The 51,670-nt window shown below is 45.5% G+C and carries 44 protein-coding genes, 2 tRNA genes and 1 pseudogene (1 of these 47 running past the window's edge); 28 read left to right on the forward strand and 19 right to left on the reverse strand.

Annotation, left to right across the window (positions count from 1 at the left end; genetic code table 11):
* On the reverse strand, positions 1 to 922 hold the 5' portion of the coding sequence (locus H5985_RS01115) for an anaerobic C4-dicarboxylate transporter family protein (RefSeq protein ID WP_205049472.1). It extends 413 nt beyond the left edge of the window; only the first 922 of its 1,335 coding nucleotides appear in the window; the start codon lies at positions 920 to 922; its stop codon lies off the left edge, out of view.
* 352 nt (positions 923 to 1,274) lie between these two features.
* Here H5985_RS01115 and H5985_RS01120 point away from each other — a divergent pair, with 352 nt between their 5' ends.
* Positions 1,275 to 1,937 (forward strand): FadR/GntR family transcriptional regulator, encoded by a 663-nt coding sequence (locus H5985_RS01120; protein WP_239481490.1) that lies wholly within the window; start codon positions 1,275 to 1,277, stop codon positions 1,935 to 1,937.
* Between the two features lie 66 nt (positions 1,938 to 2,003).
* On the opposite strand, the gene H5985_RS01125 is transcribed toward H5985_RS01120, so the two are convergent.
* From H5985_RS01125 to rfaE1, 12 genes are all read right to left on the reverse strand, one after another.
* The gene (locus tag H5985_RS01125) at positions 2,004 to 3,107 is read right to left on the reverse strand and encodes an amidohydrolase (RefSeq protein WP_205049473.1); all 1,104 of its coding nucleotides are present in this window, start codon (positions 3,105 to 3,107) and stop codon (positions 2,004 to 2,006) included.
* Positions 3,108 to 3,233: 126 nt separating this feature from the next.
* Complete coding sequence (gene larE / locus H5985_RS01130; protein WP_205049474.1) at positions 3,234 to 4,025, reverse strand: ATP-dependent sacrificial sulfur transferase LarE; 792 nt, start codon at positions 4,023 to 4,025, stop codon at positions 3,234 to 3,236.
* Positions 4,018 to 5,310 (reverse strand): nickel pincer cofactor biosynthesis protein LarC, encoded by a 1,293-nt coding sequence (gene larC, locus H5985_RS01135; protein WP_205049475.1) that lies wholly within the window; start codon positions 5,308 to 5,310, stop codon positions 4,018 to 4,020. Before larC ends, larE begins: the two co-directional genes overlap by 8 nt.
* Before the next feature lie 5 nt (positions 5,311 to 5,315).
* On the reverse strand, positions 5,316 to 6,062 hold the full coding sequence (gene larB / locus H5985_RS01140) for a nickel pincer cofactor biosynthesis protein LarB (protein WP_205049476.1): 747 nt from the start codon (positions 6,060 to 6,062) through the stop codon (positions 5,316 to 5,318).
* Positions 6,052 to 6,777 (reverse strand): class I SAM-dependent methyltransferase, encoded by a 726-nt coding sequence (locus tag H5985_RS01145; RefSeq protein WP_205049477.1) that lies wholly within the window; start codon positions 6,775 to 6,777, stop codon positions 6,052 to 6,054. The genes larB and H5985_RS01145 overlap by 11 nt, the downstream gene beginning before the upstream one ends.
* 137 nt (positions 6,778 to 6,914) lie before the next feature.
* On the reverse strand, positions 6,915 to 8,321 hold the full coding sequence (locus H5985_RS01150) for an MmgE/PrpD family protein (protein WP_239481492.1): 1,407 nt from the start codon (positions 8,319 to 8,321) through the stop codon (positions 6,915 to 6,917).
* A gap of 75 nt (positions 8,322 to 8,396) precedes the next feature.
* On the reverse strand, positions 8,397 to 9,731 hold the full coding sequence (locus H5985_RS01155; protein ID WP_205049478.1) for an anaerobic C4-dicarboxylate transporter family protein: 1,335 nt from the start codon (positions 9,729 to 9,731) through the stop codon (positions 8,397 to 8,399).
* A gap of 28 nt (positions 9,732 to 9,759) precedes the next feature.
* Positions 9,760 to 11,157: an argininosuccinate lyase gene (gene argH, locus H5985_RS01160; RefSeq protein WP_205049479.1), complete on the reverse strand. Its 1,398-nt coding sequence runs from the start codon at positions 11,155 to 11,157 to the stop codon at positions 9,760 to 9,762.
* A 266-nt stretch (positions 11,158 to 11,423) separates the two neighbouring features.
* Complete coding sequence (gene rfaE2, locus H5985_RS01165) at positions 11,424 to 11,936, reverse strand: D-glycero-beta-D-manno-heptose 1-phosphate adenylyltransferase (RefSeq protein WP_205049480.1); 513 nt, start codon at positions 11,934 to 11,936, stop codon at positions 11,424 to 11,426.
* Complete coding sequence (gmhB, locus tag H5985_RS01170) at positions 11,933 to 12,496, reverse strand: D-glycero-beta-D-manno-heptose 1,7-bisphosphate 7-phosphatase (RefSeq protein ID WP_239481494.1); 564 nt, start codon at positions 12,494 to 12,496, stop codon at positions 11,933 to 11,935. The genes rfaE2 and gmhB overlap by 4 nt, the downstream gene beginning before the upstream one ends.
* The gene (rfaD, locus tag H5985_RS01175; protein ID WP_205049481.1) at positions 12,493 to 13,527 is read right to left on the reverse strand and encodes an ADP-glyceromanno-heptose 6-epimerase; all 1,035 of its coding nucleotides are present in this window, start codon (positions 13,525 to 13,527) and stop codon (positions 12,493 to 12,495) included. Before rfaD ends, gmhB begins: the two co-directional genes overlap by 4 nt.
* Positions 13,524 to 14,480, reverse strand: coding sequence for a D-glycero-beta-D-manno-heptose-7-phosphate kinase (rfaE1, locus tag H5985_RS01180; RefSeq protein ID WP_338124940.1), 957 nt, complete (start codon positions 14,478 to 14,480; stop codon positions 13,524 to 13,526). The genes rfaD and rfaE1 overlap by 4 nt, the downstream gene beginning before the upstream one ends.
* A 193-nt stretch (positions 14,481 to 14,673) precedes the next feature.
* On the opposite strand from rfaE1, the gene H5985_RS01185 reads away from it, so the two are divergent.
* From H5985_RS01185 to H5985_RS01270, 18 genes and pseudogenes are all read left to right on the forward strand, one after another.
* A complete protein-coding gene (locus H5985_RS01185; RefSeq protein ID WP_205049482.1) occupies positions 14,674 to 16,086 on the forward strand; it encodes a glucose-6-phosphate isomerase in 1,413 nt (470 codons plus the stop codon).
* A gap of 8 nt (positions 16,087 to 16,094) precedes the next feature.
* Positions 16,095 to 17,060, forward strand: a complete 966-nt coding sequence (gene waaC / locus H5985_RS01190; protein ID WP_205049483.1) for a lipopolysaccharide heptosyltransferase I — start codon at positions 16,095 to 16,097, stop codon at positions 17,058 to 17,060.
* A 3-nt stretch (positions 17,061 to 17,063) separates the two neighbouring features.
* Positions 17,064 to 18,344, forward strand: coding sequence for a 3-deoxy-D-manno-octulosonic acid transferase (locus tag H5985_RS01195; protein WP_205049484.1), 1,281 nt, complete (start codon positions 17,064 to 17,066; stop codon positions 18,342 to 18,344).
* Positions 18,335 to 19,156 carry a bifunctional hydroxymethylpyrimidine kinase/phosphomethylpyrimidine kinase gene (gene thiD, locus H5985_RS01200; protein WP_205049485.1) on the forward strand — a complete coding sequence of 274 codons (822 nt, stop codon included), beginning with the start codon at positions 18,335 to 18,337 and terminating at the stop codon, positions 19,154 to 19,156. The genes H5985_RS01195 and thiD overlap by 10 nt, the downstream gene beginning before the upstream one ends.
* Positions 19,157 to 19,242: 86 nt before the next feature.
* Positions 19,243 to 19,319: transfer RNA gene (locus tag H5985_RS01205), tRNA-Met, on the forward strand.
* Positions 19,320 to 19,575: 256 nt separating this feature from the next.
* A complete protein-coding gene (locus H5985_RS01210; RefSeq protein ID WP_205049486.1) occupies positions 19,576 to 20,964 on the forward strand; it encodes a tyrosine-type recombinase/integrase in 1,389 nt (462 codons plus the stop codon).
* 388 nt (positions 20,965 to 21,352) lie between these two features.
* Positions 21,353 to 21,727 (forward strand): hypothetical protein, encoded by a 375-nt coding sequence (locus H5985_RS01215; protein WP_205049487.1) that lies wholly within the window; start codon positions 21,353 to 21,355, stop codon positions 21,725 to 21,727.
* Positions 21,717 to 22,178: a hypothetical protein gene (locus H5985_RS01220; protein WP_205049488.1), complete on the forward strand. Its 462-nt coding sequence runs from the start codon at positions 21,717 to 21,719 to the stop codon at positions 22,176 to 22,178. Before H5985_RS01215 ends, H5985_RS01220 begins: the two co-directional genes overlap by 11 nt.
* Positions 22,179 to 22,188: 10 nt before the next feature.
* Complete coding sequence (locus H5985_RS01225; RefSeq protein WP_205049489.1) at positions 22,189 to 22,647, forward strand: hypothetical protein; 459 nt, start codon at positions 22,189 to 22,191, stop codon at positions 22,645 to 22,647.
* 85 nt (positions 22,648 to 22,732) lie between these two features.
* Positions 22,733 to 23,773 (forward strand): virulence RhuM family protein, encoded by a 1,041-nt coding sequence (locus H5985_RS01230; RefSeq protein WP_205049490.1) that lies wholly within the window; start codon positions 22,733 to 22,735, stop codon positions 23,771 to 23,773.
* Between the two features lie 4 nt (positions 23,774 to 23,777).
* A pseudogene (locus H5985_RS01235) lies at positions 23,778 to 24,667 on the forward strand (zeta toxin family protein).
* A 2-nt stretch (positions 24,668 to 24,669) separates the two neighbouring features.
* Positions 24,670 to 25,227, forward strand: coding sequence for a hypothetical protein (locus tag H5985_RS01240; RefSeq protein ID WP_205049492.1), 558 nt, complete (start codon positions 24,670 to 24,672; stop codon positions 25,225 to 25,227).
* Entirely contained in the window at positions 25,214 to 25,423 is a 210-nt protein-coding gene (locus H5985_RS01245) for a hypothetical protein (RefSeq protein ID WP_205049493.1), read from the forward strand. The genes H5985_RS01240 and H5985_RS01245 overlap by 14 nt, the downstream gene beginning before the upstream one ends.
* The gene (locus H5985_RS01250) at positions 25,423 to 26,184 is read left to right on the forward strand and encodes a metallophosphoesterase (protein WP_205049494.1); all 762 of its coding nucleotides are present in this window, start codon (positions 25,423 to 25,425) and stop codon (positions 26,182 to 26,184) included. The genes H5985_RS01245 and H5985_RS01250 overlap by 1 nt, the downstream gene beginning before the upstream one ends.
* 201 nt (positions 26,185 to 26,385) lie before the next feature.
* Positions 26,386 to 27,177 (forward strand): hypothetical protein, encoded by a 792-nt coding sequence (locus tag H5985_RS01255; RefSeq protein WP_205049495.1) that lies wholly within the window; start codon positions 26,386 to 26,388, stop codon positions 27,175 to 27,177.
* A gap of 39 nt (positions 27,178 to 27,216) precedes the next feature.
* Positions 27,217 to 28,089 (forward strand): plasmid recombination protein, encoded by an 873-nt coding sequence (locus tag H5985_RS01260; protein WP_205049496.1) that lies wholly within the window; start codon positions 27,217 to 27,219, stop codon positions 28,087 to 28,089.
* Positions 28,090 to 28,560: 471 nt separating this feature from the next.
* Positions 28,561 to 28,848, forward strand: a complete 288-nt coding sequence (locus tag H5985_RS01265; RefSeq protein WP_205049497.1) for a helix-turn-helix transcriptional regulator — start codon at positions 28,561 to 28,563, stop codon at positions 28,846 to 28,848.
* The gene (locus tag H5985_RS01270; protein ID WP_205049498.1) at positions 28,845 to 30,410 is read left to right on the forward strand and encodes a hypothetical protein; all 1,566 of its coding nucleotides are present in this window, start codon (positions 28,845 to 28,847) and stop codon (positions 30,408 to 30,410) included. Before H5985_RS01265 ends, H5985_RS01270 begins: the two co-directional genes overlap by 4 nt.
* A 103-nt stretch (positions 30,411 to 30,513) precedes the next feature.
* Here the strand turns inward: H5985_RS01270 and H5985_RS01275 are convergent, their stop codons facing one another.
* Both H5985_RS01275 and H5985_RS01280 read right to left on the reverse strand, forming a co-directional pair.
* Complete coding sequence (locus tag H5985_RS01275; protein ID WP_205049499.1) at positions 30,514 to 35,508, reverse strand: type ISP restriction/modification enzyme; 4,995 nt, start codon at positions 35,506 to 35,508, stop codon at positions 30,514 to 30,516.
* 29 nt (positions 35,509 to 35,537) lie between these two features.
* The gene (locus H5985_RS01280; RefSeq protein ID WP_205049500.1) at positions 35,538 to 36,107 is read right to left on the reverse strand and encodes a recombinase family protein; all 570 of its coding nucleotides are present in this window, start codon (positions 36,105 to 36,107) and stop codon (positions 35,538 to 35,540) included.
* 119 nt (positions 36,108 to 36,226) lie between these two features.
* Between H5985_RS01280 and H5985_RS01285 the strand changes: the two genes are divergently transcribed.
* The 4 genes from H5985_RS01285 (at position 36,227) to H5985_RS01300 (ending at position 41,867) form a co-directional block, all read left to right on the forward strand.
* Entirely contained in the window at positions 36,227 to 38,164 is a 1,938-nt protein-coding gene (locus tag H5985_RS01285) for a type ISP restriction/modification enzyme (RefSeq protein ID WP_239481496.1), read from the forward strand.
* A gap of 17 nt (positions 38,165 to 38,181) precedes the next feature.
* On the forward strand, positions 38,182 to 39,147 hold the full coding sequence (locus H5985_RS01290) for a DUF4268 domain-containing protein (RefSeq protein ID WP_205049502.1): 966 nt from the start codon (positions 38,182 to 38,184) through the stop codon (positions 39,145 to 39,147).
* Positions 39,148 to 39,599: 452 nt separating this feature from the next.
* Complete coding sequence (locus tag H5985_RS01295; RefSeq protein WP_205049503.1) at positions 39,600 to 39,737, forward strand: hypothetical protein; 138 nt, start codon at positions 39,600 to 39,602, stop codon at positions 39,735 to 39,737.
* 654 nt (positions 39,738 to 40,391) lie between these two features.
* A complete protein-coding gene (locus H5985_RS01300) occupies positions 40,392 to 41,867 on the forward strand; it encodes an ATP-binding protein (protein WP_205049504.1) in 1,476 nt (491 codons plus the stop codon).
* A 64-nt stretch (positions 41,868 to 41,931) separates the two neighbouring features.
* Here H5985_RS01300 and bioB read toward each other — a convergent pair whose 3' ends face one another.
* The 3 genes from bioB to H5985_RS01315 form a co-directional block, all read right to left on the reverse strand.
* Positions 41,932 to 42,921: a biotin synthase BioB gene (gene bioB, locus H5985_RS01305; protein ID WP_239481498.1), complete on the reverse strand. Its 990-nt coding sequence runs from the start codon at positions 42,919 to 42,921 to the stop codon at positions 41,932 to 41,934.
* A gap of 116 nt (positions 42,922 to 43,037) precedes the next feature.
* On the reverse strand, positions 43,038 to 43,937 hold the full coding sequence (locus H5985_RS01310; protein ID WP_205049506.1) for a universal stress protein: 900 nt from the start codon (positions 43,935 to 43,937) through the stop codon (positions 43,038 to 43,040).
* A gap of 202 nt (positions 43,938 to 44,139) precedes the next feature.
* The gene (locus H5985_RS01315) at positions 44,140 to 45,033 is read right to left on the reverse strand and encodes a universal stress protein (RefSeq protein WP_205049507.1); all 894 of its coding nucleotides are present in this window, start codon (positions 45,031 to 45,033) and stop codon (positions 44,140 to 44,142) included.
* Between the two features lie 265 nt (positions 45,034 to 45,298).
* Between H5985_RS01315 and pheS the strand changes: the two genes are divergently transcribed.
* The 5 genes from pheS to H5985_RS01340 all read left to right on the forward strand — a co-directional run bounded on the left by pheS (position 45,299) and on the right by H5985_RS01340 (position 50,300).
* Complete coding sequence (gene pheS / locus H5985_RS01320) at positions 45,299 to 46,318, forward strand: phenylalanine--tRNA ligase subunit alpha (RefSeq protein WP_205049530.1); 1,020 nt, start codon at positions 45,299 to 45,301, stop codon at positions 46,316 to 46,318.
* Between the two features lie 30 nt (positions 46,319 to 46,348).
* A complete protein-coding gene (pheT, locus tag H5985_RS01325; protein ID WP_205049508.1) occupies positions 46,349 to 48,769 on the forward strand; it encodes a phenylalanine--tRNA ligase subunit beta in 2,421 nt (806 codons plus the stop codon).
* 155 nt (positions 48,770 to 48,924) lie between these two features.
* Positions 48,925 to 49,251: an integration host factor subunit alpha gene (locus H5985_RS01330; protein ID WP_205049509.1), complete on the forward strand. Its 327-nt coding sequence runs from the start codon at positions 48,925 to 48,927 to the stop codon at positions 49,249 to 49,251.
* A gap of 18 nt (positions 49,252 to 49,269) precedes the next feature.
* Positions 49,270 to 50,160 carry a MerR family transcriptional regulator gene (locus H5985_RS09580; RefSeq protein ID WP_338124941.1) on the forward strand — a complete coding sequence of 297 codons (891 nt, stop codon included), beginning with the start codon at positions 49,270 to 49,272 and terminating at the stop codon, positions 50,158 to 50,160.
* A 63-nt stretch (positions 50,161 to 50,223) separates the two neighbouring features.
* Positions 50,224 to 50,300, forward strand: a tRNA-Pro gene (locus tag H5985_RS01340).
* Between the two features lie 102 nt (positions 50,301 to 50,402).
* Here the strand turns inward: H5985_RS01340 and H5985_RS01345 are convergent.
* The coding region (locus H5985_RS01345) for an IS1634 family transposase (protein WP_205049510.1) at positions 50,403 to 51,670 on the reverse strand (1,268 nt) is incomplete at its 5' end.

A 51,670-nucleotide genomic window follows, 5' to 3' on the forward strand; every position in this document is an offset into this window, starting at 1 on the left:
CGATCAAACCGGAGCGGAAAACGGAGCCGGAGGCGAATTTGTCGCTCGGCACTTTGCACACTACGATGATCAGCAAGGCCGTGGCAAGCATCACCATTTGAATCAAGGAAGGAATCGGCAATTGGCTGATCTTGCCTGCGATTTCCCAAGACGGGCGCAACGATTCGGAAGAACCGATCGTAATGGAGGTGAGAATACCGATAGCAAAAATCAACACACCGATCTTGGCACCCTTAGTGGGTTCCTGAGTGATGCGATCGGTATGAGTCACTTGCAACTCGGTGTATTGTCCGGTTTGAACACGATGCAGGAATTCAGGATCTTTTTCGAGTTCACAACCGCGCCAGTTCACGGACAGACAGGCAGCCAAAACGGCGATGAAGTACGTGGGAACAGACACGCTCAAAATGTCCAGGAGCGTGTAGCCGTAAGCGGACATGATGCCCACCATGGCAGCCATGGCGGCACTCATCGGGCTTGCCATCACGCCGATACCGGCACAGATCACAGAGGCAGAGACAGCTCTTTCAGGACGAATTTTCTGAGAGGCAGCCACTTCAGCGACCACCGGATAAACGGCAAAAGCAACGTAGGCCGTACCCACGAAAATAACGAAGATGGAGCAGACGACCGGGCCGACAAAGTTAATGGCTCTCGGCCACTTGCGAAGCAGCTTTTCGGCCAATCCGACCAAATAATCCAAACCGCCCGAGCCTTGCAAAACACTCGTACAGGCAATCACGGCCGTGATAATTAACAGAACGGAAACAGGAGGAGAGCCCGGCTGCATGCCGAAGCCAAGAACGAGGATGCTGACGCCGAAGCCGCCTGCCGCACCCAAACCGACACCGCCGAAGCGGCCGCCCACGGCCAAGCAGACCAGAACGACAGCGAGCTGGAGCCAAAATTGGACATCAACCATTTTTATTTTCCTTGGAAAAAGACCTAAGAGAGGAGCAAAAAAACACTCCGTCGTATTTGCGGCTAATCGTATGCGCCTTTTGCGGGATTTTCAAACTGAATTCATTTTCAACAAATATCAACATTTTCGAAAATGACAGAGACTAATTGTTGAAAATCTTCATTTTTCAAGCGTTTATGGCACAAATATCAGCTGATATATCAAAAGAATCTTATCGGGAAACTCCTTATTTGTCGACAAATATTAAACTATTTTATAAGGAGATACCCCTAAAATTTTTAAAGATAATCAATGAGTAGCAATGAATCAGCCTATAATGCCTTCAACATTTTTTGAAAGGCATTCGAACAAAATGCAACAAAACGACAATTTGTTTGAACAAATTCGGGATCACTTGCAAAAACAGGCAAGAAACGGTGAACGCATCGATACGGAGACGGAATTGGCCAAACGATTCGGTGTGACACGTTACCGTATTCGTAAAGAGTTGGACATTCTCACTCAGATGGGCATCCTTGTTCGCACACCCAAACGCGGAACGACCGTTCGGGAAGTGGGGGCAAGCAGTCTTCGCAATCAAATTCAGATGCGTTTTGACGTTGCTAATTTTGATGTTCAGGAATTTATCGAAGCACGTGCCTTGGTGGAATGTTCTTTAATGCCGCTCGTGAGCCGTCGTATTACGCCTGCATTGGCTTCCCGTTTGGAAGGGACGCTCAATAAGATAGAAGAGCACGCCGATGAGCCTTTGGTGGCTGATAAATTTGACCGAGAGTTTCATTTATTGCTCTTGGAAGGATGCGGCAATCGGGTTCTTCAGGTTTTCTCCGGAGTATTGGTGACTTATTTTGAAAAAACGTCTCACCGTATTGCCAATATGGACAGACAATTCTTTTTGGACATCGCTCATCAGGAACGGGAGATTTTGAGAGCTATTCGATTGGGGGACGCTGAAAAAGCTTCCGCACTTCTGAGAGCACACTTAATGGAACAGTCTCAGTTGTTGCCTCTCTAAAATGCACACAATAAAAAATCGGGAGCCCATGATGAGCTCCCTTTTTTGCCTCAATTCAAAACGGTATTAACCGATTAAGCGTTCAACCACATCGACCATCACATCAACACCCATCGGCAGGTATTGAGGATCAAAATGCATGGTTGCGGCATGAAGGCCGGGTGTTGCACCGACACCTAAACCGAAGTAGGCCGCTTTCATCGTGGGTTTATGCATCTTGTAGTAGTGGAAATCTTCGCCACCGCCACCGCAAGCCGGAGCCAACGCATCCTCTCCTTGAGTGCGGACGATGGACTCAGCAACCATTTGCTTGAAGTCTTCGTCGTATTCAGCAGCCGGGCAGAAACCTAATTCGGAAATCGTGGCCGTTGCGCCGTAGGCTTCAGCTGTACCTTGCACCAACTTGGCAAAGCGATCACGGAAATCCTTCATAATGGGATTCGTTTGAGCACGGCAGTCGAAGGTGATGACCGCTTTTTCAGGGATGGAATTCGTAGCGCCCTGATCGGCGTGGAATTGCGTGCATTTCATCGACCAGATGTTGGTCGGGTTAAACCACATGTTTTGTGTGCCTTGAACGATGGCGCAGGCGACGTCAATAGCGTTGACGCCAAGGTGCGGACGTGCAGCGTGAGCGCTTCGCCCCTGAACGACGACTTGTAAAGTGTTGGAAGCCGTGTGGTTGACTGCCGGGCAAATCTTGCCTGCGGCAACGTCCTGAATCGGACGGATGTGAGCGCCTAAGGCGTAATCCACATCATCGACAACACCGGCTTTAATCATTTCCAAGGCGCCGGCGATGGATTCTTCGGCAGGTTGGAAAAGCAGTTTAAGGGTGCCTTTCTTCACCTTATCTTTGAGGCGGCTTGCCGCAGCCAACAGCATAGCCGTATGAGAATCGTGACCGCAGGCGTGAATGGCACATTCTTTACCGTCAATAGTAAAGGGCAAGGCATCCATGTCGGCGCGAAGCATGACGACAGGACCGGGTTCAGCTCCTTTGATCACACCCAATACACCGGTTGTGCCACCGATGCCGGTTTGGGTTTCAATGCCCAACTCTTGAAGTGTCTTGGCAACGTAGGCAGAAGTTTTCACTTCCTGCATGGCCAATTCAGGGATTTTATGAAGTTCTTCCCACATTTTGATGGGATCGAGAATAACAGACATGGACTTACTCCTTTTTCCAGTTTCCCATAACAAATTCAGTGTAGCGCCTTTGGTTTGTAATGCACTTACAAAAATGCATGGAAGTAAAGAATTGTGATTAGAAAATGGCGCAGAAGAGCCAAAGACCTAGTCCATGCTGCCGGATCGAAAACCTTCCAAGTCTAGTGTGACGTATTTCCAACCGAGCGATTTGAATTTTTGAGTCAGTTGTTCATGGATACAAAGAACTTTTTGTAAATTTTCCCTACTGACTTCAATTCGGGCAATTTCTCCATGTGAGCGAACCCGAACGGTTCCCAAATCAAAAGCTCTGAGCCATTGCTCGGCAGTATCAATTCGCTTCAGTAGTTCTGTTTCAAGAGTCTGACCATAAGGCAGGCGAGTAGCCAAACAGGAACCCGAGGGCTTTTTGGCCGCTTCAATATTAAAGAGAGTAAGAAAATGGCGGACGTCGGCTTTGTGCAGCCCCAAATCTTTCAATGGGCTGAGGGCACCTGACTCCCGAACAGCCTGAAGGCCGGGACGGTACTTGTTGAGATCGTCCAATTGAGTGCCCTCAAGCAGAATCGAGCAGCCGTGTTCGGCGGCAAAAGCTTTGAGTGCAGCGAAGATATTTTTCTTACACCGATAGCAACGGTCTTTGGGATTGTTTTCAATTCCGATGGATTGGGGAGAGTCCAGGCGAATGATATGCAGATCTGTTTGAAAATCCTTTGCGATATTTTGAGCCTCTTCAAGAGCAGCTCTGGGCATCCAAGGGGTATCGGCGTAAACAGCGTACACAGGAAAACGATTGCGGGCGGTCTCCAGTGTGAGCTTCAGCACTAAAACGCTGTCGGCCCCGCCCGAAAAGGCTACGGTTGCAGGGCCGGTGATGGTCAATCGGAAATGCTCTCGGAGTCGTTCGATATCAGGCATTTTCTGCTGCATTTTGAGCAAGTCGATAAAGGGTGGCCAAATCCACGTGTTTTTCAAGCGCCAACGCTTTCACGCTGTCGTACTCAGGATAGTATCTTGTGTGAAAAACACCTGTTTCATCCGGCACTTCACAGGCCTTGACCGAAATTTCTCCGTAAGGCGTGGAGACGGTCATCATTTTGCGACTCAAAATTCGTCTCTGCCAGGTCCGGTAACGAATACCGATCGAAGTGGTATTGGCAAAAATGATGTTTTCAAGTGCTTCCTGTCGTTCGGGTTTGCAAAGCACCGAGAGGATGTAAGCCGGACGGTTTTTCTTCATGAATACGGGACTGAACCATGCTTCCAAGGCGCCTGCCTGATAAAGCTTTTCAAGCGTGAAGCCCAACATTTCAGCCGTGCTGTCATCAATGTTGGTGCTCATTTGTACGACTTCATCAAGATGGGGATTTTGTTCGGCGGTTTCTATGAGGCTTGCACACAAAAGACTGGCCCGCTCGTAAGCGCGTTTGCCGGCTCCGAGGCCAGAGCAAATAATTTTGTATTGTTGCGGGAGTTTGTCAGCCGTTTTCAGTGCGGCGACAATAGCTGCGCCGGTGGGGGTGACAAATTCGCCCCGGCAATCAATGCGAGTGAATGTCAAGGCATGCGCTTCGGCAATGTGCGATACGGCCGGTACCGGAATCGGCAAAATACCGTGTTGGCAACGAATTTCACCGTACCCCTCACCCAATGCGGTCACAATGACTTGATCGACATTGAGATCGTCAATCAATACAGCCACCGATAAGATATCAACGATCGAATCCAGTGCGCCTACTTCGTGAAAATGCACTTCTTCTACAGCAACACCGTGAGCTTTGGCTTCGGCTTGAGCCACAATCGTGAAAATTTTCTTCGCAATAGACTTCGCATGGGGCGTAGCGACTGTTTGATCAATGATTGCAAAGATGTCATGAAGATGGCGGTGCTCGTGATGATGGTGATGATGATCATGAGCGATTTCGTGTCCGTGATCCTCTTCGTGGTGATGCTCGTGCTTTTGACCAAAGAGGTAATTCATGTCGTGGTCATTGTCGGGAGCACCGTTTTTGAGTGTGACTTTGAAATCACACGCATCCAGAGCGTTTTTCTTGACTCGGGAAATAGTAATTTCAAACTGCTGATCGGGCAGACTCTTTAAAACTGAGAGCAGTTTTTCGCGACTGGCCCCTAAATCCAAAAGGGCCGCAACGGTCATATCACCGCTGATACCGGTTTGGGCGTCCAATACTAAAGCGGTCATGATTGTTATTCCTTTCGTGTTGCAAGTCGATTGATCTGAGAGGCCAGAAAACCGGCCCCGAAACCGTTATCAATGTTGACGGTGGCTACGCCGTTTGAGCAGCTGTTAATCATCGTCAGGAGGGCAGAGAGGCCGTGCAGGTTAGCGCCGTAGCCGACAGAAGTGGGAACGGCGATAACGGGATTGGCAACCAGTCCTCCGATCACTGACGCCAGAGCTCCTTCCATGCCTGCAACTGCGACCACACAGTTGGCTTTCTGAATACGGTCGATTTTGGCAAGGAGTCTGTGTAAACCGCTCACCCCGATATCGTAAAAGCGCTCGACGTTTTGACCGAAAAATTCAGCCGTCTGTGCGCATTCTTCTGCGACGGCAATGTCAGCGGTACCTGCCGTACACACAGCAATCAGTCCCGTTCGGGTTTTGGCCTTTTCAATTTTTGCAATGCGGCTTACCGGATCGTAGTGCAGATCCGGCAGGTGTTTTTTGAGTAACTCATATTGCTGCGGCGAGCAGCGGGTACCCATCACCTCGCCGTTGGTTTGCAGCAGGCGCTTAAAAATTTCCACCAGAAAATCATCGGCCTTATTTTGACAGTAAACCACTTCGGCGAAACCGGTGCGCAATGCCCTATGGGTGTCAAGTTTGGCAAAACCGAGATCCTCAAAGGGGGCCCGGGCTAATTGTTCTTTGGCTTCCCGGATATCCATTGTTCCGTCTTGGACGGCTTTCAGTAGCGTGTCAATCTGCATAGTCTTTTTCACAAATAATGGCGAAATCGTGGATTTCACCGTCTGTTTGGTTTAAGACGATGGTGTCAATATTAGTAAAACCGATCGACTTCAGAACATTTCGATCATAATCAGGGCGATCCACCGCACTCATGGGAAGTGTTTTAGCAATGTTTTCCATGATGGAGATATCTACGTTGCCTAAATGTCGGTGAGTTTCCCGGTGAGGGCGGTCATGCCGATTGTGATCGGTAAGGTATCGATAATGATTGCCGTCAAAAACAATCAGTTTTCCTTTAGGTTTGAGCCAACGAAACCATTGGCGGTAGGCTTTTTCGGGATCGTGTAAATTCCACACAAGGTTGCGGGAGGCGATGACATCAAAAGACTGTTCGGCAAAGAGGTTGAGTGCGGCATCGCCTTCAATGAAGCGGATATTGAATGCTTGAGCATTTTTGCGAGCTTCTGTGAGCATCGAAGCACACGAATCCACACCGATGGTTTCAAAACCCAATCGTGCGAGTTCAATGGCAAGAAAGCCCGGCCCGCACCCCATATCCAAAGCGCGTTTGTTTAAATTGGATTCATTACCTAAGTATTGATTCAAAAGGTTGCGGTAGACACTTTCCGGGTTTGACAGTTCTTCCGAAGTTGAAAGACTATAGCCTTGAGCGCGCGCACTCCAGTAACGCTGCACAGCTTCATCAAGTGAGATGTATTGAGAATTGCCTGACATGCCTCAATTCCGACTGTTGATACTTTTGATCATAACAAAAGACAGAAAAAGGAATCACACAGAGAGGTAATCAGTCAGAAAAAAGGTGGAAATGGGCAAAAAAAGCGCCTCGGAAAACCGAGGCGCACAGTCAGCGATCAGATATCAAATTGTGCGGTTGTGGTCGGTTTGGAACCTAAAAGTTTCACAACCGGGTCAAGCGAGGGTTGATCCTTGAGATGAAGCAGGAATTGCGCAATCTCTTCGACCACTTCAGACGGGAAAACCATACCGGCGATGTCGCGATATTTGCTCATCAGCGCTTCATCGCTGACAGGGTTTTGCGGAGCACCCAAGGGGAATTCCACCCGCTCGGTGTAACTGTGTCCGTCTCGAGTGATGACGGTGACAAACGGTTCGTCCTCGTCTTTTTGGGATTTGTCAATTTCAAATTCCACCAAGTCCATTGCCTGACGAATACGAGGATCGTGGCGGTTGGTACGGGTGTAGGCCGTGAGATTGGCGCCACCGAAAACCAGGCGCGCAGCGATACCGTAGGCAATACTCATTTGGGCTGCAGGCATCGGGTCGAGCTTTCTGCCGCCGCACATGCCGTGCACAAACGGATTGATTCGAATGTGAATTTTTTCAATATCTGAGGGGCTCAATTGATGAGCATCCATGATGATGTTGACGGCATCAATCGAGGAGTGAGAGCTTCGGCAAGAGGCATGCGGCTTGATCGAGACGCGAGCCAACTTCCAATTTTTACCCAAATCACGCAGCCAGGCATCAGGATCCTGTGTTGTCGGGGCAAAGGTTTTGGAGAATCCGCCCCAGACTTGTTCAAAGGCCATTTTGGGACCCGTGAATCCTTCTCGGGCGAGCAGACAGGCAAGAAGTCCGCCGTGGGCGGCGTTGCCGACGTGAAGGCGCTTATTTTGCGCACCGTCATGCACGAAGGACCACTGGCCTGCGGCAAAACTCGTGGCAATGCCAAGAGCTGCCTGCATCTTTTCAACATCCAACCCGAGTAAACGGCCGACCGCTGCGGCTGCACCAAATACGCCGCAAGTACCCGTAGAGTGCCAGCCTGCGCCGTTATGAGGTTCATAGGCGCCGCATGACTCCAGTGCACGGCGAGCCAAGTCGTAGCCTAAAGTGACAGCGACGATGAACTCTTTACCGTCAATCGGGCGGTCACACAGGCTTAACGCGGCAAAGGCAGCCGGCACCACAACAGCACCGGAGTGGTCACAACCGTTGGTGTCATCGAGTTCAAAAGTGTGAGAGGAAACGCCGTTGCTGAGCGCGGCGTTTCTTGCGCTTACCTTAATTCCCTTACCCCAAAGCGGCACGTTGCCGTTGGCTTCGCCGCAAATGGCAAACACTTTGTTGAGCAGTCTTGTCTCGGGGCTTACCGCACCGGCAATCCCGGCGCCGACCGAGTCGAGAATGTGACGCTGAGCTTTGATGACAAGCTCTTCGGGGATGTCTTCAAATTTGGTCCAAACAACGAAACGTGCGAGTTGTTCGGAAATGAGTTGCGTGTTTTCGCTTTGCATAAAAAGACCCATCAAAAAGGAATTCGGACAGGTAAGGGAGCGAAACGGTGTTTCGCTCCCAAGGTGCTTCACATTTTAGAAGAAAATGAAGCTTAAGAAATAGCCTGCGGCAACGCCCGAAATAACGTGAACGAAGCCCGGGATGATGTAGCTGTGGTTAACCACATATTTACCCAATCGGGTTGTACCCGTACGGTCAAAAGCCGTGCAACCGATCTGTGCGCCGCCCGGGATGATGAAGTCACCGCAGGTGGCCGGGAAGAGGGCGACCAAAAGGCCCGCAGGAATACCGATGGAGACACCCAGCGGCATCAAAGCAGCAGTTGTTGCCGAAGGGCTGAGGATCACAGCCGAGAAGCAAAAGAGCACCACGCCGAAAAGCATCGGGGCTGATTGAGCCATATCGGTGAAAAGGCCGACAAAGAGGGGCTTGTAGGCTTCAAAGAACGTTCCCGTTAACCAGGAGACGCCGAAGACGCCCACCACACCGATTAAGCCTGAGACGAAGACGGAGCCGGAGGCAAACTTGCTGCTCGGGACTTTACAGAAGACGATGATGAAAAGACCGAACGCCAACATGATCATCTGAATCAGAGACGGAATCGGAAGGGTTGAGACTTTGCCAGCCATTTCCCAGCTCGGAAGCAGTTCTTTGAATGTGCCGAACAAGATCACGGTCACAACACCCAAAAGGAAGATGCCGACCGAAAGCTTCTGAGCTTTGGTGGGGACAAAGGGCTTGTCTTCTTTGGTCACGATGAGTTCTTGGTATTGTCCCGATTGGACACGACGGATAAATTCAGGATCCTTTTCCAATTCCGTACCTTTCCAGAAAACGGACAGGCACGTGCAGAACGTGGCCACGATAAAGGCAGGCACCGAGACCGCCAGAATTTGAATGAGCGAGACGTCCAAAATCGCGAGACTTGCGACCAAAGCGGCCATGGCGGCACTCATGGGACTGGCAACTACAGCAATGCCTGCAGAAATCACTGATGCCGCAATCGGTCTTTCCGGACGGACTTTAGCCGATGCCGCCACTTCTGCCACCACGGGGTAGACAGCAAAAGCCACATAAGCCGTGCCGCACAAAACCACAAATAGTGAGCATACAAAGGGTCCGACGATCGTGATGGCGCTCGGCCACTTGCGAAGCATTTTTTCGGCCACACGTACCAAGAGGTCAAGGCCGCCTGCACCTTGCAAAATACTCGTGCAGGCAATCACGGCTACGATAATCAAAAGCGTCGAGACGGGAGGGGAGGCGGGCTGAAGGCCAAAACCCAACACCAGAATGCTCACACCCAAGCCGCCCGCAGCACCGAGGCCGACACCGCCGAAGCGTCCGCCGACACCGATACAGACGAGCATGACCGCCAACTGCAGCCAGAAATTTAAGTCGGTTTCCATTTTTACTAATTCCTAAAAGAGAGTCGAATCATTGAAGCGTCTTTTCTTCGTTTTCGAGGACACCGTGAGCGACCTCGAGTTGTTTGCGAACGGCTTCAGGAGCTGTACCGCCGTATGATTTCCGGGCTTTAACGCAGCTTTCGAGAGCAATTTCGTGACGAATGTCTTCTTCGATCTTGTCGCTGAAGCTCTTATATTCTTCGATTGTCAGATCGTCGAGTCGTTTGCCGTGCTTGATGCAGTAATTCACCATCGAGCCCACGACGTGGTGAGCTTCGCGGAAAGGCACGCCCTTGCGAGCGAGGTAGTCGGCGAGGTCGGTTGCGTTGGAGTAGCCGAGATCGGCGTTGTGGCGCATTTTTTCGCCGTTAATCGTCATCTTGGCAATCATCGGTGTCATGATGCGAAGGCTTGCCAAAAGCGTATCGATGGAGTCAAAGACCTGTTCCTTGTCTTCGGAGAGGTCGGTGTTGTATGCAAGGGGCAATCCCTTCATGATAGTGAGCATAGCCATGAGGTTGCCGTAGACGCGACCCGTTTTACCGCGAATCTTTTCAGCGATATCAGGGTTTTTCTTCTGAGGCATGATCGAAGAGCCGGTGCAGAAGTCGTCAGACAATTCGATGAACTTGAAGTCCTGCGTGGAGAAGGTAACGAGTTCTTCAGAGAGGCGACTTAAGTGCATGTAGCACATGGCGGCACAGGCGTTGAATTCCACCATATGGTCTCGGTCGCTTACCGAGTCAATGGAATTTTCCGTAGGAGCATCAAAACCCAAAGCCTTGGCGGTGAAGTCTCGATCGATCGGGAAGTCGGTACCGGCTAATGCAGCAGCGCCCAGGGGGCAGCGGCCCATGCGATGGTAGAGGTTGTCAAAGCGCGTGAAGTCGCGTTCCATCATCCAGAAGTAGGCCATCATCCAATGAGAAAAGAGGATGGGTTGACCGGTTTGCATATGGGTGTAGCCCGGCATGATGACATCGAGATGTTTCTCAGCAATGTCAACAAATTCTTTTTGCAGATCACGGATTGCGCCTTGCACTTCGCGAATGGTGGCACGCAGCATCATTTTGGTGGTGACGGTCGTTTGATCGTTGCGGGAACGGGCAGTGTGAAGACGACCGCCAGCGGGTCCCACGATTTCAGTCATGCGCTTTTCGATTGCCATGTGGATGTCTTCGTCGGCCGTGCGGAATTCGAATTTTCCGTCACGGATTTCCTGGGCGACCTGATCGAGTCCCCGGCAGATGGCCTCGGCATCTTCTTTACTGATAATGCCTTGGCGACCCAACATGGTGGCGTGGGCTTGAGAGCCCTTGATATCGAACGGACAGTTGCGTTGTTCAATCATGATGGTGGCATTGAAATCTTCGACCAATTCATTTGCCGACAAATCAAAGCGACCGCTACGAGACTTGCTATCCATTATTAACTCCTTGAAAATCAATTAAAATATTTATCTTTAAGAGAAATAAAAAAACTTAAACCTAATAAAATCAGGTGATTTAACTGTACTCTTATTTGTCGACAAAATATATAAATAAGTAAACAAATAAAAAGATAAAATAAAATATCTTTGTAATTCAATAGGATATCAATATTAGTATTTACCCTTATTTTTGTCATAGGGTAAAGAAAAAGCCTCAGAATCCGTGAAAATCCTGAGGCTTTTAAGGGAAGCGGTAGAGCGTATCAGCTCTTTTGCTTCAGATTCAGACTGCTGATTTTTTGTAAAAGTGCTGTGGTCGAGCGCTGATGCTCAAATTGCACCGTGACGGTTTTGGCACCCCATGTCGCCACAAGCTTTGCTTCGGGCAAATCTTCAATTTTGTAGTCGCCGCCTTTGACATAAATATCCGGTTGCGCTGCTTCGACTGCCTTTAGAGGGACTTTGTCTTCAAAAATGACGACTAAGTCCACGCTTTGCAAGGCGGCTAACACTGCCGCACGGTCTGCCTCGGTATTGATCGGTCGCTCTTCGCCTTTACCCAGCATTTTCACGGAACTGTCCGAATTGATCGCGACCACAAGGCTTGCCCCCAGGGCCTTGGCTTGTGCAAGGTAGGTGACATGCCCTCTGTGCAGAATGTCAAACACGCCGTTTGTCATCACAATCGGATGCGGCAGGCGTGACGCACGCTCCGAAAGATGTTGCATATCGGTGATCTTGTTTTCAAAATCGGGTGCAGGAAGTCGTGTACTCATTTAAATTTACCAACCATGATTTCTGCAGCTTCTAAAAGATTGCGTGCCGTGTGAGTGCATTCGGCTATGGGCTCAGGGCAGCAAAGGCCGTCTTTACCCACAAAAATACGTGTGCCGACGCCTGCAGCCAACGCCGCTTGCATGTCCCCCGGTTTATCGCCCACCATGAGGCTTGACTTCATGTCGATCCTCCATTTCTTTTGGGCGCTTAAAAGCATGCCGGGTTTCGGTTTGCGGCAGTCACACTCCATTCGGTAGGCGGGAAGCGCTTTTTCAGGATGATGCGGACAGAAAAATATGTCATCTACACGAACCCCGTTTTCTTCAAAGCGCTCTTTCATCCATTGGCAAAGCTTTTGAAAGTCGTCTTCCGTGTAGTAGCCCCGGCCGATACCGCTTTGATTGGTGGCGATGATCAAAAGAAAGCCAGCTTGCTGCAGCAGGCGACACGCCTCGAACACCCCGTCGATGAAAGTGAATTCTTCCGGGGTGTGCACGTAGGCGTGATCAATGTTGATCACGCCATCGCGATCTAAAAAGGCTGCCTTTTTCAAACTCATTTGGCTTCGGCAATGGTGGGGTCAGCGCTGACGTCGCGGTAACGATTCAAGAGGTCTGCCACGTAATCGGCCGTGCCTTCTTCAACGCTTCTGAAGTGAACGTCACAGCCCGCAGCCCGTAACTTGGTCAAATCGGCTTGTGTGTATGCCTGATATTTGCCTTTTAATGATTCCGGGAAGGGGATGTAACGGATAAAGCCGGCTTTCACAGCTTCTTCGAGCGTGAGTTTTTCTTTGCCTTCGTGAACACGCAAAGCATTGACCACACCCAAGGAGACGTCATTGAAAGGCTGCGCACGACCGGTTCCGCAGTTATAAATGCCGGTAACCGGTTTATCAAAGAAGTGCAGATTGACGGCTACGACGTCATCGACATAGACAAAATCGCGCTCTTGTTCGCCGTTACCGTAGCCCAGACAGCCTTCAAACAGACGCACGTGGCCTTCTTTGCGGAATTGGAAGAATTGGTGGAAAGCCACGCTTGCCATTCTACCTTTGTGCTGTTCGTGCGGACCGTAAACGTTGAAATAACGAAGACCGATCACCGGAGCTTTGACTTCGCCCTTGGCAAGTTTGGCACGCAGCACTTGGTCAAAAAGGAATTTGGAATAACCGTAGACGTTAAGGGGCCCCTCGAAACGACGATCTTCGACAAACGTCGTGCTTGCGCCATAGGTGGCAGCAGACGATGCGTAAATCATCGGAACGCCTAACTCCTGAGCCCAATTAAAGAGTTCCAGAGTGTAGCGGTAGTTGTTTTCCATCATGTAGCGGCCGTCGGTTTCCATGGTGTCGGAACAGGCTCCCTGGTGGAAAATGGCTTCAGGTTTGGCAATTTTGCGGGCGCGAACCAATTCGATGAAGTCGCGCTTGTCAAAGTAGTCCGTAATTTGGCACTCGGCCAAGTTTTTGAATTTATCGGCGTGGGTGAGGTTGTCGACTGCAATCACATCGGTATAGCCACGCTTATTTAAGGCTAAAACATTATTGGCGCCGATAAAACCGGCTGCGCCCGTTACGATAATACTCACAATGATTCTCCTGCAAAAAGGTCTTCGTAACCTTCGGGAAAAAGTTCGTCAAAACTCACGGTTGCGGTACCGAGTTTACCCACAACGATGCCGCCGGCACGATTGGCAATGCGCATAGCTTCTTCAAGAGACTGACCCATAGCCATCATCGTGGCCATCACGGCAATGACCGTATCGCCTGCGCCTGAAACGTCATAGACTTCAAGCGCTTGGGCGGGAATGGTTTTTTCGCCTGCATCCGTATAAAGCGTCATGCCTTCTTCGCTGCGAGTCAGAAGAAGCGCCGTCAGATCGAGTTTTTTACGAAGCGCATGGGCTTTTTCGGTAAGCTCTTCTTCAGTTTCCCAGGCGCCGACCACTTGAGCCAATTCCGCTCGGTTCGGTGTGATAACCGTTGCACCGCGGTAGCGATCGTAATTACTGCCCTTGGGATCAATTAAAACGGGAATGTTTTTCTTTCGGGCACAATCAATCATGCGGGCGATGTGATCCAAGCCGCCCTTACCGTAGTCCGAGAGGACGACGACTTCACAATCGTCGATTAACTTTTCATATTCACTGAGGTGATCGGCAAGAATCGCAGTGGTAGGACGATTTTCAAAATCAGCCCGAAGCATTTGTTGCTGACGGGCAACAATGCGTAATTTGACGGTCGTTTTGAGAGCGGGGTCAGCGTGCAGGTGCGGCTCAATGCCCTTTTCTTTTAAAAGGCGCTCGACGATAAGGCCTGCTTCGTCCCGTCCGACAACGGACAAAAGCTTGGCTCGGGCACCCAATGCGCTGATATTGAGGGCGACGTTAGCGGCTCCCCCCAAACGTTCTTCTTCCCGCGTGATACGCACAACCGGTACCGGTGCTTCAGGGGAAATGCGGTTAGCGTCGCCAAACCAATAACGGTCGAGCATGGCGTCGCCTGCAACAAGAATCTTCTTTTGGCTGAAACAATTAGCCACGTTGTTATCCTTCAGTAAGCTATTTTTCGACAATTGTAAGCATCGTGTTGCGTTTTTGCCTGAAAAACCTGTTTCTATTGGTTAGAACAAGTACCGACTCTGGCGCCTTGAAACGCGTCAACGTACAATTTGCTCAACAATTGTTAGAAGCGTCTGACTTTCAGGCGATCTTTTTCCATACAGGTGCATACCCATGACCGGTTCCATTGCTTTTTTGTCAGAAACACGATCCGACTGTGATTTAAATGCTTGCGGACTCACGCTCAATATCGGACGCCAGCGCTTAACTGAAGAAGAATTCAACGCACTGTTGCTCAAAGCACAAAAAGAAGGGGTACTCGAGCGTCAAGTCAAAATGCTCAAGGGTGAAGTCGTCAACACGTCAGAAAACAGACAAGCCTTACATACCTCCCTTCGTTCAGAGGATCCGGCAAGTCCTCACTATGAAGAGGTCAATGAGACGCGCGAGCGTATGTATGCGTTAGCCGAGGCGGTTCGCAACGGTCAATGGTTAGGGGCAACGGGTAAAAAAATTACCGATGTGATCAATGTGGGAATCGGTGGATCGGAGATGGGACCTCATGCGGTCTATCACGCTTTAAGAGACATTAATCCTTCTATTCGGTTGCATTTTTTGTCTGCGGTTGATGGGGTGCTCGCCGATCGTATTCTCGGTGTGCTCAACCCTGAAACCACTCTTACCGTCATTTCCAGTAAGAGTTTTTCTACTCGTGAGACGATGCTCAATGCGGAGCTTGTCAATGAGTGGTATGAAAAAGCCGGCATCCGTACACAAAAAGAACGGGCCTGCCACGTGTTTCTCGTAAGCGCCAAGGAAAGTGCCTGTCAGGAAATGAATTTGCCGGAAGAAAACCGTTTCCCGATCTGGTCTTGGGTAGGCGGTCGTTTCTCTGTTTGGGGCGCAATCGGTCTGCCCTTGGTGATTGCTTTGGGCCCTGACGTTTTTAAGGCGTTCTTGCGCGGTGCTCACGAAATGGACCGCCATATGATCGGCGCCAAGCCTGAAGAGAATTTGCCCTTGACGCTTGCGCTTTTGTCTTATTGGAACTCTACGAAACTTTCCATGGTGAGTCATTGCCTGCTTCCCTATGATGAACGTTTGCGTTTGGTGGTGGCCTGGTTGCAACAATTGGAAATGGAAAGTTTGGGTAAAAGTGTTCGTCCTGATGGCTCGATCATTACCACGCGTACCGGTCAGGCTGTTTGGGGTGGCTTCGGCAATGAAGCTCAGCACTCTTTTTACCAGTGGTTGCGTGACGGCAGCAGCCGCACAAGCATCGACTTGGTTTGGTGCGACGAGCCCGGACACACCCACGCCCATCACCACCTGGTCTTAAATGCCAATGCTCAGGCTCAGGCCGAGGCGTTGGTGACGCGACAAAGTCCGTCGGAAGAATTTTTCAATGCTGTCACGACTATTCGGATCAAAAAACTGACTCCGGAAACATTGGGCGCATTCATGGCCTTGTATGAACATAAGACCACGATGTTGGCGACTCTCTATGGTCTCAATGCCTTTGATCAGCCGGCTGTGGAGTACGGTAAACGCCTGTGCCGTGAACTGGAAACCAAGTTAAGTCGTTAAAAGGAATCATGATGCGCCGCGCCTTAATCGTTAAAACAACCTCGATGGGGGATGTGATACACGCATTACCCGCTGTCGCTGATTTGGCGCGGGCCCAACCGGAGTTGAAAATCGATTGGGTGGTTGAAAAAAGTTTTGCTGATATTCCTAAACTGAGTCGCTATGTCGATACTGTCCACGAAGTACAGGTGCGACGTTGGCGCAAAAATGTTTTCAGTCCTCAGACCTGGAAAGAAGCGGGCGAGGTCAGAGCCGCCTTGCAGTCTGCCCATTATGAACGTGTGGTGGATTTGCAAGGACTTTTAAAGAGTGCAGTAATCGGTCGTTGGGCCAAATCGTTTCTTTTGGGCTATGACAAAGACAGCATTAAGGAGTCTTGGGCGAGCCGCTTTTATGACAGAACTTTCTCGGTATCAAAGTCTTTGAGTGCTGTGACCCGTTGCCGAATGCTTTTGGCAGCAGCTTTTGATTATGACTATCGGCAATTTCCTTTGGATTTCGGATTAAAAACTGTCGAGAAAGAAGAATCGTCCGAACCTTATGTGGTGTTTTTGGTCAATACCAGTCGTGAAACAAAACTGTGGGCTGAGTCGAAATGGGTGGAACTTGCCAAGGATTGCAACGGACGGGGTTTTAAGGTGCATCTATTATGGGGAGCACAGCCGGAATACGAACGGGTAAAGCGTATCGCGCAGCTTGCAGGTGACTTTTGTACCGTATTACCCCGTATGCCGATTCGAGACTGTGCCTCTGTTCTTCAGCGGGCGACCTTTGTTGTGGGGGTGGATACAGGCCTCACCCATTTAGCTGCTGCAACAGATCGACCGACCGTGGGACTTTTTTTGGACTATCCGGTTGAATTGGTGGGCTTGACCGGACAGTGCGTTCAAAGTTTGGGCGGAGTGGGTGCCGACCCATCTGTTGAAGAAGTAAAATCGGCCTTAAAGCGTCTCGGCTTGAAGGACTTTTCTTAAGTTATGAACATTTCCCCGCAAAGTTATCGATTTTTAGTGCCGGCGTTGTTGCCGGCAGCGGCTCTTTACCTTCTTTGGCGAGCCAGAAAACAACCCTCATATCTTAAAAACTGGGGGGAGCGGTTTGCCTGGTCTGACTTTCCGGCTCCGAGACAAGGCCATCCCGTTATTTGGGTTCATGCAGTCAGCGTCGGAGAAACCAATGCAACGCGACCGCTCATCCGTGCGATTTTGGATCAATGGCCTGATTGCGATATTTTGCTCACTCATATGACTCCGACCGGACGCGAAGCCGGTCAGAAAATCGTGCAGATGGCACCGGACCGTATCCGCCAGTGTTTTTTGCCTTATGACGCTGTTTTTGCTGTCAGAAAGTTCCTGAAACAAACCCGGCCCTCAATGGGACTTTTGATGGAAACAGAAGTCTGGCCAACCGTTTTGGAAGAAGCTCATTCATTGGGCATTCCGATGGTATTGGTCAACGGCAGACTGTCTGAAAAGTCCTATAACCAAGCCATGCGTGTGCCCGATTTGATGAAAAAAGCCATGGGTCGTTTTAACGCGGTTTGTGCTCAAGCTGAAAGTGATGCTGAACGCTTTCGTGCCATGGGAACCGTTGAGCCGGTGATAACGGGGTCGCTTAAGTTCGATATCAAAGCACCGAAAGAAGCTCTTAGCCTTGCACATCGTTGGAAGTCTCGAATGAAGAACCCCGTTGTGATGTTTGCCAGTACCCGAGACGGCGAGGAGGCTTTGATTATCGAAGCGTTGAAAACGAGAGCTAAGTCTGATGTGACCTATTTATTGGTTCCCCGTCATCCCCAGCGTTTTGCTGAAGTCGAAGAAATGCTTAAAAACTCCGGCCTGAAGTACCAAAAACGATCGGAACTTGCGGATGTCACGGACATCCGAGAGGATACCCAAGTTATTCTGGGTGACTCAATGGGAGAGATGTTCTTTTATTGTGCTTTGTCGGATATCACGTTGATGGGGGGCAGTTTTAAACCGTTCGGTTGCCAAAATGTGATTGAGCCGACAAGTGTCGGCGTGCCGGTTATCGTGGGTCCCAGTACGTTTAATTTCTCGATGGTTGTACAGCGAGGAATAGCCGGAGGGGCTATTTATCAGGTCGACGACGTGGCACAAGGCATTGAGTTGGCCCAGGCGTGGTTGGGTAATGCAGATAAACTCCGCGAGCTCAAAGAAAAAGCCAAGGCATTTTCTGATGCCTATGTCGGGGCAACAGAACGAACAATGAAGGTGTTGGAGGCGTTATGCAAGTAAAGACCATCCCCAATGTACTGACAATTGCCGGCGTGGACCCCTCAGGCGGCGCCGGAGTTTTGGCCGATATTAAAACGATCAGCGCATTGGGCGGGTACGGTTGCGGAGTCATTGCGGCGCTAACCGCACAAAATACCCGTGCTGTGACGGGAGTGTGTCCGGTGCCGGCCGCTTTTGTAAAAGAGCAATTGGACACTCTTTTTGAAGACGTTCGAATTGATGCGGTAAAAATCGGCATGCTCTCCGATGAAGCGGTGATAAATGCGGTCGCTGACGCATTGAATCGATATCGTCCTCGCTTTGTGGTTTTGGATCCTGTGATGGTCGCTAAAAGCGGCGACAGGTTATTGCCTGAAAATTGTGTTCAAGCCCTGATTCATCAACTTTTGCCTTTGGCAACAGTTTTGACACCGAACTTGCCCGAGGCAGCAGTTTTGGCCCAAGAGGCAGAAATTCAGTCGGAAGAGGAGATGCCGGCTCTTACCCAAAAGCTTTTACCCAAGATGAAAACAGGTGCCTGGCTTTTACTCAAGGGTGGACATTTGACAGGTCAAGAAGTGCCCGATTTATTAACCGATGGGACGGATCATTTTGTCTATCGTGCCGAGAGAATCGAAACCAAAAATACTCACGGCACCGGTTGCACGCTGTCTTCAGCTATTGCAACGCTGCTTCCTCAGTGTGAAACGGTACCCGAGGCGGTGGAAAAGGCAAAAAAATATCTCTGGGAAGCTATCCGTTATTCTGATAAGTTAACGGTGGGACACGGTCACGGACCGGTTTATCACTTTTACAAAACTATAACCGATTGATTTTGTTGATAAGTTTTAAAAATCTAAAAAATTTTTATTCAAAGGGTTGCATTTGCAAGGGCATGTCTGTATGATTCCACTTCTCTGGCGGGTTAGCTCAGTCGGTTAGAGCAGAGGAATCATAATCCTTGTGTCCGGGGTTCGAGTCCCTGACTCGCCACCAGTTTCATGAATCGGGTGTTCAAAAGACATCCGATTTTTTTATTTGTTGTTTCGATACAACGCCCTATTTTCAAGGCATTGAGCGAAATACATGTCAACGGATGTCAATAGATATCAACAGATATCGTCGTTTGTAAACCTCAAAAATTTACACAACGATTTACACAATTTTGAAAATTTGCTCCTAAAAATAATTTTTGTGTAAAACCCCTCTGGAAGGCCCGCCAAATGGGCAACTTTACAAAAAAAGGTGTTTTATGCAATGCATTGAGAAAGATACTCAGGTCAAGAGTTTTTTAAAAACAGGAAAATCCAAAGAAAAGATCAAGGTAGCCGGAGTACCAGGACTTTATCTGGTTAAGAACACGGAAACCGAAGGGGTGTGGGAATTTACACGAATGAGAGATAAGCAACGCTTTCATTTTATGCGTCGCTATCCGAAATGCTCATTGTCTCAAGCCAGAAGTATTTTCAATGACTACAACCTCAAAATTGATCGAGGTGATCCATACGAAACGATTAGCCCTCGCCATCTTCAAGCGGAAAAGAAAAAAAAGATCGTTGAAGGCGTAAAGATTGATTCCTTGATAGTGCACTATTTTGAAGAAAGGGAGGAAAGGTTACAAAAGTCAAAAACTAATAAAAATCCTGACAGAGAACTCATGGCTTTACAGGCTCGATACAAAAAATATCTCCGGGATGAAATTGGAGAACTCTTCCCTTCTCAATTGACAACTGAAGTGGCAATTAGGGTGCTTTCTCAGATCAGAAATAGTGATTCAACTCGTTCAAAAGTTCAGGCGTTATTTTCTGATATTAAGCGTTGGGCAATCAGAACAAATCGGCTCAGTATCGAAGCAGCGCCGATCAATTGGGAAATGGTGCACGAAGTTTTACCCAGAAGTATTTGTGCTCCTCAAAAACATCCTGCTTGTAAAGTAGAAGATATACCGGAACTGGTAAAACTCATTTATGAATTCAATCCTCATGAAGTGTTTAAATCAGGTGCATATGCCTTGCTTTTTGTGATTCTCACCGGTGTACGGGTTGGTTGTCTGCTGGAGCCAGACTCCCAAGTTTGCGGGGAGGGTGAAGACTGGTTCGCTCACTGGAAAGAAGTCGACCTAAAACAAGCTATTTGGCATATTCCTGCTCAGTATTTGAAAGAAAGCCAAAATGGAGCTATGGATATTCCGTTGTCTAAACAAGCCGTCTTTATTCTTAAAAAACAAAAAGAACTTATTTATTCGTTAATGGGGAATCAAGCCATAGAAGGTGATAGCTTTCTATTTCCATCGACGCAGTTCGGAAGAGTAAATCGAATAAACAGACCAATGAAGGCCAGTAGCTTAAAGGGGATACTCAGGCGTGTTGATGAAAAACAAAAGGCTCTGGGACTGGAAGGCTTTAGAGATCGTTTCACAGGGAAAATGATTACGACACACGGCTTTCGTTCAACACTGACAGATTGGGCAGAAAAAGAAGGTTTTAATTCGGATTTGGTGGAAATTCAACTTCATCACCGGATCAAAGGAGTCAGAGGGCATTATTTGAGAGATCCTCAAATAGAAAGAAGGCGTGAAATGTTGGAGCGTTGGGGTGACTACTGTTTTTCTTTATTGTCATTGAATAAAGATATCTCATAAAAATCCAATAAAAATAAGGGTATTAGAGATGACAACTTTTGTCATTTACTGTCATTGGTTGTCACATGTATTTTGGATTTTTTTATAAAAATACAAAAGCTAAGGGAGAGGATCATGGGTGATTAGGATCATCGAGAAAATAAGCAGGATGTGTAATGTACCATTACATTCCTGGATTTATTCGCATTGTATGCTCAACATCATTTTTGACGATTTGTAACTTACTGATTTTTAAGGAATCTAAATTCTTGTGAAATTGCAAAAATCAATTTTTTTACTTGAAAAAGTGCAGTATATCTACACAATTTTTGAAAAGGATCAAAAATACAAAACAATTAAAAATCTTAAATTGAAGTAGAGAGTGTTAACTTTTATTTGAGTGTTCTAAATGGAAGAGGTAATGAAGATGTCGGAGAAAGTAGCAAATTTCCGCCTAGAGGTAGTTGGAGAGATCAAGCCTTTCAAACCTAAGCACTTGAGCCAAACTAAATTTTTCTCGGTTGCAGTAATTCAGCCTCAATATGAAAAGCGAGGGGAGTTTTTTGTGAAAGCGCCGGATAAAAAATATGAGTTAGTTTTTACCGATATGTTTTTGTCTTCAGCCTTTATGATTCAAAAAGGTGTTTGGTTGGAAGTGACGGGAGTGATAAATGAAGGGTCTGATGGTGTTGTGAGGATAAGTGCCGAGAAAATTTCTCTTCCACTTGATCAAGAACGACTGAATAGGTTATTCATCAGAAATGAGGTGAAAAATGGATACTAAGTTAAAGAAGTTTTGGGACTTAGGTATTGAAGAATCGTTACGCTTGGAAAAAGAGTTTCCTATTGATGATGACAATCCTCGGGATCACTTGTGCGCCGTGACTATTTTCAATTACCCAAGGATTTGTGCCATACATAACCTGGGTTATTTTAAAGATGGTAGCGTCAGACTATATGTGCGCTTATTTACTGTTAGGTTGAAACGAGGGGCTAAGCGGTTAAATTCTTACAAATTTTTTTCAACGCTTGAAAAAGCAGAAGAATTCGTTGATAGCCTTTCGTTATCGGATCCATCTTTAGCTGTTATTTCGTATGAGTATGAGGAACTCGAGGAGGAACTTGTACCGCAGGAGTTAATAGATTCCATTCCGGAAAATATTGAAATTGTTCGAACAACAGTTTTATATCGACATCGAGAGAGTACCTATCTTCAGCGTCGAGAAGCTTTGTGAGGATTTTCTTATGAAGTACGAAGAATTTTATGAAAGGCTTAAAACAGTTGCGCAAGCGAATTTGAAAAAAATACAAGATGAGATGCTTGACGATAGTGTTTGTCGTGAGTACACCGCGGCAGTTACTTTGTTCTCGAACCCTAACATTTGTATATCTTACAATTTGTTTACCGATCGAACCTCCTATTTCATGGTTAAAGTAGCTGTTTTCACAGTCTCTATTCACAACAATGGAACGCATGTAGCTTTAGGACGCTTTGCCAGTTTTGGAAATGCGGAACATTTTGTGAATGAATTGGCCTTGCCTGATCCTTCGCTTATAACGATTACAAAGTCCTTTATTGAGATTGATAAATACACTCAAATACCGAAGGAAGTTTACGATCAACTTACGGATATCCCTGACGTTTTGAGTACTCAAATAATTTCGCATAGCCGAGATAATTATTTGGATCATTATTTCATTTAATTTGTTCACAAAGATTTGACAAACACTGTTGGAGAAAAGGCCGTTAAGTGATAAGAAAGCGTGCCAAGACTATTAGGAAATAGCGATGAAGAAAGTTCCTGTCATTAAAGAAAACAATCAAGGCAATGTTGTCATTTACCGCGATGAGAATGACAAGATTCAAGTTCATGCCCTTTTCCAGTATGAGACTCTTTGGCTGACTCAAAAGTTTATTGCGGATCTTTTTGCAACAACCAAACAAAATGTTTCAACTCATTTGAAACGAATTTTTGACGATGGAGAGCTGCTCGAAGAATCAGTTGTAAAGGATTTCTTTACAACTGCTACCGATGGCAAGTCGTATAAAACGAAGCACTACAACCTTGACGCTATTATCGCTGTCGGCTACAGAGTTAACAGCAAACGTGCAACCGCCTTTCGGCAATGGGCTACTAGCGTTTTGAGAGAGTACATAATCAAAGGATTTGTCTTAGATGATGAACGTCTAAAAAATCCAGATTATTACCTTGGGAAAGATTATTTTGACGAAATGTTGGAGAGGATTCGGGACATCCGTGCTAGCGAACGCCGGTTTTACCAAAAAATTACCGATATTTACGCACAGTGTTCTGTTGATTACGATAAAAATTCAGATTTAACACGGCAATTCTTCGCTACGGTTCAGAATAAGTTGCACTGGGCGACTTCCAGACAAACTGCCGCTGAAATTATTTATTCTCGAGCGGATCATGAGAAACCCAATATGGGACTGACAACGTGGAAACATGCTCCTAAGGGACGAATCTATCAGTCTGATGTTATGGTTGCAAAGAATTATTTAAACGAAGCGGAGATGAGCAAACTGAACCGTATTGTCGGAATGTATTTAGATTATGCAGAGAATCAAGCCGAGAAACATATTGCGATGACAATGCAGGATTGGATTAAGCGATTAGATGCCTTTCTCCAATTCAATGAGGAAGAAATATTAAATGACTCAGAAGGAAGAGTTAGCCGAGCGGTCGCTGAAGCATTTGCTATTGAGGAGTATCAAATATTCAGACAAGAACAACTTAGAAATTATCAGTCGGACTTTGATCTTTACGCTTTGGAAAGTGAGGTAAATGAAAAAGATGACCGTTTGTAGCCTGATGCAAAAAGATGTTTTGATCGAAGAGGTATCGGCAGTGGCATCTCAAATAGTCAAAATACATCCGGATTCTTTTACCTCTTTGCCGGAATTCTTGAGTTGTACTCAACTGAGAGATCAGTTGTACCGAAGCCGGCCAGAGCAAATTTGTTTGGAAGAGATACACTCTGACTTTGAAAAGCTTAAAAACATTACGAAGATAAAGCCTGAAAACAATGTCTCCGATGTTTTGGATGCTCTTTGGCTTTTCCTTTCATCTAATACTGAACCAGTTGCAAAACCTACAGGTATTGTTCTTGGTGGACAACCTGGAGCTGGGAAAAGTGTCTTGACTCAATTCGTATTGCAAAGCGATTCTAATTTCATCGTCATCAATGCTGATGAATTTCGGTCTTGGCACCATTCTTATGAATCAATTCAAGACTGCTATCAAAAAGACAGCGCAAAACAAACGGGACGGTTTGCAGGTCATTTGGCAGAAAAGATTCTTCTAAGGGCAATTAAGGGACGATACAACTTAATCATTGAGGGAACCTTCCGGACCTATGAGATACCGATTAAAACTATGAACAAACTTAAAGAAGCAGGGTATAGAACGGAGGTTTATATCAAACATGTCCGAAAGCGGTCAGTTGGGAGCGTTGTTTGGCCCGCTATAAAATTGCTCAAGATGCAGGAGAGGGACAGGAACGCTTCACTTCGAAAGAACATCACGACTTGGTTGTTGCGGTTCTGCCAACTAACGCAGATGTAGTAATGAATAGTGGGCTGTCTGACCGAATGATTGTCGTAGATGATAATGGCCAGATAATCTTTGATAGTGACGAAGATTCTATAAAGCCATCAACCTCGATTTATTCTGTGCTTGAAAGAAAAAAATCGTCAATTTAAAAATGCGTTATATCTCTGGTATCCATGCGTTGAACTTGCCTTGCAGTCTTCCAACTGGTGGAGACTGGCATCGTTACGCCATTCAATGGGAAAGACCAACTATTCGTGAGTCTTCAGAGAGTATTTTTAGCGAATATGGGATTGAAAATTGTACAGTTGTCCCAGGACATCCTGGAACACATAAAGTCGCCAACCACATTCGCGCCTTGTTGGATATGATCTCTGAAGGTCAATTCGGGTATGCCCAGGGAATGAGAAAAGACTTTATTTGCAATGACTCTTTGGATGAAGAGATTTTTGCGAAAGTGATTCTTCTGAAGGATAGTGCCTTGTGGCCGGAGATCAATCGTTTCATGGGTCGTGAATACACCATGCGTTGGCTTCGTTTTTTGGATTCTAAAGAGATTGAATATCCAAATCCTCGAACGAGCCCTGAGAGTGTTTTTTCAGAAGCTCTTTCTCTAGATCGTTTGATCATAAAAAAAAGCATCCGCATTTCAGTGTCATGGGGATCTAACGGCTTTTCAGGATTTGTTAGTGCTAAGTTTGAAAGATTTTGACCTACTTAATGATCAAATTAAAAATATTTTGTCAGATGTCTTGCTTGTAAATGATGGTTCTTACATCGAGTTTTTGGCAAAAATATGGAAAGTACCTGAAAGAGAAACGAAGAAGTTACTTGGCAATTACGCTTGTTTGCAAAAGAGGTTAGGTCTGCGTATTGAGGATGGTAGTAACAAGGAGATAAAGACGTAATGATCATTCAATATGCCTCAGATCTTCACTTAGAGTTTCAACTTAATAGACGATTCGTATTTAACAACGGAATTAAACCCGAAGGTGATTGCCTGATATTGGCTGGAGATATTGCGAACCTCTTTAAATTGGATCATTACTCAAATTTTTGGGACTGGTGTTCGGAGAATTACGATCTCACTGTCATGGTGCCGGGGAATCATGACTATTATGGGTGCTGGGGTTCTAGAGAGGAGTTAACGAAGGCGTTTAAAAGAGAAATTCGGCCCAATGTTTTTTGCTGCAATAACACGGTCGTGCGTCTAAGTAATGTTGACATAATTTGTTCAACACTTTGGTCCGAAATTAAACCTGAGTATGCATTTGCTGTTGCTAAGGGGTTGTTGGATTTTAGAGCCATATCCATAGGCAACTCATCTATGACAGTTGATGATTATCAACGGATACATCAAGAATGTCTTCGTTTTATTCAAAAAGCAGTGACATCGTCCTCAGCTGAACAAATAGTCGTGGTGACTCATCATTTACCTAGTTATGCGGTTTTAGGGGAAGTTTTTAAAGACTCTGCATTAAATTCTGGATTTGTGACTGAACTAGGGAATTGGATCGCTGATAGTCCTATTAATTTTTGGATTTACGGTCACTCCCATGTATCTATTGAACAGATTATTGGAAACACTCGTTTGTTGTCTAATCAGCTCGGCTACGTTGGCTACGGTGAGGGAGAGGATTTTGATGCCGAAAAATGTATCAATGTATAAAGAAATATGAAGGGTTGAAAAAGTTCTGTGCGTTTACGCTACAGATAATTGTGGCGTTACTTTTTTTTACACTTTCTATTTGTTGATCAACAATGACGTATGTTGATCAATATTGATCTAAATACTCGCATTTAGGATAAATTCATAAAAATCAAATTGTTGGGACTCTTATAAGATGATCTTGTTTTATAGGAGTTCATTATGAAATACATAAGTGGTTATCAAGCGCTTCATCTCAAATCATCGTTAAAAACCTCTGGTCTCATTTCAGATTTTCATTATTTTGGTCATTCAGACCGAATTTCGGTTCGATGGGATGAATTAAATTTACAGGAAAGTGAAAATTCTATTTTTGGAGACTATGGAATAGAGAAGAACCACCATGTGCCGAAGCATGAAGGAGAGTACTTTGTTGCCAATCATTGCAGAGTGCTATTGGATTTTTTAGCTGACTCTAATTCACTCAACAATATCCTAGGTGCCCGTTATTACATAATTGATAACGATGAATATAACGAAGAACTTTTCTCAAAAGTTGTAGAACTAAAGGCATTTCCTCATTGGGAGATGGTCAATAAGTTTATGGGCTTAGAGTACGGATTAGATTGGTTAAATTTTTTGATGCTCAAGGGAATACAGTGGCCAAATTCAGTTTGGGGAAGAGGTTCAGACGGTGAAGGTTTACCCTCTGATTCGTTTAGGGAATATCTCAGGGTGTTGGCTTGTGATTTTGTGCTTTCTATGAATCTATGTGACCTTGAGTTGTATTTATCAAAGATTATTGAAAAAGAGGCTGAATTAACACCGGGAACGTACAAAGACATAAGATATTTTCTGTCGGAATCGGTTTTAGATCATATTGATTATTACTTGTTAACGCAGCCTTTAAACAATAAACGTAAATTGATAAAAGCTCTTACTGGTGTATGCCGACTGGTGGGTTTGATCTACAAAACGCAAGTCACCGATGAAAAGTGGAGAATTTACCTCTAATTCAGTCTCAAATTTATTATTAAGTCTTATGAACTAAGCATGGGATTTGGAATTATTCGTTGTAAAAAAGTTAAAAGACCCAACCTAAACGGTTTGAGAATATTTTGGGATTCTAGTGTTCAGAAAGGGTGTGTACTTCGAGAGTGTGCGAATGTACGTGAAGAAATAATCAAAAGAGTCAGAGAATTTCAGGGGCAGCAGCTAAGGAAAATCAGGGCTGATGCCCCTTATGCTTTACATTATTTAGTTACCTTATCTCAAGAGAGTGCTGAAAAATTAGGAGAGGAACAAATCAAAGCGTATCTAAGCGAATCCTTATCTTTTTTGGATACTCTTCATGGTCAAAACAATATCATCGCAGCCTTCATTTCTGACACAGGTCACGTTATGCACGTACTGGCAGTCCCTGAAAAAGAAGGTAAGCTAAATGCCAAAGCTTTTACGGAATTAAACGCGTTGAGAGTTTTGCAAGAAAGTTTCTTTCGAAATGTCAGTTCGAAATATGGATTGGAACGAGGAGTTAAAGGGCAGAAGCATAAGACTCAGGAAGAAGAAAATTTTGAGCGTTTGAAAGTTAAATCAGAAAAGCTTGAAAAAAGAATAAAGGTTCTTGCAGGCGAAAGTCTTGAACCTCCGGTTATAGAATACCCAGAACCAGGCTTATTAGAAGGAAAAAAGGCATATGCAGAGCGGTGTCTGAAACGTTTATGGGACTATTCTCTTCAAATCATACAAGTTAGCCGTGCTAAAGCTCTTGCATATGATGATATGCAGAAAGAAAAATTCAAGTTAGAACAGGAAATCAGAGAAATAAAAACAAAGCTAATTGAAGAACAGACTAACAATTCATTACTGCGATTGGAGATTAGAGAGCTCGAAAAGCTTTTCAGGAATGCTGACTCAGTATTTTAACTTCTGCCATAGACGTAGGAATTCTTGTTGGTTGATTAAATTAAATCATTATTGTTTGACTTATATCAACAAAGATCGTCTTGGTTGATTTAAGAGCCATTTTGGTGTTTTGGAGCGGTTGAAGCATTCTATTTCACAAAGGTAACTAGTAGATACTTCACTCTTTTTGCAAAAAAACGTGAGTAAATTTTTAGAAAATGTTTTCTAACTAATTGATTTTAAATAATAAAGAATCTGATCGAATTTGCTGTTAGAGAAATAGTAAAAATCGTTTAAAAAGTTTATGACGCTACAAAAGACTATTGTGTTAGAAAAGATCTTGGCGTCAAAAATGCAGTAACAGTACGAAGTGTTAAAAGCGTTAATATCTGTTTCCTCTAGCTTAAATTGGGCATTTTTTAGGCTCTTTATCTGAGACGATTCTACGTATATGATGAAAAGAAAAATCTGACCAACTCTAAAGGAGAAAAAATGACTCAATTGTCGGAATACGCTAAAAGAAGAGCCAGAGCAAAAAATGTTTGGCTACCTGAAGGGTGGACCACAGAGCCACATCTTTTGTCAACGCTTCAGATCATGCACCTGACGAATTTTTCGTATCAATATCTCAGACAGCTAATCAATGCAGGCAAATTTCCTAAACCCAAAAAACTTTCTGCGAGACGTAACGCTTGGAATTCTGTCGAGGTTGCAAATTGGATCGAGGAGGCTCACTCAGATTCGAGCAAACTAATCGAAGAAATGGAGGGGCGCTTATGACAGAGACAAAAGAAACGGTGCAGAACCCTGCGAAAGTTCACTGCACCGATGGGACTCAAACGAAAGCTCCCGAGAGCAGTATATCAGTTGAAGAACGATCTGAAAAAGAAAATTTTGAAAATGAATTAGTTTCGGCTTTGACAGGAAAGCTCCCAGATAAAGGGCTAGTGCGCTTTCTTAAGAAAAATGCTTGGACTGAAAAATTTCAAAAAAGTGAACAAGTCCTTCTTTCTGCCATAAAACAATTTTCGAGAAGATTAAAGCCTAAGACACTCATGAATGAGCCTGAGGATATTGCTCCTAGCTCCGAGGATATTTTCATTTCAGACTTAATAATTTATTTTAAAGGTTACATAAGTGAACACTGCGAATTACCGGAGGAAGATCTTCTGGTTATCAGTTACTGGTGTTTAGCAACATGGTTCTATGAAGACATTGAAAGAGCGCCATATATCCTTTTGCTTTCAAAGATGCCCGGTTCCGGCAAATCCGCTATTTTAAAAACCTGTGCTAATTTATCTTTTAACCCCTATATGGGGGCCGGATCAAGCCCGGCTTCTTTATGGAGATTAACTGATCAGGCTCCAAGAACTATCTTCATAGATGAAGTTGATATGACTAAAGTGGATAGTTCAAAAGAATTGGGACAGTTTTTAAATTCTGGAATTGATCCAGATGGTGTCATTTCTCGTTGTGACCAAAATAGTCCTAACGAAGTTTTGTCTCACCGAACCTTTGCGCTCAAAATGCTATCAGGACTAGATAGCCCAAGCCTCAATCTGGCTAGTGCAACATTAACTCGTTGCATTATCATCTGGACCAGCGAAAGTCGCCAAAGAAAGAAACATGCCCCATCCATTAACAGGGATGAGTATGCTCGTAAACTAAGAAGTTATGGGGCTAAAGTGGCAAGGGAGTATTCTCAACAATATAAAAGTCAGACTGTTGATGTTAACGTTTTAAGTTGGCGAACTTTGGATACTTGGGAGGCAATTTTTATTTTGTCATCCCTTGTAGATCAAGAAAATCAACGTATGGGTAAAACTTCAAATGATTTTGACACTTTGCTAAATTTAGCTCAAAAAAAATCAAGAGAAGCGCCGGATTCGGCCGTTGAATTCAAGATATTGCTTATGACTAAAAATGTTCTGACCCGAGCACTGACCTCATTTCCCGAAACCTATCAGGATAATCGCTACAAAATTTACTCAGGCTATGAATTTGAGGAAAGAGTAAAGATTCCAGATCAACGTAGATCAAGGGCAGATGAACGGAAATATGGAATAAAAGGGCTTTATATCTACGGTTCACCGTCGAATCCAATCGTTAGAGGACCGGAACTAATGGCTGCGCTCATTGATTTAAAGGATAACTCTCCCGTGACTGCGTATAAAGAGAAAGGTATGCCATATGTGGTTTTTGTAAGAATTATTGAAAATTTAGGCTTCAGCGAGGCAGATCAAAGAATTTCTAATGTTCGAGGATACTCACTTTTTAAGATAAACGAAAAAATCCAAGAAAGGTTAAAAGAATCCCTGCCAATGCCAGGGTTAATGTCATAAATTTAATGTCTAATGACACAGACTGTCATCAACGAATTAGCAGAAAATTCGGCTTAAAAGCTAAAAATTCTATTGATGACAGTCTTGCGTGAAATTTTAGGCTTCACTCCATCATGTCAAGTTTGTGAATCTCCAGTGGTGGTAAAGAGCGAACGATTTTCATAGTTTCCAGACTCACCGTAATCACTTTTAGGAATAGTTCCATTGGGTACCGTTCATTGCCTTGTTCGGCTGCGTAGTCGTTAAAGTCGTTGACGATACCGGAAGCTTTGTCGATGCTGACACAAGCTCGCTCAACCACCCAGTCGAGAGCCGACTTCTTATTTACAACGTATTCTTGAGCTTCCAGCGGAACATTCTTCACCGTGATCCAATCGTTATATATCAGGGTGCTTTTATCCTTAGCAGCGTTGCCGGTCTTGCCTTTGATCTTGGCCCACTTCATCTGAGTGACGCGGTAAGACGGCGCTCCTTCCTTGGTGTATTCAATCTTGACTCCGGCGTAAGGCTGGACATTCTCAAAATTCACGTGAAGCTCTGCTAACTTTCGTCCGGCTTCGGCAAATGCGATGAATTGTTCATAGGTGGCTACACGTGGAATACGGGGTAACTCCTTCATGAGATTGTTGGCGTAGCGGGTTCTATAGTCTTCAGAATGCAAAATGCCGTAGATGTAATAGAAGAGGTCATCCTCAGTCAGAGCTTTCCCGGGATAAGCCTCTTGGAAATGAGGCAACGCCTCCTTGGTGAACCCACTTGGCATTTCGTCAGGCTCGCCAAAATCCAAGGCGTCTTTCTTTTCAGTTTGTTCACCTGGTAACCAACGAGGGAAGCATTGTGTATCTCCATTAAAGTGGAGATCAGCAATATGGTTAGTCATTAAGGCAATTTGCCCCGCATCTTTTGAGTTCTGATTGATACAAATTATGAGATTGTCTTTTTTGTCTACCCCAGACGAACAAATTCCTAAGTTTTTGGTTGAGCTCATCGGAAAAATAGACGGCATTTGATATACGCAATTATTCCAAAAACGATCAAAGTACAGAAATTGAGGGTAAAAAGGTCTATACAAACTCTTATAAATTTTGTTTCGACTGGCTGGCTCTGCCTTTTTTCCTTTAGTTACATTCCGTTTTTGAGGGCGATCCCACTTCATCTCTATAGGATTTAAATTCGGTTTGAAATTATCATTCATAACGGCAGCTTGTTCTACTTGCTTATTGTAGAAATTAATAGATTTTTGCATTTGTTCAAAAAGTTGCTCGGGATTAGACGCATATGCCCAAGGATCTCTCGAAGTAAACACACCTAATGAAAAATTCTTGAAGATGGCTTTTTCATTTGTTTTCTTACCGTCCAAACGCATGAAACGAGAGTAGGAATCATCTCGTTGATTAAACCAATCGCCATGATCGTCCGGAACAATGACGTTCATTGGGGTATAGCTGATTGAACGATCCTTCTTGAGGACATCAAGTTTTTCCTCTCGGGTTAAATAGTCATCCACCGTATGGAAATAAATCTTTCCATGTTCTGAGGAGTCAGGATTTTTAACAAGGAAAACGATTGCTACCGGTGCCCGACTACCTTCTCCAAAAACCTTTCCGCCTTCCTTTCTAGAGCGTTCCCCAGATGTCCTTTGGTTTCCTTTTAAGTGGTAGACATAAATGGAATTAAATTCCTCTGTCATGCATTTACGCATGCCGTCTGCACTGCTGGTTTCCAGCCAACCGGCGTTGGTCACAAAGCCGATAATTCCTTTTCTAACGATGCGGTCAGAGGCCCAGCGGTAGGCACGAATGTACGAATCGTAGAGTTTTCCTTTGAGGGTAGAATCGGTACGAGCCACGTAGGTTTCTGTCAGTCGAGCATCGAGTTCGTCGTAATGCTCGTTTTGGTTGTCGTCATTTTGGGATTCCTGACCAACCGAGTACGGTGGATTCCCTACGATGACGCGAATATCTTGGCGGTTTAGTTCCGCCAATCGAGCGTTATTTTCACCAAGCGTTGTACTGAAAATATTACTTTGACGATTGTTGGCGAAGGTGTCCGTCCAAATCATCACTCTGTTCGGGCGGTACACTTCATTCGGACAGAGCTCGTGGAATACGCCTTCAATATTCATTGATGCTACATAATAGGCAAGCGGGACAATTTCATTTGCATGAAGTTCATGGTCAAATTTATATGGAAGCTGCTCTTTTGGAATCAAGCCACTTTGCATCAGACGAGCTATGAATGTGCCAGTACCAGAGAAAGGATCTAATACATGGATACCTTTGTCTCCAACATTGCAATTGAACTCTTTTTTCAACAGGTCAGCAACTGATCGATTAATGAAATCAACTATTTCAATGGGTGTATAAACAATTCCAAGTTTCTCTTGTTGTTTAGGGAAGGCCGCTTTAAAGAATTTTTCAAAAAGTTCTTTGATAAGCAGTTGGCGGTCCGCTGCAGTTTTGATTGTTCTTGTTCGATTACGGACGGATCGATAAAAATCCTCTAGCGATTTGGTGGCCGATTTCATGCTTTCCTTATCCAAGGAATTCATCATGGCAGTCATTGCAGTTGCAATAGGATTTTGTTTAGAGAACTCATAGATGATCTCATCACCGTTTTTGACGGTGAACAGAGCATCTAAAATAGGTTGGGTTACGACATGCTGACCAAGCATTTCAATAACTTCATCATCGGTCAGATTGCCATTTAGTGTTGCTTTGAGTTCTTTCTTAAACGACTCAAATGCAGCTCGTGATTTTGTTTTTGTTGGATCACTGAGCACATCATTGATGTGCTTGATCTGCATTTGACAGATCTTTCCAACATCCTCGGCCCAATCGCCCCATTCACGACGATTCCCAACTCGTTTCACAATACGGGCACGAATTTCTTGTTCAAGAATTTCATCGTGATTGAAGTCAAGTACTCCCTGTTCTGGAAGTGTTTGGGCTTTTTTCCTCGATTTGGGAGAGATTTTTTTAGGATCTTTAGTTTTTGTTTTTCGGTTTATTTTCTTATTGGTGATGCAGACAACTTCAATTTTTGAGCTATCAATGACATTTCGTTGACCGTCAACAATCGCGCCAAACTCTGTATCAATAGACTTCAAAGCATTTAAAACCTGCCATACAACATCGAAATCTGCATTATTGTTGAGCGCTACACTCGGATCTAAACCCGCGGGGGTCACAATCGGAATAATGACATAGCCTCGTTTTTTCCCTGTTTGTGGGGAGACACGCATTACTCTCCCAACAGTTTGTACAACCTCTACTTGTGATTTCCTTGGAGAGAGGAAAAGTACGGCATCCAGCGCCGGTACATCAACGCCTTCAGATAAGCACCGAACATTGAAAAGAATTTTGCAAACGTTATCTTCAGGATCTTCCCTCAGCCAATTAAGTAAAGCATCCTTTTCAGTTGAATTCATTGATCCGTCAATGTGACGCGTTTGACACTTTATCGGATACTGAAGATCATAAGCTTCTCTGCTGAGAGATTTATTGTTCTCGGAAAGTTTCTTGTATTGCTGGTCTTTAAACTCTTCTATAGTGATTTCAAAATTATCGGTAAAACGCTTCGAAGAAGTACGATCTAGATACTTCATGTTAGGTTCAATAATCTGAGCAAAGCCAACTGCACGACGCATAGGTTGTCGGTCGTCTGACATAGAAACCTCGCCCTGTAGGTCAATTTTGGACAAAGCTCGCCAACAACCCACTACCTTAGCAGCATTTTTTACAGAAAGTCCTCCATTTTGTACGAGTTCATAGTCACTCATCGCGCGGCTTTGCAAAATATCTTCTTCCACAGAAAGGACAATCACTTTGTAATCCACAAGACTCCCAAGACCTACAGCTTGTGAAAAGGTAATAGTGTGGAACGTAGGGCCATAAATTTCTTCGTCGTCCATGGAATAGAGTATGACTTCACCTTTTTCCTTTTGCTCCTTTACAACTTCACCATAAATTCGTGGAGTGGCTGTCATATAAAGACGTTTTCGGCCTTTAATGAATTCGTCAGAATGGATCCTTTGGAAGGGGGCGTCGCTTTCATCTTGGTAATGACCGCCAGCCGTACGGTGTGCCTCGTCACAAATAATCAACCCAATTTCGTCCATGCCAAATTTGTGTTGGGCTTCGCTCACAACCTCAATTGATTGGTAGGTCGAGAAAATGACTGTCATACCAGGTTCTGTTCGAGCCCTCTTGATTTCTTCGGCAAGTTTGTCAGCCTTCGTTGTAGCTGGATAACAGAGATCACTAGCTGACGTCAGTTCGTCAATGTTGGCCAGATCCGGTTTCCCTGTCGTAGTGTCAGAACAGACGGCAAAAGCGTGGATTGGTACAGAACACTGGCGTTTCCAATCGGTCAAAGTTTGTGAAAGGAGGGCTAGTGAAGGTACAAGGAACATCACAAAACCATTATTCCCTTCCATCCTTTCGGCGATTTTCATTGAGGTGAAGGTTTTGCCGGTGCCACAGGCCATAATAAGTTTCCCTCGATTATGGTCTTGGAAACCAGTGAGAACATTCTGAATAGCCTCATCCTGGTACTTTCTTGGAGTACGCTTCTTTTGCTGAACAACTTGCCCGGTTTTAAGATAGGTCGCCCAATCAATCTGTGAAGATGCCAATAGAGAACGAGTAATCAGTGTTATTGGTGGGGTGACGCGTTGCATCTCTGCAAGTGCATTTTCAGACCATCTTTCATTTGTTGCGATGATATAACGCTGTACAAAGTGACCACGATTTGATGCTGCTATAAAAGAATCAACTCCACTCTTTGGAACAATTGCATCTTTTTCATAGAACTTGCATTGAATCGCTGCGAAACATTGCGGGTTTTCAGCTAATGTTGCGACTAAATCAATACCAATGTCTTTACCGTTATTACTCAAATCTGGATGAGAGACTGCCCATTCCTTGAATGTTTCAACTTTGGCAAAGAGATCACGATAGGTCTCTTCCTGAGTTAGCCAGTCTTTAATCAAAGTTTCAAAGCGGGTCCCAGCGTCCCTCTGAACATCATTAGAGGCTCGCTTGATATCTTCTAACAACGCTTCAAAGGCAACTTCATTGGTCATAGATGTAGTCATGATTTATCTCACAGCATAAATTGGTGGAATTATCCTTTCAGATATTTGTATAAAGTAGTTCGTCCGATTTTTAAATTCTTGGCAACCTTTGTTTTTGGTACACCAGCAGCAATACGGCGCTTCGCTTCCTCAAGCAGCTCATTATCAACAGGCTTTCTGCCGCGGTACACTCCTCGAGCCTTCGCAAGAGCAATTCCTTGTTGCTGCCGTTCCCGGATGAGAGAACGTTCAAATTCAGCTACCGCTCCCATCATAGCCATCAAAAGCTTACTAATGGCTGAAGTTTCCCCTGAGGGAGATAACTCGATTTTTTCTTTTAAGAAGCGGACTGTCACCCCTTTGTTTTGCAATGTCCGAGTGACATTTAGGAGATCCATAAGACTTCTTGCTAATCGATCCATGGAGCAGATTACTAACACATCACCTTCACGGACATATTCCATCATTGCCGCAAAGCCAGGACGATCAAGATTTTTTCCAGAAACTTTATCTACAAAGAATTTCTCTACGTGCTCATCTTTTAACTGAGCGAGTTGTCTATCGAGGTGTTGATCTACGCTACTAACTCGAGCATAGCCAACAATTGAAGAGTTTGACATGGCGTTCGTTTTTAATTTCGCGTACAAAGTTGTTTAAATATTATATGATCGACTCTATCCGAACACAACAAAAATCTTACTTTAATCGTTCGTATAAAGTGTACCGTCCGAACAGGGTAATGATTTGGACCGATACCTTCGCCAATAATCGACAAAGTGACATCTTTAGTACGACGCTTAGTGAAAATAACGCCAGATTAGCAGAACTAAATAGCCAAGACATTCGGATCATCATCGGGAATCCACCTTATTCTGTAGGTGATGAAAGTCGAGACAGTGATAATCCTAATGATGATTATCCAGAACTTTTTAACCGAATAGAAACAAGCTATACGGCGAAGTCTCTAAAGAGAGGTGGTAAACGGGCTAGCCGTGATAGTTATAAGTTGGCCTTGAGATGGGCCAGTGATCGCTTGGGTAAGAATGGGATTATCGGTTTTGTTACTAACGCAAGTTGGTTAGATTCTGCCAGTGATGACGGTATGCGCAAATGCATGGCAGAGGAATTTAATTCCATTTACGTTTATCACTTAAAAGGGAATCAAAGGACATCAGGTGAACGATCTCGACAAGAAGGTGGAAAAGTTTTTGGAGAAGGTAGCCGCGCTCCAGTAGCAATCGTTTTCCTTGTTAAAAATCCGGAATCTTCTGAGCATGGAAAAATTTATTTCCATGCTGTCGATGACTATCTGACAAGAGAAGAGAAATTAATTACTCTCAAAAAAGATAAATCTATTGTCTGCTGTTCAATGAAACAAATTTTCCCTGACGAAAATAACGATTGGTTTAACTTCAGGGAGAAATCATTTAAGAAATATATTCGTCTTGGACAAGAGAAAACTGAAAAAGGTTTGTTTAAAGATTACTCCGGTGGAGTTGTTACTAATAAGGATAGCTGGGTTTATAACTCTTCCATTCAATCGCTTTCTTTCAATGTGAAAAAAATGATTAACTTCTTTAATCTTGAAGTTAAGCGTTACGCATCTGAAAACGTAAAACTGTCAGATAAAGAGTTGCAATCATGGGTAAGAAAAGATTTGTCAAGTATTAGTTGGGGTGGCAATGCCTGGAAGAGCCCCTTAAAACAAGGCCGAACTCAAATTTTCAACCAGGAGTTGATTCGTACTTCTTTATATCGTCCTTTTTTTAAACAGCACTATTATTCATCAAAGGTGTTTACGCATAGTTTGTACTCACAACCCAAAATTTTCCCGATGAGAGAAACCGAAAATCTAGTTATCTGTTCGTCTGGGGTAGGCTCCAAAGGATTCACATGTTTAATGACAAACTCAATTACAGACTTGAATATGCTGGAGGCAGGAGCACAGTGTTTCCCTCGTTGGTTACCGGGTGAACAAATAGAAAAGAAAAGCGCCTTGGATTTCGATGACATCGATGAAATGCCCAGTGGGATCACCAAGGAGGCATTGCCTCACTTCCAAGCGGCTTATCCAGGGAAAGCCATGACTGAAGATGATCTCTTCTATTACATCTACGGCATCTTACACTCTGAAGACTATAGAACTCGTTACGCCAACAATCTCATGAAAGAATTGCCCCGTATTCCTAGAGTGGCGACGTATGAGCAATTCATGGCTTTTGCAGAAGCCGGACGAAAGTTGGCAGACCTTCACGTGAATTTTGAGAATGTCCCACCATACGCCGGTGTCAAAATCGAATATACCAAAGAGGGAGTACCGTCTTACCGAGTTACAGAGATGAAGTGGGCCAAGATCAAAGGGAAGACCGGTAACGCTGCCAAAGATAAAAGCACCCTGATATATAACGATTGGATCACAGTGAAGAATGTTCCGTTGGAAGCTCAAGAATACGTTGTGAATAGAAAGTCTGCCTTGGATTGGGTAGTTGAACGGGCCTGCGTCAGCATCGACAAAGCTTCGGAAATTGTGAACGACTTTAATGACTACGCAGCCGAACAAGGTAACGAACGTTACCCGCTTGAGCTGTTCCTAAAAGTGATTACCGTCAGTTTAGAAACAATTAAAATAGTTAAGAATTTACCGTCACTGGAGATTCATCCTTTGGATAGAGATTGATGCATGGGATAAATGGTATGACTAAGCATACGAAGATTGAGCTTGACCAAATTGAAATGGTTGATGATCTACGAACTATTTGGCCGGACGAAGCTAGAAATTTCACTCCTTGGCTCAGTGAGTCAGAAAACTTAGAACTACTTGGAGAGGCAATAGGCAGAAATCTACAACTTAGTGAGACAGAATCCTCTGTGGGGGCTTTTTCCGTAGATATTTTGGCTACAACTGAGGATGATGATGGGGTCAAGACGGTCATCATTGAAAATCAGTTAACAGAAACAAATCATGACCATCTTGGGAAACTCATAACCTACGCAGCTGGTAAGAAAGCACAACTTATAGTTTGGATTGTTGAGGAAGCTCGCAATGAACATCAGCAGGCTATCCAATGGCTCAATGAACATACTGATGAGGACATGGGTTTCTACCTTGTGCAAATTAAGGTTTTACGTATTGGTCAATCTCGTCCAGCGGTAAAGTTCGAGTTAATCGAAAAGCCAAATGAATGGGAAAGAAAAATGCGGTCGAATAAAAACTTAACGGAAACAAAAGTACTGCAATTACGATATTGGGACGCATTTGTTGAGTATTTGCAAAATCAAGAAGAATTTAAAAAATATTTCCGTATTCCTGAGACAAAACCACAACATTGGTTAACCCTACGGGCGGGATCAGCTTCTTTTGCTGTAGGTTGCCTGGTAAATACTCAGCGTAAAGTTATAGGAACAGAGTTAACTGTTTGGAATAGAGATTTTTATGATTACCTATCTTCTCATAAGCAAGACTTTGAACGAGAAATCGGTCATGAATTAATTTGGCATGGGGAAGGGAAGCATACTCTGAGAATCTATGTTGAAACCCCAGGAAATATCAAAGGGACAGAAAAAGGATGGAATGAGTTTTTCAGTTGGTATTGTGAAATGGCTCCAAAGTTTTTAGTAGTGGCTCGAAAGTATCTTGTGAGCTTTAATCGAAAGAGATGATTTTGGAGTAAACCTATTTCGGAAGTGCTCGAAAAATGAATATTTCTGTAGAATTACACAAGGTTTTACACAAGTTTTAAGTTTTGTTTGCTGAGCCCGATTTTGTGGGAGTTACTTTTAGCTGACTCGCCACCAGAATTCAAAAAAGCCCAGGTGCTAAAACATCTGGGCTTTGTCTTATCCGTCGATGGGTTGAATTGCCTCAAACCTCGTAATTGCAGGCTTCCCAGCACAATCGCCCCATCCCAACCACCCGATAAAACGCGCCAAAATTGCGTGTTCAGATCGAGCCCAATCGCACACGAATTTTTGCCTTTTTTCGCCCAAAGGGTGACCAGTTGCACATCCCGAGGGTGACCAAGCACCACGCGCGAAGCCTTGGCACCAGGGCGATTCCGTGGTATTGAGTGTCCAGATGGTGACCAAAACAACGATCAAGGGGTGACCAAAAGGTGACCAAGGCGCGCATTTCGACATTAGATGACGGCGTTTACGCCGTGGGTGGAGTGGTCGGTTTGCGCATCAGAAAACGCAACGGCACGACCCGATACCTGATGCGTTGGAGTCGTCACGGGGTTCGACATGATTAGTACTTTCCTCGTGACATTTCCCTTACAGAAGCACGAAGACTCGGTGCAGAGTGTCGGTATCAGTTGGATCGTGGCGAAGATCCGAGAGTAGAACATAAACGTTGGGAAGTCGAAACAATCGAAAAACTCCACAAGCTTGAAACTCAAAAATCGGTATACCTCAAAGCCTTCCGTAATGTGGCGGTTGAGTGGTTTGGGTATCAGTGCTCAATCAACGCCTGGGCTAACAATATGATGGTTTTCCCGATTTGAATACTCAACTGTCAAGATTACTGTCCAACTGTAAAGTTAACTGTCTAACTATCAAGGTGAACTGTAAAGTTACTGTATAACATTTACAGCTAAAACTTTATCGCGTGTGTAATTGCGTTGGTAAGCCCGAGTTTTAATTGGTTCAGAGCGGTTTAACAAACGTTGAAAAAACGTTATCTACGAGGTTTTGAAGTGTTTAGAAAGGTTGATTACAAACATTGATAACGGGGGAGGCCTTAAAAATGAGGGCTTTAGAGAGAGGAAGGCGTCAGATCATTTTTTATTAGTATACTGTATATTAGTTAACTAAAAATTGTATAAGTTAGACAGTTACTGTCTAAAATTGACAGTTCTTAGACAGTTGATTGTTGGTTTTGACAGTAACTCAAAAAGAGGCAACTCATGATTGTTAATCAAGAAGTAATTGATGCGATTCGTTTAATGAGACGTATTGGTACCGACACTCAAAGGTGGGAGGTCAAGAAATCAGTTCAGGAGTTGCCGAAAAATCTTCCAGAAACTATTTCCGCCTTTTCCAATATGCACGGTGGGATGATCATTTTAGGACTTGAAGAGAACAATAAATTCCGATCAGCAGTTGGATTTGATGCAGATAAGATTTATAAACAGTTGCAAACAATAGGAGATCGTTTTACCCCGGTTGTTCGAATGGAAATTGAAAAAGTTCCTTTCGAGGGGCAAACGATAGTCGTTGCACGTGTCAATGAATTGCCGAAAGATCGAAAACCATGTTTTATCACGGCTCGAGGATGTTATGAAGGATCTTTTATTCGTTCGGGCGGTGGGGATCGTCATTTAACGTCCTACGAAGTTGATCGATTATTGGAAGAACGGCATCAGCCTCAGCATGACATTGAGCCGGTTGAACAGGCAAGTCTGAATGATTTGGACCAAGATTCACTGAAAGCAATTGTTAAAAGAGCTAAAGAACTTTTTCCGAGAGTGTTCGGTAAGCTCGATGATGAAGTCATTTTGATTCAGTTGGGAGTATGCACTCGAGTTGAAGGGCAACTTCATCCGACCTTGGCAGGATTGTTAGCAACAGGGGTATTCCCCCAACAGTATTTCCCCCGGTTGGAGGTTGTTTTTACGGTCTATGCAGGAACGACTAAAGAAGGCAATTTAAAGACTGGGGAAAGATATGTAGACTCAAAGGAAATAGTCGGTTCCATTCCCAATATGCTGATGGAAACGCTATCGTTGCTTCAGCAAAGAATGAATACAGGGGCAGTGATTCAAGGTGGTCTGAGAAAAGATATTCCAGATTATCCCCTGATTGCGGTCAGAGAGGCGGTTGCCAATGCTTTGCAGCATCGAGATTACTCTCAAGGCGGCCGAGGCTCACAGGTTCAAGTTAATTTGTATTCAGACCGTTTGGAAATTATTAATCCCGGAGGTTTATATGGCTCGACAACGGTGGAATCCTTAGGCAAGGAAGGGATATCTTCTACCAGGAATGAATTTTTATCCAGACTCCTGACGTATACACCTTATGATGATGGGTATGTTGTTGAAAACAAAGGTACGGGATTTATGACCATTGAGTCTTCTTTGGCCTCAGCATTAATGCCTCCTCCAAAGGTTCTAAATTCTCTTACGTATTTCAAGTTGACCTTTGAAAAACGAAGAAAAACTGCTGAAGAAATCTCTGATCGATCTTGGAAGAATTTAGAGAGCGCGATTCTCTCTGAGCTTGAGAAACTCGGCAGTGTATCAACTAAAGAATTGATGACTATGTCAGGATATTCAAGACAGACAATCATCAATCATGTCAATAGGATGGTTCAAACCGGTTTACTTGAACCAATTGAACCCAGAAATAGTCCTAAGCAACGTTATCGACTGGTTAGAAAATAGTCCAAGAAGGTTGGGTAAACAGTGGACAGTTAACTGTCAAGATCAGACAGTGACTGTCCAATATTTATGGTTGGTGGTTAGTTGCAATTCTGTATCCGGCTTCTTGAACTAAAAATGTGTCTTGATCAATACTCGTGCCTTGTGTTGTCAGCATATCTCCGACAATTGCACTGTTAATGCCCGCATAAAGAGCAAGACGTGTAGTTTTTTCAGATAAGCGTCGTCTGCCGCCGGCAAATCTCAAATAAGCTTTAGGGTTGGCAAAACGAAATAGAGCAATGTTTCTTAAAATTTCCTCTTCCGAAATCCGCTCTATATGTTCAAGAGGTGTGCCGGGAATCGGCTCCAAAATATTAATCGGTATGGAAGGGACGTCTAAAGTTCTCAAGGTCAGTGCAAGCTCAGCCCTGGCTTTTCTGTCTTCTCCCATACCGATAATCCCGCCGGAACAAATTTCCAATCCTGCCCGACGGGCAGCCAAAAGACTTTTAACCTTGTCTTCGAAGTGATGAGAGGAACAAACCGAAGGAAAGTAGCTCGGTGCGGCCTCAAGGTTGCAATGGCAGCGGCAAACTCCTGCTCGGGCTAACAGCAAAAACTCTTCGTAAGTTAAAAGTCCGGCAGAAATACAGATTTCAACCGAAGTGTTTTGTTTTAATTTTTTTACGATTTCTGCTGTTTCCCGTACTTCTCTGGGCGAGAGTTTGCGACCGCTTGTCACCAACGAAAATCGGGTAACACCGGAAGCTTCTGCAGCTTTGGCGCACTTGATAATTTTCTCGGCATCGAGCAACGGATAGACTTCGCACTTCGTATTAAAGTGCCGGGACTGAGCGCACCAGCGGCAGTTTTCCGAGCATTTGCCGCTTTTTGCATTAACGATGGCACAAAAATTGAAAATGGGATTGGCAAGCGCCACCGTTACCTCGTGAGAAGCCTCTATTAATTCATCTAAAGGAGCCTGAGCGGCTTCGAGTAAATCATTAAGGGTGACAGGTTCATTGTTAAGGGCACGACTCTTGATTGAATTTAATATTTTTGTTGATGAGGACATAGCGGTAACTGAAGCAAATCGATAATTTCCCATCTTATCAGAAGCAAGAAAAACGCCCCTGAATTCGAAAACCCAGGGGCAAATCTCATGTCGTTAAATACGAGTTTTTTCGTTTGTTATTTCTTTTCACCGGGGACGATGAAAATCGGCATTCTGCAGGTCGAAACCATGGCACGGGTTGAACTGCCGAATACAAGCTGACCGATGCGGCCTTTACCATGAGAGCCCATCACAACCATGTTGAGGTTTTCACCTGCGTAGTGAGTCAGCGTAGTTTGCAGTGAACCGCGAAGTTCAACCGCTTTAGCTTCTAGACCGGCGGCTTTTAACTGTGCCAAGGGCGACTCGATGGCAGCCAGGTATTCTTCTTTTTCATACTTAGGCAGAAGCTTATCGAGCTCTTTGATGCCCTTATCGAGTAATTCCAGAGGAACGGTCTCTTCATCGGCGTGAACGTAAATCACTTCAAAGGAGGCGTTCTTGCCGAAAAGCTCTTTGTTTTCAACAACAAATTTTGTGCAAAGATCGCCGAACCCGGAGCCGTCAACAGCAATGCCGATGGTGAGATTTTCATCGCGCGGCGTGTAGTGTTCACGGCAAACCAAAACCGGGCAAGAGGCTTGGGCAATAGCTCCCAAAGAGACCGAGCCCAAATAGAGGTTCTTCAGAGCACTTAAACCACGAGCACCCATCACGATCAGATCAGCACCGATTTCACGGGCATAATCGGCAATGACTTTTGCGGGATGACCGATTTTGCTGGTTTTGATGACATTTTCAGGCAAAGTGGCAATGTCTTCTGCCATGTCGTCAAACACTTTCTTGATTTTGTCGTCGTAGTACCAGGTCTGAACGTCAAAGTCGCCTTCTTCGGTCGGATGTTCAATATAAGTTTTTTGAACATAGAGCAACTCAATCTGAGGCTTTTGAGTTTCGAGCCAAGTCTTTCTGCTCGTCACAAATCGAATCGCTTCGCGACAGTCTGCACCACCGTCAATAGGAATTAATACACGCATAAAACACTCCCTTTTGTCGTCAATAAACCCTTATAACTCAATAACTTATAAATATTATTGAGTAATCTTTCTTACAATTTCAGTGTACGCCTATCTAGTAAAAACGATTAAGGGTTTTTACCAATCTTTGACAAAAGGCAAAAAAATCCCGGACGGGATTTAATCCCCTCCGGGAGGCATTCAATATCGGAAAAAAGTTTGATTATTCGACGTTCGGAACAACCAAAATCGGCAGATTAGTGGCAGCGATCATTGCGCGCGTGGAACTGCCGAATACAAGTGAGCGAAGAGCGCCCTTACCGTGAGTTCCCATTACCATAACGTCGAGGTGCTCATCGGCATACTTCGGAAGTACATCTTCAGGATTGCCGATTAACTTGACGGCTTTGACCGGAACGCCTGCGATATCGAATTTTTCAACAGGGATCTTCACAGAAGCGTCAAATTCCAGCCCTTGAATTTCTTCCCACGTCATCTGCGGCGGAATCGGTCCTTCATTGACGAAATCCGGAGCGTAGGGCGGATCATCGGGCACGACGTTGATGATTTCAAAGGTGGCGTCCTTGCCGAAAAATTCACGATGGGCAATTAAGTAATCGGCGCACTTGGGACCGAACGGGGAATCGTCAACCGACAAACCGATGTGAAGGCCTGAGGGTTTGACTTCCGTCGTTTGACGGAAGACGAGGACCGGGCACTTGGAGGAGGCAATGGTCGATAACGATACCGAACCCAGGTAGAGGTTTTGCATAGCGCTTAAGCCTCTTGCGCCCATCACGATCAAATCTGCCTTTTGCTCATTGGCATACTCAGGGATGATGTGCGCAGGATGACCCGTGAGTGAAGTCTTTTTAACCGGGATAGTGAAGGCTTCAATTTCGGGGGCAAGAGTGGCCCAGAGCTTTTGAGCGTTCACTTCATAGAAAAACTTCAGATTGATTTCACCGCGCTCGCTTGAAGAATCAATGACCGGTTTTTGAACATAAACCAATTCCACTTCGGGTTTGTCTTGTTGCAACCACTCTTTTTTCGAGGCAATAAAACGAATCGCTTCACGGCAATCTTTGCCGCCGTCAACAGGAATGATCACACGCATAAATCAGATCTCCATGTTATGTTTGATAATCGAGAGAGAATGCAAAAAATTCTTAAAATTCAACATGTTGTGAAGACGGAACTTTTGCCTCTTTTCTTACTTCCAGTGTACTCTCATATCGAGCTGTCCGAGCAATTTTTTTGCCTTCCTCTTTGATCGGAAAAAGGGAAGGAAATTAAGGAAAAAGCCTTGAAAATCAGGCTGAAAAGCGAAATTGTTCGGACTATAATTAAAACTTTCTTTGACTTATGACAAGCGAATGATTATGCAAGATTTGTCCCAGATCATCGCCCAAGCTCAGAGCGCTTTTGCCGAGGCTCAGACGCCCGCCGCTCTGGAAGACGCGAAGGCTAAATTTTTAGGAAAAACCGGTTCCATTACGGTTTTGATGAAAGGTCTCTCCAAACTCACGCCCCAAGAAAAGCGTGAAATGGGACAAGCCTTAGGCGGTGCCAAGCGTGCCATCGAGCAAGCGCTTGAAGCCCGCCGTGAAGAGTTGGCCAACGAAAAATTGGCAGCCCGCCTGGCTGCTGAAGCGCTTGATGTGACGTTGCCCGGTCGGAAGTACCCGCAAGGCGGTGTTCACCCGGTGGTGATGACGCAGATGCGCATTGAGGAAATTTTCCGCTCCATCGGTTTTGATGTAGCTGACGGCCCCGAAATTGAAACGGACTGGTACTCGTTTACCGCTTTGAATAATCCTCCCAACCACCCGGCTCGTTCCATGCAGGATACGTTCTACGTGGATATGAAGGACGAAACGGGCAAGCTTTTGCCCCTGCGCCCGCACACTTCTCCCATGCAGGTTCGTTATGCCCGTACGCACACGCCTCCTATCAAGGTGCTCGCTCCGGGTCGAACCTATCGTGTAGACAGTGACGCCACTCACTCGCCGATGTTCCACCAGGTCGAAGGCTTGTGGATTGACACCGACGTGAGCTTTTCTGACTTAAAGGGCGTTTATACGGATTTCTTGCGTCAATTCTTTGAAACCGATGAACTGAAGGTTCGTTTCCGTCCGAGCTACTTCCCGTTTACCGAACCCTCTGTCGAAGTCGACATGATGTTTACGAGCGGGCCGAAGAAAGGTCGCTGGTTGGAAATTTCCGGTGCCGGCGAAGTGCACCCCAATGTGGTTCGCAATTACGGCCTTGATCCCGAACGCTATATCGGATTTGCTTTCGGTTCTGGCCTGGAGCGCTTGACGATGCTGCGTTACGGTATTGACGATCTGCGTCTTTTCTTTGAAGGCGACTTGCGCTTTTTGAAGCAATTTAATCGTTAATGGCTCAACAATTTTTAAAGAGAAAACAAGATGTTATTTTCCGAAAGCTGGTTACGTTCCTACATTAATCCGGATCTGACGACGGAAGAGTTGTGTGAAGCCATGACGATGGCGGGGCTTGAAGTCGAAGAGGTCAGTTCTGTGGCCCCGGCCTTCAGCGGCGTGGTGGTTGCTCGAGTCCTCTCGGTCAGAGATCATGAAAATTCCGATCACCTGCATATCTGTCAAGTGGATGTGGGCGAGGGCGGCGAGCCCTTACAGATTGTCTGCGGCGCTCCCAATGTGCGCGAGGGCATTTTGGTGCCGTGCGCCAAGATCGGTGCAGTGTTACCGGGTAACTTCACAATCAAAAAGGCAAAGATGCGCGGAGAAATCTCCATGGGCATGCTTTGCTCGGCTCGCGAATTGGGTATTACCGAAGATCACACCGGTCTTTGGATTTTGCCCGATAACTTGACAGTGGGTGAAGATATCCGCACGGCCTGCCACTTGGACGATAAAAAGATTGAAATCAAGCTCACCCCGAATCGTGGCGATGCTTTGTCCTTAATCGGTGTGGCGCGCGATCTGCATGCCATTACCGGTGCGGCGTTGACGTTGCCTGAAATGCCTGAAGTGCCCGCCAATTCCGATACAAAGATCGACATTAAGATTGAAGCACCGGATTTGTGCGGCCGCTACACGACGAGACGCATTGATAACCTCAATATCCATGCTCCGACACCGCAATGGATGAAGGATCGTTTGGAACGTAGCGGTCAAAGAAGTATTTCTGCACTCGTGGATATTTCCAATTACGTGATGTTGGAAACGGGTATTCCGACGCACTTTAGTGATGCCAAGAAGATTGCGGGCGGCTGCTACACAGTCCGTTGGGGTAAAGAAGGAGAAAAGATTGAACTCTTAAATGGTCAGACCGTGGACGTGGACCCGGGGTTCGGTGTCATTTGTGATGCGAACGGTCCCAAGGTGCTCGCAGGCATCATGGGCGGCGAAGATACGAAGGTCACCGATGAGACGACCTGCATTTCGATTGAGTCGGCTTTCTGGCATCAAAAAGCCATTCAGGGCCGCTGCCGCCGTCTGAATTTCTCGACCGATGCGGCCTATCGCTATGAACGCGGTGTGGATTTCGGCCAAACCGAACGGGTTTTGCAGTACATCACGCGTTTGGTCACGGAAATTTGTGGCACGGACACCACGGCTATCGGTCCGGTGATTGATGCGGTAACAGTGTTGCCTGAACGCCATGAAGTCACCATGCGTGCCGATCGTGCCCGCAAGGTCATCGGCATGGATATTGACACCGCCACTATGGCTGAGTGCTTTAAGCGTCTTGGCTTTGAATTCACGCTTGCCGATGAAGTCTTCCATGTCAAAGCGCCGACTTACCGTTTTGATATTGAAATCGAAGAAGATTTGATTGAAGAAGTGGCCCGTTTGGTGGGCTATGAAAAGTTGCCCGATGTGCCGCCCAAGGCCCGTGCTTATATGCACACGCGCCCTGAAGGCATGCGAAGCGTGCACAGCCTTCGTATGAAGTTGGCTGATTTGGGTTATCAGGAACTCATTAACTTCAGCTTCGTTCCCCGTGAATGGGAAAAGGATTTTGCCGGTAACGACCATCCGATCGAATTACTCAATCCGATTGCGAGCCAACTGTCCGTGATGCGTACGCAGATGATCGGCGGCTTGGTGGATATCCTGAAATACAACCTCAACCGTAAGGTCACGAGCGCGAAGCTTTTCGAAGTGGGCCGTATTTTCCGCCGTGATGATTCGGTTCAAACAACTGAGCATTCCGTCAAGGGTGTTGATCAACCGGTCCGTATCGCAGGTCTTCTTTACGGCGACGCGATGGGTGAACAATGGGCAGTGCCCGCTCGTTTAGTGGACTTCTTTGACGGTAAGGGTGATGTGGAACGCTTGCTCGCACCGTTAAATGCGACGTTTGTGGCTAAGACCTTCCCGGCTTTACATCCGGGTCGCAGCGCTGCCATCCTGTTGAATGGTAAGGAAATCGGCTTTGTAGGCGAGTTGCACCCCAAACTTCAACAAACGTACGGTTTGCCTCACGCGCCCATCGTGTTTGAAGTGGATGTGGCTTCGATTCTTCCGAAGAGCGTGCCGTGGCATACGCCTGTGAGTAAGTTCCAACCCGTGATGCGTGACGTCAGTGTTGTGGTGCCGCACGGGGTCACGTTTGAAGCGTTGCAGCTGGCTGTTACGAAGGCCGCTCAGACCGACAAGCGTTTGACCGGTTTTGTCTCCCTTGATCTCTTTGACCTTTATCACAAGAAGGCCGAAGACGGGAAACCTGCCGAAACCAGTATGGCCTTCCGCCTGACGGTTCAGCCTGAAGATGAAAACTATTCGGGCGAAGAGGCCGAAGGGGCTCTGCAGGCAGTTGTCGACGCTTTGGCTTCGCAAGGCGCCGTGCTGCGTCAGTAAGTCTTGAGTTTAAAACTCAGAATTCGGGGCCTTTTTGGTAACAAAGAGGCCCCGATCAGTTTAAAAAGTAAAAAAATAGCTGAAAAATCAAAGGAAAATCATTTCTTTGGTACAATGCTCGCATTGTAAAAAATCACGACTAAAGAGAGAGTGAGATGGAAACAAAAACCATGACAAAAGCGGATTTGGTGGAGATGCTTTTTAACCGTATGGGCATGAATAAGCGTGATGCCAAAGTGATGGTGGATGCTTTTTTCGATGAAATCCGTGAAGCGTTGGAAAAAGGTCGCACGGTGAAATTGTCCGGTTTCGGCAATTTCCAATTGCGTGACAAAGCTCAACGTCCCGGTCGTAATCCTAAAACCGGTGAAGAGATCGCGATTACGGCCCGCCGTGTGGTGACTTTCCATGCCAGTCAGAAGTTGAAGGAAGCGGTCGCTAAGACCCACCCCTCTTTGCGCGAAACCAACACTAACCTTTAATGCTTCGGGAGGACCATTATGGCTTCTGAAGAACCGGTACGCATGCTCGAGGGCGAGTCAAAGGACTTCGAGCTCACCGAATTGGATGCTCCGGAAGAAGAACTTCTGGGGCGCTACCTTCCGATTGGGGACGTGGCAAAGTCCATCGGTGTGAATCCTTCCGTGCTTCGCTTCTGGGAGCAGGAATTCCCGCAGCTGCGGCCCACAAAGCGTGGCAATCGCCGTTACTACTGCTCGGAAGACGTGGCGCTCATTCGCACCATTCAGCACCTGCTTTATGAAGAGCACTACACCATCCTGGGTGCCCGCAATAAGATCCATGAATTGCAGGTCCAAAATAAGGTCAAAGGAATTTTGGATGAAAAGGCGAGTGCGCCTTTGCAGATGAAGCCTAAGGAACCTGTGTTGGATCTGGCGGCTACACTTGCTGAACTTAAAGCCATCCGCAATATTTTGAATTCGCCCGCGCTGGAGGAGTCCTTGCGCCGGGAGCAGCAGGCCAAGGAGAAAGCCGAACGTGACGCGGTAGAAAATTTCGCCTTGGTATCGGAAGATTTAAACGAGCTCCTGGCGAAAGAAGCCGAGGAAGAGGCATTGGCTGCACAGGCAGCTGATGAAGAAGAGGTGCAGGAAGAAGTCACGGCGCCTCATTCCTACGACTTGGGAGCGATCGGTGTGGATAGCGACAATTTCCTGCAGCCCAGTCCTAAGATCGGGGATTTGCCGATTTCTACATCAGAGAAAAAAGAAGAACCGGTTAAGGAAGAAAAGCCCAAGGTGGATACTTCCCACTTGGTGGTGCCGCCCTTGCCCGGTGAACGACACGGCTTTACGATCGGTATGAAAGTCCCGAAAAATCAAGATCAATCGTTCATTTACGGTTCGTCTGTTGTGTGGAAGAAAAAATAGAGGCAGGGATCACAAATTGTTTGCCAAATGGGATGGGATTGTGTAATATTCCCATCCTTACGTCGGGGCGTAGCGCAGCCTGGTAGCGCACTTGCATGGGGTGCAAGGGGTCGCGAGTTCGAATCCCGCCGCCCCGACCATTAAATTCTGAATGAGAGACCGCATTGACGGTCTCTTTTCGTTATAGTTTCCTTCCTATATCCTCAGAATACTTTGTACATTAATCCTGAACTTTTCATCAACTAGATGATATTTTTAGGCAGATCCACTCCAGCGCCCAATATCAATTCACGGTTGGTCTTGGAGATTTCATCCCAATAGCGCTTGACTGTGCCATCCAATCGCCAAAGTTTGATTCCACTCAATATATCCAGATACTTCGGCGTACTATCTGACGGCAGTTTTTTGTCACTGAGACGTTTTTTGAGCATCAAAAGTAAGCTCAGAGCCAAGTAGGTAACAAACACCTTTCCTTCCAGGGCTTTCTCTTCACACTTCATTCTTCGCCCGGAGCATCGATCTTTGTAGTTACAGAAAGCTTTTTCCACCGTATCCCGATTTCGATAAATTAATAAAGCCGCCGCTGCGTCCTTAACCGTGTTGCTCATCAGCACAATCAAACCGGCTGTTTCTCTAAACTGAGCCCACTGCATCTCATCGAGCTCCCAATGCCCCAATGAGTCTTTTTTATAAAAGCGCCTAAAAAGGGGATCGTCCGGCGCCTGTCCACTCTCTATCGCTTTTTGCTTCAATCGAGTCAGAGATTGCAGAGTATTTTCAATATCGTCCGTTTCCTTTTGCTTGCTGAAATACACGTGGATATAAACTGTCTGATCGCTGCGGCCGCTCGTTCGAGTATTGATGACCCACGGCATCGCTTCGGTATAGCAGAAGGCTTGAATTTCTTCTCGGTAGGCTCTGGGGTGGCATAACCTCAATGCGGGCAACGCTCGTTTCATCGTTGCTTGTATAAAGCACGAGTTGCGTTTGGCTCCAATGACAAAACCGATATCCTGTTTAAGCATGGAGGTTAAATTGTTCAGCGAGAAAAAACCTCTGTCGAGTATTAACTGAATGGGATTTAAATCCAATTGAGTTAAGTCCAAAAAAAGATTCCTCAATAAGCTACAGTCATTCAAAGAACCGTCTAAAACCTTGTAGAAAACCGGTTCTCCGCTAATCTCATCGAGCAACAAGGCAATGTTAAATTGTGGCAGTGAATCCTCTTCCTTGTTTTTAGCGTATTTAACCTTACGGATAGTCTTAGAAAAGGAGGAAATTGAAGTGGTGTCAAAAGCCCAGTAACCGCCGTCGACCAAAGTTTGGCTGTGAGCTGCGCGACGTTTGAGATAGGAGAAGCGTTGTTCATCACTGATGGATTGGAACAGCCTGGTAATGGCTGTTGGATTAAGAGTTTGCTCTGTGGGCAAATAGGTGCGTTGAGCAAAACTCTCGAAACTGCAGACAGAAGAATGAGGCTGCAGGATTAAGAACATGGCCAAGGACAACA

Source organism: Parasutterella secunda (genome assembly GCF_016901835.1).
Taxonomy (GTDB): Bacteria; Pseudomonadota; Gammaproteobacteria; order Burkholderiales; family Burkholderiaceae_F; genus Aphodousia; species Aphodousia faecavium.

Excerpts from the sequence above, each read along its gene's own strand:
- H5985_RS01120 (WP_239481490.1), top strand. The coding sequence starts at position 1,275 with ATGCAACAAAACGACAATTTGTTTGAACAAATTCGGGATCACTTGCAA.
- H5985_RS01125 (WP_205049473.1), bottom strand. The coding sequence starts at position 3,107 with ATGTCTGTTATTCTCGATCCCATCAAAATGTGGGAAGAACTTCATAAA.
- larE (WP_205049474.1), bottom strand. The coding sequence starts at position 4,025 with ATGCCTGATATCGAACGACTCCGAGAGCATTTCCGATTGACCATCACC.
- larC (WP_205049475.1), bottom strand. The coding sequence starts at position 5,310 with ATGACCGCTTTAGTATTGGACGCCCAAACCGGTATCAGCGGTGATATG.
- larB (WP_205049476.1), bottom strand. The coding sequence starts at position 6,062 with ATGCAGATTGACACGCTACTGAAAGCCGTCCAAGACGGAACAATGGAT.
- H5985_RS01145 (WP_205049477.1), bottom strand. The coding sequence starts at position 6,777 with ATGTCAGGCAATTCTCAATACATCTCACTTGATGAAGCTGTGCAGCGT.
- H5985_RS01150 (WP_239481492.1), bottom strand. The coding sequence starts at position 8,321 with ATGCAAAGCGAAAACACGCAACTCATTTCCGAACAACTCGCACGTTTC.
- H5985_RS01155 (WP_205049478.1), bottom strand. The coding sequence starts at position 9,731 with ATGGAAACCGACTTAAATTTCTGGCTGCAGTTGGCGGTCATGCTCGTC.
- argH (WP_205049479.1), bottom strand. The coding sequence starts at position 11,157 with ATGGATAGCAAGTCTCGTAGCGGTCGCTTTGATTTGTCGGCAAATGAA.
- rfaE2 (WP_205049480.1), bottom strand. The coding sequence starts at position 11,936 with ATGAGTACACGACTTCCTGCACCCGATTTTGAAAACAAGATCACCGAT.
- gmhB (WP_239481494.1), bottom strand. The coding sequence starts at position 12,496 with ATGAGTTTGAAAAAGGCAGCCTTTTTAGATCGCGATGGCGTGATCAAC.
- H5985_RS01185 (WP_205049482.1), top strand. The coding sequence starts at position 14,674 with ATGACCGGTTCCATTGCTTTTTTGTCAGAAACACGATCCGACTGTGAT.
- waaC (WP_205049483.1), top strand. The coding sequence starts at position 16,095 with ATGATGCGCCGCGCCTTAATCGTTAAAACAACCTCGATGGGGGATGTG.
- H5985_RS01195 (WP_205049484.1), top strand. The coding sequence starts at position 17,064 with ATGAACATTTCCCCGCAAAGTTATCGATTTTTAGTGCCGGCGTTGTTG.
- thiD (WP_205049485.1), top strand. The coding sequence starts at position 18,335 with ATGCAAGTAAAGACCATCCCCAATGTACTGACAATTGCCGGCGTGGAC.
- H5985_RS01210 (WP_205049486.1), top strand. The coding sequence starts at position 19,576 with ATGCAATGCATTGAGAAAGATACTCAGGTCAAGAGTTTTTTAAAAACA.
- H5985_RS01215 (WP_205049487.1), top strand. The coding sequence starts at position 21,353 with ATGGAAGAGGTAATGAAGATGTCGGAGAAAGTAGCAAATTTCCGCCTA.
- H5985_RS01220 (WP_205049488.1), top strand. The coding sequence starts at position 21,717 with ATGGATACTAAGTTAAAGAAGTTTTGGGACTTAGGTATTGAAGAATCG.
- H5985_RS01225 (WP_205049489.1), top strand. The coding sequence starts at position 22,189 with ATGAAGTACGAAGAATTTTATGAAAGGCTTAAAACAGTTGCGCAAGCG.
- H5985_RS01230 (WP_205049490.1), top strand. The coding sequence starts at position 22,733 with ATGAAGAAAGTTCCTGTCATTAAAGAAAACAATCAAGGCAATGTTGTC.
- H5985_RS01240 (WP_205049492.1), top strand. The coding sequence starts at position 24,670 with ATGCGTTATATCTCTGGTATCCATGCGTTGAACTTGCCTTGCAGTCTT.
- H5985_RS01250 (WP_205049494.1), top strand. The coding sequence starts at position 25,423 with ATGATCATTCAATATGCCTCAGATCTTCACTTAGAGTTTCAACTTAAT.
- H5985_RS01255 (WP_205049495.1), top strand. The coding sequence starts at position 26,386 with ATGAAATACATAAGTGGTTATCAAGCGCTTCATCTCAAATCATCGTTA.
- H5985_RS01260 (WP_205049496.1), top strand. The coding sequence starts at position 27,217 with ATGGGATTTGGAATTATTCGTTGTAAAAAAGTTAAAAGACCCAACCTA.
- H5985_RS01265 (WP_205049497.1), top strand. The coding sequence starts at position 28,561 with ATGACTCAATTGTCGGAATACGCTAAAAGAAGAGCCAGAGCAAAAAAT.
- H5985_RS01270 (WP_205049498.1), top strand. The coding sequence starts at position 28,845 with ATGACAGAGACAAAAGAAACGGTGCAGAACCCTGCGAAAGTTCACTGC.
- H5985_RS01275 (WP_205049499.1), bottom strand. The coding sequence starts at position 35,508 with ATGACTACATCTATGACCAATGAAGTTGCCTTTGAAGCGTTGTTAGAA.
- H5985_RS01280 (WP_205049500.1), bottom strand. The coding sequence starts at position 36,107 with ATGTCAAACTCTTCAATTGTTGGCTATGCTCGAGTTAGTAGCGTAGAT.
- H5985_RS01285 (WP_239481496.1), top strand. The coding sequence starts at position 36,227 with ATGATTTGGACCGATACCTTCGCCAATAATCGACAAAGTGACATCTTT.
- H5985_RS01290 (WP_205049502.1), top strand. The coding sequence starts at position 38,182 with ATGACTAAGCATACGAAGATTGAGCTTGACCAAATTGAAATGGTTGAT.
- H5985_RS01300 (WP_205049504.1), top strand. The coding sequence starts at position 40,392 with ATGATTGTTAATCAAGAAGTAATTGATGCGATTCGTTTAATGAGACGT.
- bioB (WP_239481498.1), bottom strand. The coding sequence starts at position 42,921 with ATGTCCTCATCAACAAAAATATTAAATTCAATCAAGAGTCGTGCCCTT.
- H5985_RS01310 (WP_205049506.1), bottom strand. The coding sequence starts at position 43,937 with ATGCGTGTATTAATTCCTATTGACGGTGGTGCAGACTGTCGCGAAGCG.
- H5985_RS01315 (WP_205049507.1), bottom strand. The coding sequence starts at position 45,033 with ATGCGTGTGATCATTCCTGTTGACGGCGGCAAAGATTGCCGTGAAGCG.
- pheS (WP_205049530.1), top strand. The coding sequence starts at position 45,299 with ATGCAAGATTTGTCCCAGATCATCGCCCAAGCTCAGAGCGCTTTTGCC.
- pheT (WP_205049508.1), top strand. The coding sequence starts at position 46,349 with ATGTTATTTTCCGAAAGCTGGTTACGTTCCTACATTAATCCGGATCTG.
- H5985_RS01330 (WP_205049509.1), top strand. The coding sequence starts at position 48,925 with ATGGAAACAAAAACCATGACAAAAGCGGATTTGGTGGAGATGCTTTTT.
- H5985_RS09580 (WP_338124941.1), top strand. The coding sequence starts at position 49,270 with ATGGCTTCTGAAGAACCGGTACGCATGCTCGAGGGCGAGTCAAAGGAC.